The following is a 55,867-nucleotide window of genomic DNA, read 5'->3' as shown; positions in this document are numbered from 1 at the left end:
GGCCAGCCTTCCGATCGTTACGGGTTGCAGCACGGGAGAAGATGCGTGGTCCGCCATATCGTGATTTCCTGCAATTTGAGTGAAAGGTGCGAACTCCAAACGGGCGAGCATCCCCAATGGTCCCGCAACTGCGATCACCCGTGAAGAGGCGGCGAGGAGCTAAGTCACTTTCAGGGCGAGAATGTTTGGCTCTCGTGAAGCGGCAGGCCCCTACCCACGAGAGGTATTTGGCAGCCCAATTTTTCAGCGACCGCTTGCACGTCGGTTTGCGCCGGGACGATGAGCCAACTCTCAGGCTTCGCAGCGTCCATCACCACAACCGCGCCCTTTGGACAAAGCTTCAGGCATGCGGTTTCAAGGACAAGGAGGGCTGACTTTCGCCCTTTCCCGGCGCCAGCAAGTTTGCGCAGTTCCTTCGCCAGAGGCTTGCTGCCCTTCTTGCCGAAGCCGCCGCCCAGCTTTTTCGAGCATTTGCTGCAGACGAGGACAACCGAGCGGGTTTTCGCAGGAATGGGACGAAGCATCTGCTGATGTAAGTGCGAAAAGCTGAGGTGCAACATCACCTCTTTGCTCTCTGATAGAAAACCGACGGGGTGAAACGCAATAGCAGCCCAGGCCAATCTCTGGTGCGCAGTACCTCCTCAGCAAAGCTTACGACGAAACATGGGGTGATCTCTGGCGTTACCGAATGGCAACCCGAGGAGAGAACTATGGCGACAGATACGCACAAGCTGAAAGAGCATTTGTGGGAAAAGCTCGAGAACGGGCCCTTCACCATGGTCGGCCTTCGTGATGGCTCAAGCCATTCCGAGCCTTTGACAGCCCAATTGGACAAGGATCAGGTCGATACGCTCTGGTTCTTTATCGGCAAGGACAACCGCCTGGCCAAAGGCGGCGATGCTACGGTCAACTTCGTGGCCAAGGGGCAGGACTTTTTCGCCAGCCTGTCCGGCACCGCGACCGTCGATAACAATCCGGCCATGATCGACAAGCTTTGGTCGCGGCAGGTTGAGGCCTGGTTTCCAGGCGGCAAGGCCGATCCCAAACTAGCCCTGCTGCGCTTCGACATTTCGGACGCCGAACTTTGGGAGGCAGATGTTTCTCTCATCGGGCAGCTGAAAATGCTGTTTGGCGGCAAGATAAAGCCCGAGGAATCCGGCAGCCATGCGGTCGTACCGAATACGACCATTTAACGGTTGAGCAGGGAACGACAACGAGGGCGTTGTCGAAATCGCTTGCGCTCCTCATGTTGGAACGGCTGGCCCCTCACCTCGGGGCGCCGGTCGGTCCAGCATGAGAACGGCTTTTACCGCAGATCGGCGAGGCGCGCCTTGCAATTTTCGTGATCCCGGTCGACCGCTCGACTGGTCCTGGGTGATCTCTGGCGGCGCGGTGTCGGGAATATCGACATCGGGCGGCGGCGGCGCGACGCTGGGTAAATCCGTATCGGGCGCCTCAGTGGTCTCGGGGGCTACCGGCAACCCAAACACCCTATAGACGATTGGCGCCAGCAAACCGGCCATGCAGAGCATATGAAAGGGGCGTCAAAAACAATCCTCAATTCATCCGGGGCTCCAGGACTGGCCACCCCAGCAAAATCGGCGCGGCTTATTGTCGTTCATGGGCCTGCCCGACGCCCAAGGCATCCGTCCGGTGCTGTCTGCTGCTCACCCAAGGCGTACATCTCGCGCATATGCTTCGTGTCGAACAGAGGTGCTCCGTCATGGGCGGTCTTCTTCTCAATCGCACAGACGATCACCGTCCCCAATCCCTCCCGCGCAAAAGCCTTGAGGTCATACAAACTGGTACGATCGTTTTCGCCAAGTACGGTTGCAAGGGCTCGCCCCACGACATCGAAGGTTTTGGGCTTGACCAGTTCGAACTCGGGTTCGAGCCGTCCGTTATAAAACACATAAATCGTTGCATTCACGCGCGGGGACTGGGCGGCGGCGCTCAACATTGCGCGCGGGAGCACGAAAAAGCCGCTCACTGTGCCTCCATCGACATGCATTTCCGCAAAGCGATGACCATGCGCATCGGCATGGATGAGCACCGGGGGAAAAACACCGGGGATGCTGGCCGAGGCGAGCAACACTTGCCGGAACAGCGAAATCCGATCGGATGTATCACTGGCAGCAATCGCTCCCATATCCCAGATAACGCCGCGTTCGGCGTCCAGATTGGTGGTCATCACCAGCAACCTGCGGCCACGTCGATGCTGCGCTGCAATGCGGTCGAGCAAAGCCGGTGTGATGTGGCGTGCGATCAGCGCCTGCAACGGCCGGGTCGACATAAGGCTGGGGCCGCCAAACAGGCCGCTGAGGATACGTTGATGATAAATGTCCTTGCGGCTGACCCCGGTGTAGATTGCTTTGAGTTCGCCATCTTCCTGCTCACCCAGAAAGGCAAAGGGCGCAATCAGGCTGCCGGTCGATACGCCTGTAACGATGTCAAAGCTGGGCCGCCCGCCCTGCCTGCTCCAGGCGTTGAGAACCCCTGCAGAATAAGCCCCCTTGTCTGATCCCCCCGACAAAGCCAGTACCGTGCTGGGCAAAGGCATCGAGGCGGCCTGACGCTGTGCCAGCACCTTGGATCTCCATACACTATAGGCCTGATCGTCGCCCTTGGCCCAGAAGCGTACAGGGTCTCCGTCGATCACTTGGCCTTCAGCCAGGTCAGCGGGCGTATAGGGCACGCGCGGTGGCGCGATGGCACATCCGGCAAGCGCCAGAGCAGAAAGCAGCCCAAAGCTATGACGGATCATAAAATTCTCCGATCAGCGCCGCGCTGGCGGAGCCACTCAACAACAGTCGTAGCATCGTGGCTGTGATGATTGAATGCAAACGGCTTTTCCGCCCCCCTTTTCTTTTGACGCCGCGACAGGAAATACGCTCCGGATCCCTATCTTATGCCGTGATCAGATTTTCCATGATCTGCTTGCAAGAGAACGTACCTTACCCACGAACGGTGGCCCGTTTACCGATGGATGAAAGACAGTTGAGCTTGTTTGCTTGCCGTGAGTGGACTTTCCCGTCTCCACACCCACCGGTCACCTCCGCACTGACCAGCTGAGTGGCGTGCCCCAGCCCGCTCCCGCCCCGAATTTGCCCCGGACAAGGCGGCAGTCTGCGCTTTGCGATAAAGGGCCGTGGTGGCTGCATGCGCTGAAGAGCGGTCATTCAGATGCTCTAGCCGCGCTGTCAGAACCCGCCTTACGTTCATACAGCGCCTTCGTCAGAAACCGGACAATCCGGGCGTTGAAAGCCCGGTGAAATGCGGCTCGGTCAAAGCCGAACTTGCTGCTGCATATCTCGGGCAAAGCATCGCGCGATGTGCAGGGCATCAGAAAATCGAAATGCCCCGCCTTGCGGACGCCATGGAACTCGGGCGCCCTGGGCAAGGCGGCGCGCACGGCATCAGCATAATCAGGCGCGGGGAGGATCTCGTCCTCATCGGCCCGCCAAAGCTGGATAGGCATGCTGAGGCTAGCTAGCCCCGCGCGATCAAAGGCAAAGCCCAGCGCGGGCGCAGCCACCACCAGTGCCTTGATGCGCCGGTCACCCTGCCAGGACCAGGCTGGCCTTTCGGCATGCGGATGGCTGGCCAACAAGCGGCAGTCAAACCATGTCGGATGATCGGCGCAATGCCGTGCAATGGTCGAGAGATCAGGTCTGGCGCCCGCCGCCGCCATCACGGTAAAACCGCCAGCGGAAAAGCCGAAAGCGGCGATGTGCCCCGCATCCACCGCCTTGGCCCCTTTCCAGATGGTCAGCATCATGTCGATCAGCGCCGAGAGCGCGCGGGGCCTATCCTCGACCATGGCAACGCGGCTCTGATCGCGCCAGTTATCGCCCGGATGCGTAAGCGCAGCCACGATGAAACCGGCTTTGGCAAGCGCGATCGCCGTATCGGCATGGCCGGAATAGGCGCCACCCGTGCCATGGGAGATCACCACCAGAGCATGCTTCCCTTCAGGCAGGGCAGCGCTTGGGATGACCTGCTGCACATTGGGGCCAAGCGGCATGGTCACCACCTGCCCTTGCGCAGGAAACCAGATACCAACCTCGACGCCATTCGGGGTGGTCAGATGTTCAAAACCGGCTCCAGGCTGGATGGTGGGCGGCGGTGATGCGCCAGGCGCCGGAGGCGGCAGGCTGGCCACGACAACGGCTACAAGGACGAGAGTCAAACGCATAGGGGACAAGCTCCTGTTGATCTCCCATGCATTTTCGCACGCACGGCCCGCAGAACAGGGCCGTTTCGCGAATGGGCGAACGGGTTCGCGGGTGGGCGAATGGTCTTCGCAAGCGCATCCCATCGGCCTATAAGCGGAGCATGATCGCCCGCCTGTCTCCCCTGCCGCTAGCCTTGCTTGCAACCACGCTGCTGAGCGTCGTGCTGGCGGCGCTGGGGCCGTTCGGGACCTATCTCAACGGCGCGCTTCCTTCCCGCCTCCTCCATTGGCTGGCAACGGCCTGGCTGGGGTTGGCGTTGTATGCCGGCGTGCTGCTTGCTTCTCGATCGTGGCTGAAAGGGGCTTCCGGGTTTCGGTGGGGCATGATCGCTGCGGGCTCGCTGCTGGCCAGTGTTCCGGAGGCTTGGCTTTCGCGCAAGCTGGCCTTCGCGCTCTGGCCGATGCTGGGCAGCCATGCACCCTCGTTCTGGACATGGTATGGGCAGACCGCACTGATCGGCGGCGCATGGACCATAGGGCTTGCCCGGTTGCTCCTGCGCGATAGGATCGCTTCAGCCACGTCGGCTAATGTGTCATCTTTGACGCCGGTTGAGCCCATCTCGCCGTTTTCCGGTGAGGTTCTCGCGTTGCAGATGGAGGATCATTATATCCGCGTGCATCGCCGGGAAGGCTCGCAACTGGTGTTGATGCCGCTGAACCAGGGGATCGCGGCGCTTGGCAGAATCGATGGGCTGCGCACCCACAGATCATGGTGGGTTGCCCGGGCGGCAGTCGTGGAAGTGCAGGGTACACCGCGCGCGATGAAGCTGAAATTGCACAACGGGCTGGAAGCCCCTGTAGCGAGGTCTGCCGTCACGTCGCTCAGACAGGCCGGCTGGATACGCTAACAATAGCTGCCGCTCACCGCGCCAATGGCGTCCGTCGAAATTTGCCATAGGTTAAGGTGTTGGACGGGCATCGCGAATTGGCAAAAAGTGGGACTTTGCTGTCATTGAGGGCATTCTTGCTGAACGGCAGCATCCGCCTGAACCCGGTCGTTCCCGCGCCAACCTTGTAGGGATCAGCCAAGCCAGATTTGTCGTGGGGTCCGGAAGGGCAGCTTGAGATGCCTGGAAGGCGATAGCCGATATAAGTTCAGCGGCCGCGCGCACCGGCATGGATTGGCGCTGTGATGGGCTTTCCAATGGGCGGCGCGGCTTTAAAAGCCCAACATCGGCACGGTCTATTGGGGCACAGCCATATCAGACGGATGACAATCGAACTAATCTTGCGTTTGAGCGAGCATAAAGAGGGTATCCTCTGGAAAATTAAAGGCGGTTCAAATCGGGATTTGGACATTAAAATTTCCATTTTCGAAACCGACATTAGATTTATATTCATCTTAATGTTTGATTATATCCATAATGTTCAGCACTGCTTATTTTTCACCGTGTGAATGTCGGCATTGAAATGCATGCGGTATTTTACCTAAAAATATCTGCATGCTAAATTTCTAAATGAGCGCTAGGTGGCAAGGCGGTGTGATGTCGAAGGCATGCCTGTCGATATCAAGCTACCGAAGCGCATTTTTTAAATTGGGGGCACACAGGTAATGAAGAAATGTAACTCGCGCGATTCGCGCGCCGTGTGGCGTGCGTCTGTCGTGTTCGCGGCTGCATTTCTTACGGCATCGCCTGCCATCGCCCAGACGGCGCCTTCGGCAAGCCGCGTGGCACCTGAAAGTCTCGCCCCCCTTAAGCCCGACGAGACGGGCGCGATCGCCCTGCCCGAACGCGCGACGGCCGATGCCCCACCGGGCGCGGACAGGCTGAACGTAACCCTGCGACAGGTGCTTGTGGAAGGCGGTCGCCCGGAGTTTGCCGCCTTCACCCGGCAAGTGGCCGACGAACTGGCCGGGCATAGCGTTAAAGTCTCCGATATCTACGCCGCCGCCAGCCGGATCGAGGCGGCCTATGCCCGCGCCGGCTACGTCCTCACCCGAGTGACCTTGCCGCCGCAGCGCATTGTCGATGGCGGGGATGTGCGGTTCCTGATCGTCGACGGCTATATTGAGGATGTCGATCTCGGCAGCGTTCCGGCCCGCGTGCGCACGGCGGTCCGCAAACGGGTGGCCGGGCTGGTCGGAGCCAGAGGCCTGACTTTGGCGCAGATCGAGCGGCGCGTGCTGCTCGCGGGTGACGTGCCGGGGGTGCAACTGCGCACCACCCTGATCCGCGGCAGCGCGGTGGGCGCCACCCGCCTGATCCTTGAAGCCAAATACCGCCCGGTCTCGGCCTCGCTGAGCCTCGAAAACGATCTTGGCTATGCCTATGAAAATCAGGCGCTTTCCGTTCAGCTCGCGCTCAGCTCGGTGCTGGGTCTGGGCGAGCAGCTCTATGTTCAGGCCACGACCGGCCCGGATATCGGCACGCTGTTCCGGGGCGATCCCCGTCGCCGCGTGCTGGGCGCGGGCGCCATCTTCGCGCTGGGCGACAATGGGCTGACCTTCAACCCCGAATATACGGTGGTCGACACCAATCCGCGCGTGCCGCAGGGCGGCGTTCAGATCACCGGCCATTTCGAGCGCCTGTCCTTCCGGGCCGCCTATCCCCTGATCCGCACGCGCCGCGAAAGGCTTGGCCTGTCCGCCAGCTTCGATCTGCTCGCCGAAACCGAGGACGCCAAGGCTTTCGGCCTGACGCTCAACCATGACCGGCTGCGCATGGCCAACATCGGCCTGACCTGGTCGCGGTCGCTGGCGGCCAGCACAGTGATCGCCACAGACGCGCAATTCACACAAGGGATCGCCGGATTGGGAGCACGCAGCCTGAGCGATGTCGCCGCCACCAACATTCCCTTCACGCGCCAGGGCGCAAGACCCGATTTCAGCAAGCTGGGCGGTCACTGGCGCAGCGACACGCAATTGGGCGAAGGCTTCAGCCTGACCACCATCGCGCGCGGGCAGGCCTCCTTGTCCAGGGCCCTGCCCGCCCCGGCCCAGTTCTCGCTGGATGGCAACGATGCCCTCTCCAGCTTTTCGCAAGGCTCGATCAACGCCGACAGCGGCGTGACAGGCCGCGCCGAACTGTCGCGCGCCATTCCGGTGGGGCAACAGAACCGGGGCCTCCTCACCCCCTATGCCTTTGGCGCGGTGGGCTATGGCCATGTCAGCGACCCGACCGTTCTGGAAGCGGCAAACATCAACACATGGGCCTTTGGCGGCGGTCTGCGAGCACTGGTCGCGGCCTATGACACAGGCCTGACCGGCTTCACCATGGTCGAGGTCAGCCATGGTCACAGCACAACGCTGCCGCAGAACCCGACACGGGTCTCGTTCAGCTTCACGGTTCGGTATTGAGGGGGCGGCAGATGCAACATTTCAAACATTTCAATCTCGCCGCGGGCACCAGTGCCCTGGCCCTGCTGGCCGCGATGACGGGCAGCCCGGCATGGGCCGAGGGCCCCCTGCCGGTGGGCGGCACGGTCGCTTCGGGTCAGGCACAGATCGGCCTGCCCAATGGCGCAACCCTGACCATCAACCAGTCGAGCGCCAAGGCGATCATCAACTGGCAGAGTTTCGATGTGGCCGCCGGACATGGCGTGGTGTTCAACCAGCCTGACGCGGGCAGCGCCACGCTGAACCGCGTGACGGGCAGCACCGCCTCGACCATCGCGGGCCAGATCAGCGCCAATGGCAGCGTCTATCTGATCAACCCCAACGGCATCCAGATCACCAAATCGGGCGTGGTCAGTGTCGGGCGCGGCTTCGTCGCCTCCAGCCTCGGTATCGCGGACGCCGATTTTCTGGCCGGCAAGGGAGCCTTTGGCGGCACGGGCGGCACGATCAGCAATGCCGGAACGATCACCACAAAGACCGGCGGCTATGTCGGCCTGCTGGGCGGCAGCGTCAGCAACACCGGGCTGATCCTGGCGCCCGCCGGGCAGGTGGTGATCGGCGCGGGCACCATCGCGACGCTTGACCTGAATGGAGACAGTTTCCTGCAGGTGGCCCTGCCGACCGATGCCGCCCTGACCACCAATGGCGCCGCAGCCGCGCTGACGGGTGCCCAGGCGCGCGATGCGGTGCGCAACATCGTCAACCTGCCCGGCAGCATCAATGCCCGCAATGTCTCGGGCGAGAGCGGCAATGTGCTGCTGAGCGGCACGATCAATGTCGACAGCACCAGCGGCGATGCGGGCCACATCATGGTGCTGGGCAACTCGGTCACCGCCAATGGCACGCTGACCGCTCGCGCTCTGGGCACGGGCGGCAATGGCGGTTTTGTCGAAACCTCAGGCAACAGCGTCGATTTTACCGGTATTCATGTCGATACCAGCGCGGCTCGCGGCCAGACCGGAACATGGCTGGTCGACCCCACCGATCTCACTGTGGATGCGGCAGCTGCTAGCACGATTGCCGGCAATCTGGCCAACAGCAATGTGTCGCTGCAGACGACAAACTCGGGGGCCACCGGCCCCGGCAACACCTCCGCCGGGCTTGGCGATATCAACGTCAACACCGCGATCAGCTGGAGTTCTGCCAACACGCTGACACTCGATGCCTTCCACAGCGTGATCTTCAATGCGGCGGTCACGGCCAGCGGCAATGGCGGGTTGATCCTGAACACCAACAACAACGTAAACGGCTCCAGCAGTGGTGGAGCGTTGACCTTCAACAGCGCCGGCAATGTGCAGTTGCTTGGCAGCAGCGCGGCGCTGACGATCAATGGCACCAGTTACACGCTGATTCACACCGTGGCCGACCTGTTGAACATCAATAATGGCCTTTCCGGCAATTACGCGCTTGCCCAGACCATCGACATGGGCGGGACGACTTACACACAGAGTCCGATTGCGCCATATGTGGGGGCAAACGATTTTTTCACAGGAAAATTTAATGGTTTGAACAATGTCATCAAGAATCTGACGATTAATGTAACCAACCCGAACGAATATCTGACCGGCCTGTTCGGGCAAGTCGGCGACCAATCCGCTTTTAATTCAGTAGCTTCGATTGCCAACCTTGGCCTTGTTGGCGGGAGTATCGTTAACAATCTGGTCCAGAATTCGACTGTCGGTGGGCTAGCCGGTCAGAATCAGGGTCAACTCTCGAACGTTTGGTCCTCTGTCAATGTATCGAGCAATCAGACCAATGTGTTGATCGGTGGGCTGGCCGGATACAATTGGGGCACGATAACTGGAGCCCGATCTTCAGGTACCGTCACAAGCACTGCTTTGGGCAGTTATGCCGGTGGATTGGTCGGCTATAATGATGGTTATCCCGGACAATTAGGGGTCATCACAAATGCCTATGCAACCGGCTCCGTGCAGGGCGCTGCTGGACAAGGCGGCGCGAGCAACGGCCTGGGGAATGGCTCTGACACGGGCGGCCTGCTCGGCTATAACGGTGGCACTGTCAGCAATGTCTATGCCACTGGCAGGATCATTGGCGGCGCGGGTACCTATGTGGGCGGGCTGGTCGGTGAAAATGCTTCGCCAGGGACAGTCACCAATGGCTACTGGGATGTCACTTCATCGCAAATGTCCTCGTCGGGCCAAGGAAGTGCTGGTATCGGACTAACCACGGCCCAGCTCCAGAACGGAACGCTGCCAAGCGGCTTTTCCTCCACCGTCTGGACCGCAAGCAGCGGCAGCTATCCCCAGCTCTTCGTGACACCGGTCATGACCACCCCGCTGACCTACTCCACCAGCGCCGCCTTCAGCACCTTCGGCACACAAGCCACGCTGAGCGCTGCGACCCTGTCAGGCAATCCCGCCAATGTCAGCGGGACGGTCAGCCTTTACACCAGCTATGTGAACGGTGTTCTCTCGGGCCTGGTCACGCTGTCTCCCACACTGGCAGCAGGCGTCTACTATCAGGGCGTTTCGGCGCTGACCGGCTCGGCAGCCGCCAATTATTCGATTGCCAGTTCCGGCAACACCGTCGCTCCGCTGACCGTCGGCAAGCTGGCGCTGACTGGCAGTATCGCCACGGGCAGCTCAGCCTATGGCTCTGTTCTGACGCCCGGTTCTGTCAACTTTACCAATCTCGTGAGCGGTGCCGGCAATGTCACCCCGACGGTCACAGTGGCCATCAGCGGCAACACCAGTACCAGCGGCAATCTCAAGGTGGGCAGCTACACCGGCATCCAGAGCATTTCGGGCCTGACCGGTGCGGATGCCGGCAATTACACCTTCACCGGGATTACGGGGAATTATACCGTCACCGCGCGGGCCCTCACCGGTACATTGTCTGATGGATCATCCACCTATGGGTCGGTGCTGTCTCCCGGCTCGGTTACCTTCACCAATCTGGTGTCAGGCGATGCCGTCACCGCCGGAAGCGTGACCATCGCGACCAGTGGCAACACCAGCACCAGCGGCAACCTCAGGGCGGGCAGCTACACCGGCATCCAGAGCGTCTCCTCCATCAGCGGCGCGGATGCCGCCAACTACAGCTTTGCGGGATTGACCGGCAATTACACCGTCGGCCAGTTGGCGCTGACCGGAACGCTGGGCGCCGGGTCCTCCACCTATGGTTCCGCACTGGCGCCCGGAGCGGCCAGCTTCAGCAATGTGGTCGGGAGCGATGTGGTGAATGCCGGCGCGGTGACCATCGCCACCACCGGCCACACCAGCGGCAGCGGCAATCTCAAGGCAGGCAGCTACACCGGCATCCAGAGCATCTCCGCCATCAGCGGGGCGGATGCCGCCAATTACAGCTTTACCGGGCTGACAGGCAATTACACCGTCAACCAGCTGGCCCTGAGTGGCACGCTGGGCGCCGGGTCTTCCACCTATGGCACCGCGCTGGCGCCGGGCGCTGCCAGCTTCAGCAATGTGATCCTGGGCGATACCGTTTCCCCCGGCACGGTCACGGTTGCCACCACCGGCAATCTGAGCACCAGCGGCCATCTCAAGGCAGGCAGCTACACCGGGATCGAGAGCCTGTCCGCCATCAGTGGCGCAGATGCGGGCAACTACAGCTTCACCGGCATCACCGGCAACTATACCGTCAACCAACTCGCATTGAGCGGCACGCTGGCTGACGGCTCAACGGTCTATGGGGCCGCGCTGACGCCCGGCACGCCAAGCTTCAGCAATCTTGTCGCGGGCGATGTCGTGACGGCCGGCTCCGCCACGATCACCACCACCGGAAATACCAGCAGCAGCGGCCACCTCAAGGTGGGCAGCTATTCCGGGATCGTGAGCATTTCCTCGATCAGCGGCGCGGATGCCGCCAACTACAGCTTTACCGGGCTGACAGGAAATTACACCGTCACCCCGCTTGCATTGACCGGCACATTGTCCACCGGCGCTTCGACCTATGGGTCGGCGCTGATACCGGGGACGGTCAGCTTCAGCAATCTGGTCGCCGGTGACGCGGTGACCGGGGGGGCGGTCACCATCGCAACCGCCGGCAACCTGAGCAGCAGCGGCAACCTCAAGGCCGGCAGCTACACCGGTATCCAGAGCGTTTCCGCCATCAGCGGCGCGGACGCTGCCAATTACAGCTTTGCCGGTCTCACGGGCAATTACACGGTGAGCCAGCTGCCGCTCAGCGGCGCCATCGGCGCGGGCTCCAGCGTCTATGGCTCGGCCCTGACCCCGGGGGCGGCCAGTTTCGACAATGTGATCGCGGGCGATGCGGTGAATGCCGGAGCGGTCACCATCGCAACCGCCGGCAACCTGAGCAGCAGCGGCAACCTCAAGGCAGGCAGCTACACGGGCATCCAAAGTGTTTCCGGTATCAGCGGCACCGATGCCGCCAACTACAGCTTTGCCGGCCTGACGGGCAATTACACCGTCAGCCAGCTTGCGCTCTCCGGCACCATCGGCGCCGGTTCCTCCACCTATGGTTCGGCGCTGACACCGGGCGCGGCCAGCTTCGGCAATGTTGTCGCTGGCGATAACGTGACACCCGGCGCGGTGTCCATCGCGACAGGCGGGAACACCAGCAACAGCGGCCACCTCAAGGCGGGCACCTATGGCGGTATCGAGAGCGTCTCCACCATCGGTGGTGCAGATGCGGGCAATTACAGCTTTGCCGGGCTGACGGGCGACTATACCGTCAACCAGCTGGCGTTGAGCGGCACGCTGGGAGCCGGTTCCTCGACCTATGGCTCGGCGTTGACGCCGGGTGCGGTCAGCTTCGCCAATCTGGTGGCCGGTGATGCCGTCACCGCAGGCAGCGTATCCATCGCGACACATGGCAACACCAGCGGCAGCGGCAACCTCAAGGCGGGCAACTACACTGGCATCCAGAGCGTTTCGACGATCACTGGCGCCGATGCCGCCAATTACAGCTTTGCCGGGCTGACCGGCGACTACACCGTCAACCAGCTGGCGCTGAACGGATCGATCGCCTCGGCCTCATCGACCTATGGCTCCGCGCTCACTCCAGGTACGGTCAGCTTCGCCAATCTGGTGGCGGGTGACGCGGTCTCCGCAGGCGCGGTGACCATTGCCACCGCCGGCAGCACCAGTGGCAGCGGCAACCTCCAGGCGGGAAGCTACACTGGCATCCAGAGCGTCACCACCATCAGCGGTGCGGATGCCGCCAACTACAGCTTCGCGGGGCTCACCGGCAATTATACCGTGAGCCAGCTGGCCCTGAGCGGTATGATCGCGCCGGGCTCCTCGACCTATGGCTCTGCCCTGGCGCCTGGCGCGGCCAGCTTCAGCAATGTGGTCGCCGGGGATGTCGTGACACCCGGCACTGTGACACTGGCGACTTCAGGCAATCTGAGCAGCAGCGGCAATCTGAAGGCCGGCATCTACACCGGCATCCAGAGCGTTACCGCCATCAGCGGCGCCGATGCCGCCAATTACAGCTTTACCGGCCTGTCTGGCAATTACACTGTCAACCAGCTCGCCCTCACCGGCACGATCACGCCCGGCGCCTCGACCTATGGGGGAGCGCTGGCCCCCGGCGCGGCCAGCTTCAGCAATCTGGTGGCAGGGGATGCCGTCACGGCAGGTGCGGTGGCCATCGCCACCATCGGCAACACCAGCAGCAGCGGCCATCTCAATGCGGGCAGCTACAGCGGCATCCAGACCGTCTCGACTATCGGCGGGGCTGATGCGGCCAATTACAGCTTTGCCGGATTGACTGGCAATTACACCGTCAACCGTGCCGCAATGACCATCACGGCGGGCAGCGGGCAAACCGGTGTCTATGGCGCGGCGATGCCGGTGCTGCTTTACACCCAGAGCGGCCTGATCAGCGGCGACAGCATCTCCGGCACCCTGGCGACGAGCGCCATTCAGGGCTCCAATGTCGGAACCTACGCCATCAACCAGGGCAGCCTTTCGGCGGGCAGCAATTATACGGTCACCTATACGGGGACGAATTTCGTCGTAACGCCGGCGACGCTGACCTATGTCGCCGATCCGGTCAGCCGCCTTGCCAACACCGCCAATCCGGTCTTTTCCGGGAGCGTGACCGGCTTTCTGCTCAAGGACACGCTGGCCAGCGCCACGACCGGTACGCTGAGCTTTAGCAGCACTGCCACAGCGCAATCGGCGCCTGGGCTCTACGGGATTGTGGGAGGCGGCCTGAGCGCGGGCAATTATGTGTTCGTGCAGGCGCCCGCCAATGCCGTCGCGCTGACGGTCAATCCGGCCGCGAGCGATGCGGCATCGCGCACGATCAGCCAGAACACGGCCGCCAATAATGCCCAAAGTAACGTCAATGATGTGCGGACAGCGTCGTCAAGCAATGACGTCGATCCTGCCTGGATAATCGACCGAACTGCGCAATCCGATCCAACCGAGACCGCCACCCGGCAACAGGGGCTCTGTGTATCGTATGGGCCAGGTAAGCCGAAAGTCTGCTTGTCAAACTAGGCACGGTGACGGCGGCCCAACAGGCGGGATGGGCCGCCGCCCTTTCACTTCACGGGGGCCTTGTCAAAGGCGGTTACCAGGTGTGTCTTAACACCCTGATTTTTAGAGCCATCGCAGATTTTTTGAACAATAAGCCGCTTTTGACGCCCCGATCTTTGCGTTGGAAGGACGGCTCTGTCGGCTTGAGCATCGAACGGCGACTCTGTAAACGAGGCCCAACCAGTAACCCGGATGGCGGAGAACGGCAGGTTTCCACCATGAGCCGCCGTTCCCAGCTCCAAGTCGGAACGGCCTATACTGGTCGAGACCTGCCGTTTCAAGTCCCGTCCCGCCCGTCGCAGGGCGCTGACCAAGCCGCCATACAAGGACTCGGGCCTGCGCTTGGGAAGCGGGCGTTCGTTCAAACTTGCAAAGACTGCCTCATGCGCTGCTCGTAATGCTCAACGACAGGCAAAGCCCCATCCGGGCTAAACACGGACAGCAATCCCTGTGCCGATGCTTTTGCAGCTTCCTGTGCGCGCTCGGTCATCTTGCTCTCATAGGCAGCGACTGAGGGCCAACCCTGCTCCTCGACAATCGCATCGGCCAAATCGACAGCGTCGGCAAGCGCCAGATTCACCCCTTGCCCGGCAAAGGGCGACATGAGATGCGCCGCATCTCCCAGCAGCGTCAGCCCACGACGGCTCTGCCAGCAATGTCCGATGGGCAAGGCATAGAGCGGGCGGGCACCGATGATCTCGCCAGCTTCCACCACGTGCCTGAGCGCGGGCGCCCAATCGGAAAATACATCACACAAGGCTGCGCGCAGTGCATCCGTCGACATATGACGCCAAGCCTCCGCAATGTCTTCCGGTGCCCGGACACCGGCATAGCCGCGAATATGACCCTGCCCATTGCGCTGCGTGATCAAGGCACGGTTGCTCCCCACCGCAAACATCTTGCCGCTGCCGGTCAGCGCATCGATCGCCGGATGGCGCGATGTGTCAAAGCCCAGCTCGGCAAAGGCCACCCCTTCATAGGCAGGCCGCGCATCGCTAAGCAGGGACCGGACACGCGACCACGCGCCATCCGCTCCGACCACCAGATCGAACGTCTCGCGCCAGCCCTCGCCTTCGATCCCATAACCTGCGCCGTCGGGCTCGATCCCGGTTATGTGGCAATTCCAGCGGATGCTACCAGGCAAAAGCGCATCTATCAGGATTTTGCGCAAGGCCGTACGGTCGATCTCGGGCCGGTTATGCCCGCTGCCATCATGATCGAAGAGCAGATGCCCGTCAGCGTCATAGAGGCGGTCGCCCTGATCTTCCGGTCGCGCGGCTGCGGCGAATTCGCGCTCCAGCCCTGCGCGGCGGATCGCAAGCTGGCCGGTGTCATCATGCAGGTCCAGCGATCCGCCCTGCGGCCGCTCATCGGCATGGGCATCCCTTTCGAAGACGACCGGCCTGATGCCGCGCAGTTGCAGCATCCGGGCCAGCATCAATCCGCCCGGTCCGCCGCCGACGATTGCAATCCGATCCATTGTCACAGCCTCCGACTCGCCCTATACATAGGCTCCTATATAATTAAACATAGGAGCCTATGCAATGTCCGGTGACGATTGGGATCCGCTCGCCAATCCAGGCCATTACTTCAGTCGGATCTCGCGCACCCTTACCCGCGTTGGTGATGCGCGCCTGCGCGGTCTGGGCTTTGCGACGGCCCAGCTTCCCGTTCTCACAGCTCTAAAGGACGGCGCGCAGCTTTCGCAGACCGAACTGGCCCGGTGGGCCAAGGTCGAACAGCCGAGCATGGCTCAGCTCCTGACACGCATGGAGCGAGACGGCCTTGTCATGAGAACACCCGATCCCAGAGATCGACGCTCCTCCCTGATTTCCTTGACCGACAAGGCAAAGGAAAGGCTGCCTGCGGGCCGGGCTGTGCTTCAGCAGGGAAACACGGAGATGACCAAAGGCATGTCAACCGAAGACGTAACCATGCTGATATCGCTCTTGCAGCGTGTTCTGAGCAATGTCGAAGCGATGGAGGCATCGGCAGAGCCGGTTATCATCCTATAGCGGTGCTGCAAGTGGCGTCTTGGCCAAGGTCGTAACGGACAGGGGTCGACCGCTTCTGCTAACAAAGCCGACTTACAAGGGCTCTGTCGCGCCCGCCGAAAGCGCCCTTTCATTCATCAACGGCAAAAGTGTTGGGCCCTCCGCGAGACTCGATGCAGTTAATCAGCCGATGTCAGCAGGCCACCGAGCGGTGCCGGCGGGCATAGGCCATCGGCGGTGTGCCGACATGCCGCGCAAAGGCCACGCTGAAACTGCTGGCCGAACCATAGCCGACACGCTGCGCGACCTGCCCCAGAGCCACCTTTCCCTGCCGCAGCAGGTCGCGGGCGAGCGCCATCCGCCAACCAGCCAGATAATCCATCGGCGCCAAGCCCACCTCGCGGCGGAAACGATCGAAGAACGTCGAACGGGAAAGCGCCGTTTCTTTCGCGAGTTCGGCCACCGTCCACGCTCGCGCCGGATCGTCATGCATCTGCCGCAGGGCCTGCGCGATCCTTTCGTCGGCAAGGCCCCGCAAAAGACCGGGAGGCGCCGCTGGGCCGCTGGTGGAGCGCAGGGCCTCGATCATGAGCACTTCGAGCAGATGGCGCAGGACGACATCGCGCCCAGGCCGCCGCGCATGGGTTTCCTCGTTGAGCAGCTCGACCAGCCGCGTCAGTCGGCCATTGCCCCGGATGTGCACCAGGCCCGGCAGGAGCGAGACCAGCAGCGCCGCATCGTCCGAGCCGAAGCTGCTGTGCCCGACCAGCATCCGAACGTTGGGCTCCGCCTCGCGCGGACCCAGCCAGAAGGCGCCCGGCCCGACCTCGGCGTGCAGCAGCGGCGCGCCGGGCGCGGGCGGCTCCAAACTGGAGGTGGCGAAATCGCAGGCTGCCGGGACCAGAATGAAATCCCCCTGTTCGAGCAGAGTGGGCGGCCCGGCGCCGAGTGTAAGATGGCATGAACCCTCAAGGATAGCAGCGTAGAAGGGCCGCGCCTCCTCAGACCGACGCACCCGCCACGCGCCAGCACCGGTCACCAGCTTGGAAAAGCCGGCATCGGGCGCGAGCAGGCTGACGACATGGGCCAAGGGATCGGTCATTCGGACTTTCGCTGAAGAATGGCAGATTTTGAGCCATAGAACGTCCGGCATGCGTCGCCTATTTGAAGAAAGCCCCCCAAACAGGAGCTATTCTCATGAACACCGCTCTCATCACCGGCTGCTCGTCCGGCTTTGGTCTCGCCACCGCGCAACTGTTCCTCGAACGCGGCTGGCAAGTCGTCGCCACGATGCGCCAGCCCGACGCCACCCTGCTGCCCGCCTCGGGCCGACTGACGATCCTGCCGCTCGATGTGACCGACGCCGATAGCATTGCCGCCGCGTTCGCTGCGACTGGCCCCATCGACGTGCTGGTCAATAATGCGGGTGTAGGCCTGCTCAACGCGGTGGAAGGCGTGACGATGGAGATGGCTCGCGACGTCTTCGAGACCAACACGCTGGGCACCATCGCCATGACCAAAGCCGTGCTGCCCCAAATGCGCGAGCGCGGCGCGGGGGTGATCGTCAACGTCACCTCGACCGTGACGATCGTGTCGCTGCCGCTGCTCTCGGTCTACACGGCCAGCAAGGCCGCAGTGAACGCCTTTACCGAATCGGTGGCGCTGGAGTTGAAGCCGTTTGGCATCCGCGCACAACTGGTTCTGCCGGGCCGCGCACCTGACACCGCCTTTGGCACCAATGCCCGCACACGCATGGGCATGGAGTTTCCGCCGGCCTATGCCGATCACGCCGTGAGTGTCTTCGCAAACTGGCAGGAATCGACCGAACCGGTGACACAGGCCCTGGATGTGGCCGAGGCCGTATGACGCGCCGCCACCGATCCAACCTGCCCGATGCGCCTTCCCGCAGGGGCGGATGCTGTGCTCTGGGCTCAGAGAGCCTGATTCTTCCGGCGCGAATTGCCAGATCAGCGGCAATTCGCGCTAACAGAGCCAACGTTTAGGCGTTCATGTACGCTTGTCAGAAGCAGTCGTTTATTCATGCGCCAAGGCGCTCAAAAAAACCGGAGCACTCTGCCCAATTTCATGGAATCAGTCGATCGGTTCGCAACTGCGCGAACAAATCGAAAAACGCCTCATCCGTCGCTTGATAGGCAGTGAAGCCAAGCTTGCGGCTCTTGCCCATGTCGGTGACGACCTCGATCGGGCGGCCCAGATCAGCATCAGTGTGCCATGGGCTGGCCAACCGCGACAGGTCCCCCTCGACCAGCCCTTCGCGCGCGGCAATGGCCCGCCACACAGGAACATCCTGTGCCATCTGCACCTCCAGCGGGCTCACCGTGCCGTCGAAGGGCGCTGGCGTCAGACCAAACCAGTCGGCGATCCGCCCCCACATCCAACTCCAGCGAAAGACATCGCCATTGACGACATTAAAGGCCTGATCGCGCGCGGCAGCCGTCTGCGTCGCCCATAGCAAGTGCCGAGCCAGCAGGCGGGCATCGGTCATGTCGGTCAGCCCATGCCACTGCGCCGCCGAACCGGGAAAGCGGAACGGCCGCCCTGTTTCCCGGCACAAAGTGGCATAGGTGGCGAGCGTGGTGCCCATATTCATGGCATTGCCCACCGCCTTGCCGATGACAGTGTGCGGACGGTGCACGCTCCAACCGAAACCGTCGCGGGCGGCTGCGGCAAAGACCTCATCCTCCTGCGCATAATAGAAATTGTCGACCTCAAGCCGCCCCTGCTCCTCGCGGAACGGCGTTTGCGGCAGCACACCTTTGCCATAGGCTTCGAAAGGCCCGAGATAGTGCTTGAGACCCGTCACCAATGCGACATGGCGTACATTTCCCGCAGGGCGCAGGGCATCCAGCAGATTGCGCACCATCGCAGCGTTGACGCGGATGTTTTCCGCCTCGTTCGCTTGGCGCGACCAAGTGGCGATGAAGACGGCATCAGGCTTGCACCCGGCCAGCGCCGCGGCCAGACCGGCAAAGTCCTGCAGATCCGCCGCAATGGGGGTGACGCCCCCCTGCGCGGCAGGATTGCGCGCCAGACCCAGCACCGACCATCCTTGTTCGACCAGCAGATGTGCGGTCGCGCCGCCCACGATACCGCTTGTTCCGACCACCAGTGCTGTCTTGCCCATCACCGTCTCCCTAGGAATTCATAGACTACCTAGGCGTGGCGATCGTGCAGCGCTAGAAGGCACCAAACAGGGACATAGACACCCCAGGGTGCCCACCCACCATGAAGGCAGCATCGTGAAACCAGGCACACCAGAGGAAGAATGGCGCGAAGATTGCGCCCCACGCCGCACGCTGGATCTGTTCGGCACCAAATGGCTGAGCATGATCCTTCACACGCTGCACGTGCGCCATGGCGGCCGGGCACGAACCGGTGTGCTGCTGCGATCCCTGCCTGACATTTCGAAGAAGATGCTGACCCAGACGCTGCGCGACATGGAAGAGCGGGAACTGGTGATCCGTCATGTCCATGGCACCATCCCGCCCGCCGTAGAGTATGAGCTGACTCCGCTCGGCCTGCGCTTCATTGAGCCCATTGAACTGCTCTATGACTGGGCACGGCGCAATGCCGACGCACTCGATGCCTTGCCACGCGGCGCAAGGTCGCGCTGGTAGCGACAAGACAGGGTGGTGAAGATGGCGGGACTCGCCAACATTCCGGACGTTCCGGGCCTTTGGCTGGGGTATCTAAAGCGGTCGCTGGTTCATCATCTTTTGTAAGGCGCAGGAAGGACGGTTCCTGCGTACAGGCAGCAATCAAATGTTGGCGATGACGCGAAAGCCCGATGGGATAAAAGGGGGGCCACCACCAAGCCCATCATTAGGGTATGATAGGCGCTTGAGAGGGCCAGCTACGCGACGGCTACCGAGATCGGATACTTCCAGATCGGCTTCGGACAAACTCTTTGGGGTGGTAGCGTTACGTGAACAGCGAGATCGAATTGCCGAAATTGTGAAGCACGACCGGCAGAAGCACGCTTCCGGTGCGCAAACGAAGCCAGACGGCAATGAAGGCGGGGAATGCCGTCATAGTCATCGTCAGCGGGTCGAATGAAAACGCTTCTCCCGAATAGCCGAAGGCATGGGCAAGCCCGAAAAGGGCGCATGAGAGGACCGTGCCCCACCCCCAATCGACGCCCAGGAATCGCCACCTGGCAAGGAACGCCTGGTCGAGAGCAAAGAGCAGAATACCACGATAAAACGACTCCTCTTCCAGACCGGGCATGGTCAATTGAAAAGCGATGGTCTCGCGATCGGCAGGACCGGCGGGGAAAAGATACGCCAGCACTGCGAAGAAGAGGCAGTAAAGCAGCGCCAACGGCAGGCAGCTTACCAGACTGCTGCGGGCTTGGTGTAATGTCAGTCCGGATCGATACCAGCCGAAAGCGGGGAGCCCGGCGATCGCCATCGTCACGGCCAGCGCCATCACCTTGCCTTGCCAGTTCCACGCCAGCGTCGGCAGCATACGTGGCACGAGTCCATAGACCCGCGTCAGCATGGCATCGTTGAGCACCACCAGAGTTGCGGCCACAATCAACCATCCCGGAACGAAACGATCACGTTGCCAAAACCCTATGATGCTGCCCACGACGAGCAGCAGAGCCACAACGCCCAGAATTCCTATGAACCCGTTCATGCTTTCTCCACGCGTCGGGGGCGACTCTTAACTGTAATTCTTGATCTCAGGCCAAAGTACGCCCAGCGGAGTGCGCAGCCCCCGGCACCATGCAATCACCTTGCCGTTCTCCGACGCCATTGCGTAGGGTGACCAGGTCTGACCCAGTACCTGCGTATCCCGGCAATAGGGCCGCAACCTCTCCACATGGTTTTGCACGACCAGCAGATCAACCGGATTTTGCCCGCGCAAACCCCACAGGAAATACTGGTTATGGCCGCTCAGCACGGGCGGCAGGCCAAGTGGCCCCGCATAGAGATCCAGGGAGGCTGCCTCGCCGTAATTATCGACCTTAACCCCGGTGCGGCGGCGCTGGCTCTCGGGTATGCGCTGCCATGCGGCCATCACTTGCCCGGAGAAATTATGCCAGCCAAGTTGATCGGCGAACAACTGGGGCAAGACGGTCCCGCGAAAGCTGCGCTCTTGCTGCTGGGGCGCGATACCCAGCCGCGTGATATAGGCGACCAGCAGGGGCGGCGGCAGCACCGGTAGGGCAAGGGGCGACATTGCCAGCGAAACGGCGATCGCCGCGCCTGCCCCGATCTTTGCCATCATTCGCGGACGCCGCGCTGCGGCCCATTCCCCGATGGTGACGGCACCGAGCACGAAGAGGGTCGGATAGCAGGCCGCGAGATAATAATCCTTGCCGTGCCCCAGACGGGTCAAAACCAACACCGCTATGCAGGCGATCGGCAGAAAGCGCAGATCCCTCAGTTTCTCGACAAGGAACGGCCCGATCAGACCCGCAAACCAGATGGGCGCTAAAACAGGGTTCATCACGTGGATCTGATTGAGCAGGAAAGAACCGAGCGGCGTGTCGACGTTCTTGTCCCTTGCGGCCGCCATCAGTTCGAGGAACGGCAACCCATGCATCCATTGCCAAAGGAAGGACGGGAGGGCAATCAACGCCGCCAACCCCAACCCCAGCCACAGGGCGGGGCGCAGTAAAACCCGCCGTTGCTGCATCGCCAGCAGGCCAATGGCCAGCCCCGCCGCCCAGAACGGGACGGCATATTTGATCTCCAGATCGACGCCCGCAACCAGCCCGGCCACGATCAGGAACCGGTCCTCGCCACGCCTTATAGCCCGCACGAGGCAATAGGCGATCATGGTCCAGGCTAGCGGATCGAAGGAGGTGGTGCTCAGCACCGCACCCAGACCGAGTAGCATCGGGGCAATGCAAACCGCAATGACGGCAAGGACAATGGCCAAGCGGCTTGCATCGAGCATTCGCGAGAAACGCGCTGCCAGAACGACCATCGCGCCAGCCGACATGGCGACCGGGAGGCGAACGCCAAAGGCCCCCAGCCCGAGCTTGTAGAAGCTGGCGGCGAGCAGCGGCACCAGTGGCGGCTGATCGGCATAGCCGAAGGCCGGATGCTGACCGCACACGATGAAATAGAGTTCGTCACGGAAAAGATCATAGCGCGAGCCCATTGCCGCATGCAGCAGCATGACGACAATCGCGGTGGCGAAGAGCGCACGGTCCGTAACTCCGCATTGTGAGCCTGAAGTTTGATCCATCCCAGCTATCTCTCAGGCTCCATGAAAACAGATCACGCCCCGACAACAGAGGCCGTCGGCTTTCTAATGGGCTTACCGCTGTATTGCATGCATAATACACACTGTCTCCCCGTATACAATGTCCGTTTTCAAACCTTTTTTCGACTGCGCTGAACCATCTCGCCTCTCACCTCGCGGATGGAATATGTGCGAACCCGCTGGCAAAGCGGTCCTTCACCGCCAAAATCGTAACCATCCGAAGCAGCCCTCCGTTCACCCGCCGCGCTGGTGCCCGCCATGCTTGCGCACCATGCGATAGAGCCAGCGTTCGAGCCCTCCGGTGAGGGAAAAATAGGCCCGATCGATGGTGAGAACGAGGGCGCGATCCAGCACACCGGCATAGAACCAGTCGGGCAGAATGAGCTCGATGCCGTGCACCCGCCCGTCGCTCCCGCTTGTCTCGCGCCATTCGTTGATCCAGGAAAAGCGGTGCCGCCGTCGCCCCTCGGGAAGGCGGATCGAGGTCGCCACGCTGGTCGATTGAAGGCGATCAAGCGCTGATTTGAGGCGGTCGTAATGCGCCTTGCCTTTGCCTCGACCGATGAACGTCAGGATTTCGTGGGGGGTCGTGGCCATCAACCGCGAGGGCTTGCGCCCGGCATCGAGTGCCTCGACGATCTGGCTGGCAGCCCAGATGAGGACATCGGCGTCCCAGATCGTGGCCATGCCGTGCTCCGGCACAGCCTCGACCGAGATCCAGACATGGCCCATGCGGAAGTCGATCGGAGCGACGCGGCGGGATTTGGCGAGACTGAAGAAGGGCCAGGACATGAGGTCCTGCGCATCGCGCGGCGCCCATGGTCCTGGCATGGAGGTGAAGAGATCGAGTTGACGACGCTCGTTGGCCTGAGGCCCTCGCATGGCGTTCGACACCATCGTCTCAACGCCGGCTGGTCTTGCCGTCGCGCGGCTCACCGCGCCCGGGCCGTGCCGGCTGGGTCGTTCCGGTTCCCGGGTCCGAGGTCGAGCGGCGGCTGCCCTGGGCCGCCCAGGCTTCCAGTTCCTCGATCGCATAGACGACGCGCCCGCCCAGCCTCCGAAAGACGGGACCCGTCCCGTAGCAGCGATGCTTCTCCAGCGTACGCGGCGAGAGGCCCAGATGCGTCGCAGCCTCGGGGGTGCGCAGGAAGCGGGGCGTGAGCACGGGCGCGAAATGCTGCATAAGTGTTCTCCTTGGGGACCGCGCTGAGCGCAGGGCAGCGCGGATTGGCTGGGAGAAGACTGGCGCAGCACAGGGTCGTGGCAGGAGGGGCTATTTCGCGCGCTCTGCTTTTGTCCCCCCACCGGTGGGCGCAGCGCCTCGATCGTCACCGTCACCGGCTCCCAGCCAGAAGAGATCGCGGTAACCGCCATCGCGAAGGGCGATAGCCTCATCGACAAGCCGCCGGGTCCGGCGTCGCTCATTGCTCGATTTCCAGGCGCTGCCGCGCGGCAGGGACAGGCGTGGATAGACCAGCATGCTCGCGATCCGATGCATGGTGATCGCCTCTCCGTCCGCCGCCAGGGCATCAAGGATGCCGAGCAGCATGGTGAGACGACGGCGCTGGAAGGCAGTTGCGGTCAGCGTGGCGCAGCCGCGCGGGCTGGCCCGTCCAGCAAGCCTGGAGTCGAGGCGGAGCGAAGCGCGGTGCCGGAGTGACGAAGCCCGGTCGCGGGGAACGATGAAGGCCTGCTCGCGGTCGGGGTCGGCGGTTCTCAGCCAGATATGATGCGGCCCATCGCGATCGCCCAGCACGCAATGGAGGCCGTCACCCGTCGATTGGAGTGCCCGGATCTGGGGCCATTCCGCGAGGCCGGGCCACCCATCGAGCGCGGGCACCTCGCCGCTTTCGAGGATCACGACGGCAGGATTGAGGGCGGGCAGCCAGAGGGCCGGTGCGCAGAGGGCGGGCACCTCCGGCTCACAGGGAAAAGCACAGGCCCCAGGGTCGGGCCATCTCCTCAAAGCTCGGGTCGGGGTGGAAGGCTGGCGCATGCCCGCCGCGCTGGAGGCGCTGCCACTCACGCCGGTAGGTCGGGCTGCGACGCAGAAATTCCTGCGCGAAGCCGGCAAGATCGTCAGGCTGCGGCACGGGGCCATCATCATTGGGCACAGGCGACGGCCAGGCGCCGCCCGGTTGTGGCGTGCCTGGCATCGCCGTTCCTTCCGACAGGTATCCGGTGCCATAATGGGATCGCAAGGTCGGGGCGACGCACGCTTCCCGGCCCCCCCATCCCCCCTTTCTGGGATGGGGAAAACACTGACCCACGCGGGAAAAGGGGGCTCAGGGCTGAGCCCCGAGCCCGCGCAGTCCTTGCTGAAGGGCATCGATCGCCACGCGCAGTTCACTGGTGATCACCATGCGTTTGCGCGGGTCACTGCAGTTGGACAGCTTGGCACGCAGTTCCTCAATATGCTGTTTGATGCTCATGATTGCCTCCTCTTCGTCGCAGGACGAAGCTGGCACCCGGCGCGCGCGTGCCGGGTCAGGGACCGCGCAGTGGCCGCGCCAGCGGCAATGGGGGCAACGATTTTCCGGGGGCGCAGCAGCGTGCGGGCCCCGAGAACTGGCCTCTCACCCACCCCCGGAAAATGGTGGGGCCTCGTCGTTAGGTCAGATCTCAACTGTTCTGTCAGTGGCCAGCGCAATCCTGCAAAGGAGAGCACTCCCAGCCCAGATCGGCGATGCTTTTGACCCAAAGCCTTCAGACTTTGGTCAGCCACGTCGATGCACACTGGCTTGTGACCCGGACACAATATCATGTAATTGAGGTGGGGTTCGTTCAGAAAGGCGAGAGTTTGGCAATGCTGTGCGCGGCGATTCCTTACCGGGAAAGCGAGGCTGGGGGTATTCAGGTTCTGCTGGTCACCTCGCGGGGCAAAGGCAACTGGATTGTCCCCAAGGGCAAGGTAAATCCGGGCACGACCGCCGCTGCGTCCGCCGCGCAAGAGGCATATGAGGAAGCTGGCGTTACCGGCAAGGTCGATCAGGCGGCCATCATGCGAGTTGACCTTCCTTCAACACACTCTCGGTCCGCGCTGGAAAGAAAGCAAATGCAAATATTCTCGTTGGAGGTTGAAGGTCTGGCTCTGACCTGGCCGGAGATGTTTCAGCGCCAGCGACGCTGGTTTAGCCTTCAAGAAGCGGTTGAGATCGTCAAAGGCAGTCATTTGCGAAAGGCGCTCAGGGCGTTTGCAGCAGAAAGGGTTCCGGTCATGTGAGAGTTTGACCGATGCATGGCCCATCATCCCGGCACGAGATTTTGGATGCCCTGTGCATCAAGTTCGCTATCGATTTTCGCCTGCGCTGCGGCAAGTTTCGCTAGCGTCTTGAGGGCATCTCTGCGCTCTGATCGCGTCAGAATGTGGCAGCCAAGCTCGGCACGAAGTTCCTGGATTTGTTCGTAGATCGCCAGCATCGGTCACTCCTCTTTTTATAGATAGAGGCCGGGATCAGCGCCAGGGCAGCCGGGTCGAGAACCGCCGAAGGCGGCCCGTGGCGAGCGGAGGAACCGATTTGCGAAGCAAATTGGAGGGGCCGCTCGTTCTCGACGCGGTTGTTCTGGTGCTGTAAAATCGGAAGGCTTGAGAGAGAGTTTTATTCTTCTCTGGCCATCGCCACGGGCATGCGCAGGGCGGCGATCTCAGCCACCAGTGAGGCGTTACGGGCAAGTTGGTCCGCTCGATGCTCCGTATCAGGGACACGTTTCAGGAGGACGGCATGCTGGGAGACAAGATCGCGGACATTGCGACGCAACTCGGCAATCTGCCGCCGGTCTTCGCGAGCTTCCCGTCTTCGTGATGCTCATGCCGTTTCATCGGGGTGCCCGGCCCGCCGGGGCGATATCCTCCACAAAGGACCGATGGCTGGCATAACTGGTGTTGCGGCTGATATTGGCCTCGCGGTCGAGACAGAGATTCGATTGCCGTTCTGACGCAGCGTCTCGCAGCTCGACGTGCGACCATAGAGTGTCGCAATCGCGTGGAGATACTCGAGCACCGGTCCGATGATTTCCATGCGGTCAGCGACCAAAATCGGGAAGCCTGCCGGGAAACCGGCATGCCCCTCGGTTGCGCGAAAGATTAGGACCATGCGTTCCCTCCCGCGACCGGGCGCGTCCTGCGGGCGCAGCTGCCTATAGCACGAGCCCGGTGCCGAGGGGACAGACAGGACACTATTCGAGGATGTAACCTAATCATCGTCCTTGACGCGGTGCGCACGGCGCCGGATCATGGCACGACCGTGGACAGAAAATCCTTCGTCCCTGTCGACAGCGGGTGACCTCTTCGCGTCTCGCCTTCACCCACCTGGTGGGTTGAGCGCTGCGATTGCAGCGTGAGCGTGGCGCTCAAGCCGAAGCAGCTGTCATGGACGGGAAACCTTTAGGCGGCTAGAAGCGCCACCTTTCATCACGAATGGAGACTGATCCGATGAACAACAGCGACCTGGCCGAGAGCCTGTCTGGCGCGCATGGCCTGACCAAGGCCGACGCACGCAAGATCGTCGATGCCGTCTTTGCCGCGATCACCGACGCTGCCGCACAGGGCGAGGAAATCGCCCTGAACGGCTTCGGCAAATTCAAGGTCAAGGAAAGCGCCGCGCGCGAGGGCCGCAACCCGGCCACGGGCGAAGCGATGCAGATCGCGGCCTCGAAGAAGCTGGCCTTCACGCCTGCCAAGGCGGTGAAGGACAAGCTCAACGGCTGAACGCAGCGAAAGCCGGCGGCCCGGGTCGGGTCGTCGCCTTTCGCCGTGGCCGATGCTCCCCCGCGAGGCTCGCGGGGGAGCGGCCCGCCCCTCAGTCCCCGGGGTTCCAGAGGAGGGCGTAGCTGTCCTCGTCATCCTGACCGGCAGCCCGGCCCAGATTGGCGTAGAGGGTACGCGCTCCGAATTCGGGGGCGGACATGGCGAGGCGGACATATTCCCGGCCCGAGACCTCGCCGGTGCGGATCCAGCCACCGCCCAACTCGACACTGCCAGCCAGAACCCGATAGTCGGGCTGCTCTCCGGTCTTCCCGCGATTGGGGATGATGGTGATATCGGCGCTGACCGAGAGGGTGCGGATCTGGCCCTTGAAGCTGCCATCCTTCAAGCGCTGCACATAACCGATTGCGGGCATTGTTCATCTCCTTCTTATCGCCTTTCGGAAACCGCTTCCGGGCGATGGGCGTGCCAAGGGGGCAGCCGCAACTGGCCCGTGAACCGTCAGGCCGCAACGCCAGTGGAGGACCAGAGCCGCGCGCTGATTTGTCCCGCGAGGAGGCTGTGGGCTTGTCCCGCAGACGGGGAAATCAGTGGGCGGCGATGGTTTCGCGGGATCGTGGCTGCCCCAGGCCATCGCCCGCTCGGCAGGCGGTTCCGGGGCAAGATGGATGAACCATCCCTGCTCGCGGCGCGGCGCCTGAGATTGGCATCAGGGCCTGGGCAACGACCTTTCTGCAACGAGAACAAAACACATTCCAACGTTGAAGTCGACGAGCGCCTGACGCCCCGGTCTCGCCGGTCATGAGCCGGCCGGTACCGCTGAACCGGACCACTGCGCTGCGTCCGGGCGCGGGAAAGCACACCTCGCAGCTCCCCAACCGACGATCGGCGCGCACCTTTCCCGAGCCTGAGGGATGCTCAAGGCACAGAGGGCTCGCCACCTCCATGCCCCGTCGGGCCGGGCAGGCCGGTGCCCGACTGTCGATGCGGCAGGGATGTCCCGGCAAATGCCCTGGCCCTCAACCGGGCAGCGCCGGCCCGCGTAATTCGCCGCACATGGCATCAAACAGGTCGAAAAACTGCCGTTCGAGCCCCGCCTCGCTCCCCGAGAAGGCGGCCGTCACATGGTGCAGACCAAGATTGGTTGCGATCATGCGGGCGCAGGTCAGAAAGGATGGATCGTGGCGGCGTGCGGCAGCCAGATCACCGGTCGCGCGGATGCTGCGCGAGACGAGCCAGAGGATTTCAATGAGCCTGTCCCGGGGCGCCGACGCGCCCTCACCGAGCGTCAGCCGCCGTTGGCGGGCAAGCTGACCAGCCTGCTCCAGCCATCGCTCATTGGACGAACAGTCTATGGGTCGGCGCGAACGGTTCCACCTTTTGTCCAGCGCGTCTCCGGCCGACGAGGCCGAAGCGACGGACGGTTCGATGAAAGGCTAAGATCAGACGACACGCAACACCTCGATCTCGCTGCCGCCGATAATACCGGCCCGCTTGCGGGCGCCGGCCCGGAACGGCAAAAGCCGGCCTCCCCCTTCTCGCTGCGTAAAGAGCGAGCTGCACAAGGCGGTGGCGCCTCTGGTCTGGTGGAATCGCGCTGGCATGACTGGCTTATGCAAGCCGGGGCCGTCCACGCCAAGCAGCCGGACCACGGTTCTTCACAGTCCACAGGACATGTCGCCCGCCCTCCCCCTGGGAAAGGGGGAGGGAGGACGGGCGCCGCCGTCCTGGTCTTATCCCTGAGGCCTTGTCTCTGAGGCCTGGTCTTTGGGCTCTCGCCCCTGAAACCCTTGGTCCTGAAATCAGCCTTCAGATGCCGCCGTTTCAGGAACCACCGCGGCCAGCTCCTTCGCAGCGGCTTTCGCGCTCCCGGCCTTGGCGAGAGGCGCGCCCTTCGCGACCGCCTTTTTCGGCGAGGCTGCACGTCTCGTCTTCACCAGGGCTTCCGCAGGCTGCTTCCTTGCAGTCTGGCCATCGGCAGGTGGGGTGGCTTTAGCAACCGGCTCGGCAACCGGCTTCGTCGCAACCGCCTTGCGCACGGCCTGCTTGGGGTTAGCGGATGCGGCGGCTTCTTCCTTGACCGGCGCGATCACGACAGCGGGTGCCTCGCCCGATGCGACCGGCACAGCCGACTTCGCTTTGGACGGGCCGCGCGGGGACGTCGCCGTCGCTCTACCCTTGCCCGGCGCCTTCTTGGCCGCCGCACCCTGCTTTTTCACCTCGCTTGCGCCATGGCTCCGCTGCGGCGCAGCCGCCTTGGGGCCAGCGTCCTTGAGGCCCGTCTCCTCGGGGGCGGTTTCCTTGCGGCCTCGACGGATCCTGGACGCGATGTCCCGGCGCAGTGTCGCGAATTCCGCCGCCACCATGGGGTAGTCGGATTTCAGGCCATAGCGTGCGCGATACTCATCCGGTGTCAGCCCATGGGCCGAGAGATGGCGCTTGAGCGTGCGGTATTTCTTCCCGTCGATCAGGCTGACGAGATAACCGGGCTTCACCGAGGAGCGGATGGGCGCCGCCGGTTCATAGCTCGATGCCTCGAGTTCCACAGGAGCTTGCGTGGTCAGCTCGGCGATTGCCGTATGCACCGATTTGAGGAAGGCTGGGACATCCTGACCGCCAGCGTGGACATTGGTATTTTGCAGCCAGGCGATGGTGATCTCGCCGGCAAGAGCAATGAATTCAGCAACGCTGTCGATATTGTTCTCGGCCATGATTGTCCTCATGCAGATGAGGGAGGCAAGGACTAGAGCCGATAGTGTTCTGCGTCAAATCTGGCGGCTTTCAGTCAAGAAGAGGCGCCGCACGATCCTTTATGGGAACGGGCGGCGCCCGATTTCAGAGCATGGATCAACAGTTCTCATCTGCGGCGCGACCTCGTTCGATCCTCACATACCCGCGCAGGGTCGCTCGAGGCAGGGAAAGAGGCCGGGCCGCGCGGGACCGAAGGGAGCGCGCGGCCCGGCCCATCATCTGGAAGAGTCAGCCCGCCCGGTGAACGGCGGGATGGCACCGTCAGGCACCATCCCGCCACGCATCAGGCGGCCTGCGGGACGCCACCATCCTCGGCGCTGCCACCCTCGCCGCCATCATCGTCACTGGTGCCGTCGCCGGGCTCCCCGGCGTCTTCATCGTGATCGGGCTCCATCGCGGATTCAAAGGCGCTGACGTGCAGGGCCATCCTATCCACCGTGCCAACGCCGCCGCGCGTGGTATAGGCGCTCGGCGGGAAGGCCATCCAGCCGGGCACCCAGCCATCGCGCTTCTCGCGGCCATCCGCGCCCTCGAGATGATCGCGGATGATGGTTTTGAGCACCTTGGCCTTTTCGCCCGCATTGGCATGGGCGACGGTGGCACCGGCCACCTCGCCCACCATGCAGGCGAGGACCTCGCGATCGCGCATCAACTCGAAGAAGGCATCATCGGCCTGCCAGTAAGTCGCCATATCGAGGCCGATATGCAGGCCCACCGTCTCGATGATGGTGCTGCCCGAGGCCAGCGTCTCGTCCATCACCACGGCGACGATCGACAGCAACGCTTCATCGTCCATCGCCATCAGGCGCAGAAAGATCACCGGCAAGGCGCTTCCCATACCATTGCCCGCGCCGGTCACGGTCGGCTCATCGGGATCGAGGGACAGCAGCGCCAGAACCTTGCGCCGCGCGGCATCGAAGGTGGCCTCGCCCCGGCTGTTCTCGATGCTCTCGGCGATGGCATCGTTGCGGGTCGTCTGCTTTTCGATGTTGACGGTCCAGAGCGAGGAACCGGCGATGACGTGGGCGACCATGAGGCGCAGAGCGAGCCCGCCATGATCGATCAGCGCGGCGCGCAAGGCGGCATGGCGATGCAGATCGATATAGCATTGCATCGGTCCGGTGATTTCGGCCCTCTGGACCTTCGGCGTTGCGCTCACCGTCTCGCCGCGCTCGATGCGCTGCGCCTCCTTGCGGGTGACATAGCCCTCATGGAAGTTCACCTCGCCATTGCCGCGCACCTCGATATAGACGCGCCCGCCCTTGCGCTTGGGGGCTTTGGCATGCTCCCAATGGTTGAAATGATCGGCGGGCGGAACGATCACCACATCGCTCCAGCCCTCCTCGAGATAGGCGGCACGGCGCATCTCGATGGCGGCATTCTGCCCGGCCCAGAAGGCCTCGGCATCGGCAAAATAGCTGTCCTCCCCGAACAGGTCGGAGACAATGCCTTTCATGTCGCCGGTGTCGAACAGGGCATGGGCGACAGGGATCGACTGGCCGCCAAACAGCCATTGTTTGAGCTGGTAGCCGGTCGGGCAATAATGGTCGGGGTCATCGAAGAGAGCCAGCCACGCCTTTTGCTGGTTCTTGCTCGCCATGGTGAGATGGCGCACCGTGGTGGCGTCCACCTCCTTGCGCCGGTAGGCCTCGCGGATGCGGGGCAGCAGATTGCCCAGCGCCAGAATGCGCCGCACGGCGAGTTCGGGCAGGCCGAAGGTGGTGGAAAGATCATCCACCCCGCGCCCCTCGCGCACCAGCCGGGTGAAGCACTCCCAGCGGGTCACCTCATCGGGGTCAAGCCGCGCGCTGTTCTCGATCAGCGAGGCCTCGATGGCATCGGCATTATCCCCGCTTTCGAGAATGGCGCAGGGCATGGGATCAACCTCCTGCCCCGCCGCGCGGCGTTCGTCAGCGAGGAGGCTGGCGGCATGAAAGCGCCGCGCGCCTGCGACGATCTCGAAGGTTTCGGGGCTCCCGTTCTGGCGCACCAGCACCGGAACGATGACACCATGGCGGCGCATGGTGGGCAGAATGTCGGTCACATCAGGCGCCTTTTTGGAAAAGCGCATATTGGCGTTGCTGACAGAGAGCTTGCCAAGATCGATAAAGTCGAGTTTCATGGTCCTTGCCTTTCACGAGGTGCCGGTCCGTCAGACCCTTCCAAAGATTGACGGACCGGCTTTTGATGGGCGGGAGACGCCCGCCCGGCGTCTGGCCGCGCCTGCTTCCAATCAGGCCACGGCAAGGGGGACATGCTGCCGGTGCAGCGACATTCAGATCAGCGACGTCCAGATCAGCGACATTCAGATCATGGATTGATCAGCAGCAGAGCCATTGCAGCCTGACTGATGGAGCCCAGATCGAGGGCGGTCTGCGCCCAGACCGACATCGGATGCCGTGTGAAGAAATGCAGATCGCGCTCGATCCGCAGGTTGAAGGGCAGACGTACCGCCGCAATCTCCGACAGGCTGAACGAACCCAATTCGGGGCACCCAAAGCCCAGATCGGCCATCCCGAACAAAGTATCGCCATCCTCGTCCAGCTCGGTCGCCAGCCATGTCGCGCTGCCGCAGGGGTTGAAGAGTTTGAGCAACGGGCTGGGATCAGGATCGGGCTGGCCATCGCGCTGCGCGGCAATATGGCGGGCATGGTTGACCAGCAGCGCAACGCGGATGTTTTCAGGAAGGAGGATCATGCCGCCGCCCTCCCCTCGCCGGTGGTCGTCTCGCCATCGCGCGCCGCCCTGAATTCCGCATGGCGCGACAGCAGCCAATCGGCGGCCTTGCTGGCCTGACTGGCGGCGCGGAAGATCGCCCGATTGTCCTCGCGCAGCACCTCGAGCCATGAGCCGAGGTAATCGGCATGGCGGACAGTGGGCTCGATGCCGAGCGCGGCGCAAAGGAAGGCAGCGCCCATTTCCGCGACGAGTTCCTCGCGGGCATAGTCCTTGGAACCGAAAGGATTCAGGATTTTACGATCCAGCCGCGAAGGGTGGCCACTGCCGTGGGTCAATTCGTGAAGCGCCGTTCGGTAGTAATTCACCTGCTCGAAAAAGGCCGGTTGGGGCGGCACCTGCACATAATCCTGCGAGGGGACGTAATAAGCCTTGGCCCCACCGATGCGGAAGGGGATGCCCGATGCGGCGATGACCTCTTCGGCGACCGGAACGATCTCCCGCTCGGGCAAAGGCTCGGGATCGCCGAACAGCCCTTCACGCAGACCCTCGCATTGCGCGACATTGAAAACCGTGAACCGTTTCAGGAAAGCAATGCTGCGCGCGTCCTCTCCGCTTTGCTGCGCCCGCTGTTGATTGCCACTGAGATGTGACCCGGGGTTTCCATTGAGAATTGACCCGGGTGGGTGTGGGTTATGTGCTGCCTCTGGCGGGCAGGTTCAAGATGCCGGCTTCTCCTTTTTGGCTTTGGGCGCAGCGGTGCTGGCGCGGAAGCGGAAGCTGTCGTTTCCAGTTTCCAGGATGTGGCAGTGATGAGTGAGCCGGTCGAGCAGCGCGGTGGTCATCTTGGCGTCGCCGAACACGCCGGACCATTCGCTGAAGCTCAGGTTGGTGGTGATCACGACACTGGTGCGCTCGTATAACTTGCTCAGCAGATGGAAGAGCATGGCCCCTCCTGATGGGCTGAAGGGCAGATAGCCCAACTCGTCGAGGATAAGCAGATCGAGGCGCAGCAGGCGTTCCGCCAGTTGGCCGGTCCGGTTGGCTGTCTTCTCCTGCTCCAGCGCGTTGACCAGATCGACCGTGGAGTAGAAGCGCACCTTCTTGCGGTGATGCTCGACAGCCTGAACGCCCAGCGCCGTGGCGATATGGCTTTTACCCGTGCCCGGGCCGCCGATCAGCACGACATTGTCGGCGTTTTCCATGAAGTCGCCCTGGTGAAGCTGGCGCACGAGTGCCTCGTTGATCTCGCTGGCAGCAAAGTCGTAGCCGGCCAGATCCTTGTAAGCCGGGAAGCGGGCGGCCTTGATCTGATAGGAGATGGACCTGACCTCCCGCTCAGCCATCTCTGCCTTGAGCAATTGGGCCAGCATCGGCACGGCAGTATCGAAGGCAGGCGCGCCCTGCTCGATCAGTTCGCCTGCGGCCTGAGCCATGCCGAACATCTTGAGGCCGCGCAGCATGACGACGACTGCGGCGCTGGCGGGGTCATGACGCATGGCGGATCTCCCTGAGCATATCATAGCGATCGACATTGGCCTTGGGCTCCTGCGTCAGGCGCAAGGCCTGAGGCGCATCAATGGGCGATGCCGGAGGTGCCTTGCCGTCAATCAGTCGGTGCAACACGTTGAGAATGTGGGTCTTGGTGGCGACACCAGCTTCCAAGGCCAGCTCGACCGCACTCAGGACCGCCTGCTCGTCGTGGTGCAGCACCAGGGACAGGATCTCCACCATTTCCCTGTCTCCGCCGGAGCGCTTGAGGAGGTGGCTCTGCAAGTGCCGGAAGGCTTCAGGCATGTCCAGGAAGGGCGCACCATTGCGCAGGGCACCGGGTTTGCGCTGGACCACCGCCAGATAATGCCGCCAGTCATAGATCGTGCGACCGGGTTTGTGGTGGGAACGGTCGATGAGCCGGACGTGCTCGCACACGATCTGGCCCTCGGCGGCGATGACCAGGCGATCGGGATAGACCCGCAGGCTGACTGGCCGGTTCGCAAAGGAAGCGGGCACGCTGTAACGGTTGCGCTCGAAGGCGATCAGGCAAGTGGGCGACACGCGCTTGGTCTGTTCGACAAAGCCATCGAAGGGCCTGCCCAGCGGCATCAGACAGGAGGCTTCCTCAGCATGCACATCAGCCACGGTGCCGGGCATAAGGCCGTGCTGGATCTCGCCCCATTGCGCGATACATCGTTCTTCCAGCCAGGCGTTCAGCGCCGCCAAATCCCCAAAGCTGGGCATCGGCTGCCACAACCGCCGCCGGGCATCCTGCACGTTCTTCTCGACCTGCCCCTTCTCCCAGCCTGACGCTGGATTGCAGAAATCAGTCTCGAACAGGTAATGGCTGGCCATGGCGGCGAACCTGGCGTTGACCTGTCGCGCCTTGCCCGTCCCGATCTTGTCGACGGCGGTCCTCATATTGTCGAAGATCCCGCGCTGGGGCACGCCGCCCAGCACCCGAAAGGCCTGCGTCAGCGCGTCAAACAGCATCTCATGGGTTTGGAGCAAGTAGGCCCGCACGATAAAGGCGCGGCTGTGGGCCAGCTTGGTATGGGCAACCTGCAGCTTGGTCACCTTGCCGTCCAGCACGGCATAATCCTCGCTCCAGTCGAACTGGAAGGCCTCGCCGGGTTGGAAAACCAACGGCACGAATGTCCCGCGCCCGCTGGTTTGCTGTTCATACTGAAGATCGCTCCGCCATCGCCGGGCAAAGGCAGCCACCCGGTTATACGAGCCTTCGTACCCCAGCTTCACAAGGTCGACATACAACTGCTTGGCGGTCCGCTTCTGCTTGCGGGATTTCTTGGATTCCACCCGCAGCCACGCCGTCAGCTTCTCGGCGAAGGGATCGAGCTTGCTGGGGCGCACCGGCACCTTGAAACTGGGCTCCACCGTATCGGAACGCAGATATTTGCGGATGGTGTTGCGCGACAGGCCGGTCCGTCGCTTGATCTCCCGAATGGGGATATCCTGCCGAAAATGCCATCGGCGGATCACACTGAGTAAGTCCATGTCGATCACTCCGAGACCCTCCGACTGACAGCCGGAGGGGAGGGAAACATGGGTCAATTCTCAGTGGAAACTTATCAGCTCCCCGGGTCACATCTCAGTGGCAATCAACACATACTGGTCTTTATTGCCCGGAAGGCTCTGAGGGCGCTCCTGTCGGCATACAGTCTCAACACGCCAGCATCAGGGGCGGCGCCAATTCATTAACGATAACACATCGCAACATCGACGTGTCTCTTGGCTTCAGCTTCGGGGCCTTGGTTGCCTGCGTCCTCGTCGCCAGGAAATGATGACAATGACCGAGAATGACATTCCCCTTCCCTTTTCCGAGCGGATCCAGGACTTGCTGTTCGATCCCGCGCGGCGCTGGCGGAAGGATGTCATCCCCGCGCTAATGAAGGCCAGCGCCGAAATCGGTGCCACCGATGCCAAAAGCCAAGGGCGTTGATCATGGCTACCTTTCAGGACCATGGCAGGACAGCGGCGCTGCTGATGGATCCTGCCACTGCAATCGATCAGGGCGAAACGGGAAGTTGCAAGACGGCGCTGATGGGTGTGACGTTGAAGGGACACGCCAGTGTCACGCGGCGTTTGCTGGCCGCCGGCGCCAATCCCCATGCGTAGAACGAGGCCGGGCAGACCGCTCTGATGATGGCGGCCTTGCTCAGCCATGGCGAGATCGTGGGTAAATTTTTTCGGCTTGCGGCGCGGATCCCCACCAACAGGACGCAGCCGGAAACAGCGCGCTGTCGGTCGCCACCGCCCAAGGCAATGAAACGCTGCGGACGAAGCTTGAGGCCGGCGATTCGGCCTGGCATGGCCACGCCGGGGCGAAACGTGTCCTGCGGCGGCGTCATCAAGGATCGCTCACAACTCGGGTCCGCGGATCAAAGGGACGGCATTAGGCCCCGACGCACTCCGGCAACCGCCGTGACAAAAAGCTAGATCTGGCAAAATGCAAACCACCAGACTCAGTAACGCCCGATGGCCGATATCTGGTGATACGCGGCAAGCTGTGGCGCCGGGCAATACGCGGATACGAAGCGACTGAGACAAGCCACACGCAATCGAAGCTCGGCTTGCAGCAGTGCCTTATACTTGGTCGAAGGATTTCATGTATACGGGCAAGCGCGTAAGGCGGATCTTCAGGTTCCTATTTTCTGGGCCAATTGCCGGCCAGAGAGCCAAGCATCTTCAACCGTGGGGCCCAAGAGCCAGTCGCCACAAGCTCCCAGGCGCAGACCCGCGTTCCACAGGGCCCCCAATCGGGAATGCTGCGGCAAGGCATAGCGCCAGCGGTGCGCTGTGAGGTGAATGCAATCGGGCAGAGCCGCATCGCCCGCCTGCTGGCCCAGCCATTCGCGCAGCGCATTGGCCACCGGCTCGGGCTCCGACTCGAGATGGGTCATCGACCATTCGGGATTGGCGTGGACCACCCATGCCTCTCTATCTGAACGCCCGGGCTTAGCGCTGTTGCGCGCGGCAAAAGCCACCGGCTCACAGTCGCAGATCACATCCTGAGAGATGGGCATTTTGTCTGCATAGGCAATCATCGCCGTCCAGCGAGGCTTTGACCTTGCAGCAACAGTGTGTGAAGCCATGACAAGGTCATGCATTCCCAGAAAGGCGGCGGCCTGCTCGGCCGGGACTGCAATGATCGCGGCGTCATACGGCCCATGCAGGCTGCCGTCATTCAACAGCACCAACCACCGGGTACCGTCGCGCAAAAGCCCCATCACGTGGCTGGAAAGGCGTATGTCGTGATCTTTCGCCAAATGCGTAATAGGGGCATTCATGGTTGGTGTGCCGACCCAGGCTTTGCCATACTCCATAGGCCAGGGTGCAACGAGCCCCTCCTCGCGCCAGCGCTCAAGCTCGGCGTTAAAGCCAGCGTCTTGAGCTGCTATGAAGGGGGCGCCATGGTCAAATGTCACGGTGCCAGACGACAACTGGGCGCGCCGCGTGGACATTCGGCCGCCAAGCCCCCGGCCCTTGTCGAACAAAGTGGGCGTGTGCCCATTTTGCTTGAGCGCTTGCGCACAGGCCAGCCCCGCCAAGCCGGCGCCGATGATGACGATTTTCACCGCGGCCCCCCTCAATAACCCATGAGCGCCAGGACTTCCTTGCGCGCGCGCGGATCCTCCAGGAAGGTCCCCATCATCCGGCTGGTCACCATGCCAACGCCGGGTGTGCGCACGCCGCGCCCGGTCATGCAGCCATGCTGGGCCTCGATTACCACCGCCACGCCAAGCGGTTGAAGCTCGTCCCAGATGCATTGAGCCACTTGCGCGGTGAGGCGTTCCTGGATCTGAAGGCGGCGGGCAAAGCCATGCAGCACACGTGCCAGCTTGGAAATGCCTACCACCTTATTACGCGGCAGATAGGCGATGCTGGCGGTGCCGTTGATCGGGGCCATGTGGTGCTCGCAGTGAGACTGAAAGGGAATGCCTTTGAGCAGGACGATTTCATTGTACCCGCCCACCTCCTCGAATTGACGCGCCAGATGGACCGCCGGATCTTCACCGTAACCCTGGCAATATTCGCGCCATGCCCGCGCCACACGCGAAGGCGTATCGACCAAACCCTCACGCGTCGGGTCATCACCCGCCCACCGGATCAAGGTCGCAATCGCGTCCTGCACGTTTTGGGGAACATCCGGGCGTGCGTTGGCAGGCTCGGCCATGTCATGGTCGTCCTGCTCCAGTGTGTCGCAACAATCGACAGCGGTCATATAATTCATCAGATGGCTCCCGACAGCGCGTGAAACGCGGCATGGCATGATGTGACTGCTGCCTGTCTAGACAGGGGGCCATTGCTCACAACATGACTAAAGGGGTATAGGTAACGAGGGTGAAGCTGATCGTAGCCTTGCCGGAAGGAATCTACAGGGGCCTATGGCTGTTTCCGATATGATCAAAGGAAGTCTGGTGGCAGCAGTCATCAGCGATCCACGTTTGCCCGACAATCCGATTATCGCATGCAACAGCGCTTTCGAGACCCTGACTGGCTACACCCATGACGAGGTCATTGGTCGCAACTGCCGCTTCCTGACCGGGCCGGATTCCGAGCCGGAGTTGATCGAAGCGTTGCGCGAAGGCATCCGTGAACACCGCCCGGTGATGGTCGAGATCCTGAACTACAAGAAAAACGGAGCTCCCTTTCGCAATGCAGTGATGGTGGCCCCCTTGTTCGATGGCGAAGGAAAGCTCGAATATTTCCTCGGCTCCCAGATGGAGATCAATGAGGATGCCGGCGGCACGCAGGCCAGCGTTGCGCGCGAAAAGGTCGAACGCCTGACGCCACGTCAGCGTGCCGTACTTCTGGCTATGGCGCGCGGACGCCTGAACAAGCAGATCGCCTACGAACTGGGCCTGTCGGAGCGCACGATCAAAATGCACCGCGCCGCCATGTTCCAGGCCCTGGGCGTTCGCACCGCTGCCGATGCGGTACGGCTGGCGATCGAGGCAGGATTTTAAGGCCATCCTGCCCCAAAAGTCAGGCTTGCAGCCGCGTCGCGTGCGGATAGCAGCTTGTCATGAAACGTCTCATCCTCATCCTGGGCGACCAGTTGTCGCCTTCCATCTCTTCGTTGCGTGCGGCCGATCCTGCCCGCGATGTCGTCCTGATGGCCGAGGTTACCGCCGAAACAACCTATGTCCGCCATCACAAAAAGAAGATCGTCTTGGTTCTGGCGGCCATGCGCCATTTTGCCGAGGAATTGAGCAATCTTGGCTGGATGGTCGATTATGTCAGGCTCGATGATCCGGACAATACCGGCAGCCTGTATGGCGAGGCGCACAGAGCCTTGGCTCGACATGGGGCCACCAACATCCTGGCCACCGAGCCGGGCGAATGGCGGTTGATGGAGGACATGAGCGCCTGGGCCGAGTTGTTGCCCGATACGCGCTATCTTGCCGATCGCCAGGGCTTTGTCCGCTGGGCCGAGGCCCGCAAGACCTTGCGCATGGAGCATTTCTATCGGCTGATGCGGCGCAAGACCGGCCTCTTGATGGACGGCGACCGACCTGCCGAGGGCAAATGGAATTTCGATGCTGACAACCGTTCGCCGCCACCGGGGCCTTTGGGACTGCCCGAGCCTTTGCGGACCGCCCCCGATACCGCCACCCGCGAGGTGCTCAATCTGGTGAAACGGCGCTTTCCCGATCATTTCGGCGGTATCGAGCCGTTCTGGTTTGCCACCACCCGATCCGGCGCCCAGGCCGCCTTCACCCATTTCTTGCGCCATGGCCTGCGCGATTTTGGCCGCTATCAGGACGCCATGCTCGGCGGGCACGGTTTCCTGTGTCATGCGGTGGTCTCGGTCTATCTCAATCTGGGCCTGCTCGACCCGCTGGACATGTGCCACGCCGTCGAGGCGGAATGGCGCTCTGGCCGCGTGCCGATCAACAGCGCGGAAGGCTTCATCCGGCAGGTGATCGGCTGGCGCGAATTTGTGCGCTGCATCTATTGGTGGCAGGGGCCAGAGTATGCGCGCAGGAACGCATTGGCGGCCGAGCGCCCCCTGCCCTGGTTCTACTGGACCGGCGAGACATCCATGGCCTGTCTGCGGGCCTGCATCACCCAGACCCACAAGGAAGCCTATGCCCACCACATCCAGCGGCTGATGGTGACGGGCAATTTCGCCCTGCTGGCCGGTGTCAATCCCCATGCGCTGCATGAATGGTATCTGGCGGTTTATGCCGATGCCTACGAATGGGTTGAGTTGCCCAACACGATCGGGATGAGCCAGTTTGCCGACGGCGGACTGCTGGCCAGCAAACCCTATGCCGCAAGCGGCGCCTACATCAACCGGATGAGCGATTATTGCGGGGCCTGTGCCTACAACGTCAAGGCGCGGGTTGGGCCGGGGGCCTGCCCGTTCAATGTCCTGTATTGGCGTTTTGTTGCCACCCATGCGCCAAGGCTGCGCGGTAATCCCCGCATGGCGCATATGGTGCGCGTATGGGAAACATTTCCACCTGATCATCAGCAGGATGTGCTGGCGCAGGCCGATGCTTTTCTGGCCGGGCTCTAGATCATCCCTGTCCCCAAGATCATCTTTGCCCCCCGCCAAGAATGGCGCAGATGCGCCATTAGGCTATGGCGAAGAGGAATAAGTGATGCATATTTTGGTCATGGGCGCCTCTCGCGGGATCGGCATGGCAACGGCAAAAGCGGCACTGGACCGAGGCCACAAAGTGCGCGCTTTCTCGCGGAGCACCAGCACAATTGACCATCCCATGTTCTCAGGCATGACAGGCAATGCTCTCTCACCCGCCGATGTCGAAAGGGCGCTCGAGGGTATCGACGCCGTTGTGCAGGCGCTGGGTGTGGGGCTGGGCGATTTGTTCAGGCCCGTCACCCTGTTTTCCCAAGCCAGCGCCATTCTTATCGATGCCATGCAAAGGCTTGGCCCTCAACGTCTTTCCGCCGTGACGGGCTTTGGGGCCGGCGACAGCCAGGCCGCTATCTCCCCTTTGCAACGTTTGCCGTTTCGATTGCTGTTTGGCCGGGCCTATGATGACAAGAGCCTTCAGGAGCGCCTGATCTGTGACAGCGATCTGGCGTGGACGCTGTGGCGGCCCGGAGTACTCACCCATTGGGATATCAGTGGGCGGGCAAAGGTGCTGGTCCGCCCAGAAACATGGCGCAACGGCATCGTGGCCCGCGCCGACGTGGCCGAGAGCATCGTCAGCGATCTGGAGAGCGGACAATTCATTCACCAAAAGCCTGTCATCGTCCGCTTCTAGGTCCAATGGCCCCGGCGTCGCCATGAGTCTTGAATTAAGTTCACCATGGAAGGCGCGTTCCGTCCCATGCAAAGAAGCCGCCACTGTCATCAGGCACCAGCCGGTCGATAACGTCGAGCAGATGCGTGGCAGCGGTGTCCGGCGAAAACAACTTCCACGGCTTCACGCCTGCATGAAACGGTTCGGACAGGCCGCTTTCCACTGTGCCCGGATGGAGCGCGACAACCACCGCCAAGGGATGGGTTCGCCGCATTTCGATGGCAAAATTGACGATCAGCATGTTCAGCGCGGCTTTGCTGGCGCGATAGCCATGCCAACCCCCCAGCCGGTTGTCTCCGATCGAGCCGACACGGGCCGATAGAACCGCGAAGACTGCCGGCCTGTCTCTTGGAAATTTGCGCAACATATGTTTGGCGATCAGCGCCGGACCGATCGTGTTCACCGAAAAGAGCCGCGCCATGGCTTCAGGCTGAATGGCTCGCAAGGTCTTTTCCGGTGTGATCGAGCGAGATTTGTCATGCAGCATGCCACTGGCTACCAGCACCAGGGCGGGTGGAGTTTCGATATCCGAGGCCGCTTTGAAGATACTATCTTCATCGGTCAAGTCATACACGAAAGGGATCTGGTGGGGGCCAGGAGGCAGAGGGCGGCGCGCGCCCACATAAACCGGCGTATAGCGCCCCGAAGCTGCCAAATGGTCCGCCAAGGCACCGCCGACACCACCACCGGCGCCAAAGACCACCGCGGCGCTCAACGCACAATGCCTTGCAAGGCGGGCCGTATCAGCAAAAAGCCTCGATAAACCCGTTCCAGGACCCAAAGGATCGCGCGACGGCGAGCCAGTTCGCCGACCCAGCGCAATCGGGGTATGGCACGCCACATGGCAGCAAAGGCTGCTGCTCCGTCGAGCATAATGCCGTTTTCGCGTGCGTGGAGACGTTCCAGCATCACTCCCCGATCTAGCGGACAGGCTTGCATCGGATCGGCCAGATCGACAAAAGCGATGCGCTGGTCGCTGTCCCAACGTTGCATCAGCGCTATCTCGCGCAGGCACAAGGGACAAGCACCGTCATACCAAACACAAAGGCCAGATATGGCCTTGGTGTCGACGGCCTGAGCGTCTTGATCCAATACGCTGGCTTTTATCACAAATCAGCGCCCAGTCTGTCTGCGACGGTGAAGATGTCCTTGTCGCCGCGCCCCGACACGTTGACCAGGATCATCTGATCCTTGCCGAACTGCCTGGCTATCTTGGGCAGCGCCGCCAGCGCATGCGCGCTTTCCAGAGCGGGGATAATGCCTTCGAGGCGACAGCAATCCTGAAACGCCTGCAAAGCCTCGTCATCGTTGATCGGCAGATATTTCACCCGCCCGATTTCATGCAGCCACGAATGCTCAGGGCCAATGCCGGGATAATCGAGGCCAGCGCTGATTGAATGGGCCTCGGTGATCTGGCCGTCCTCGTCCTGCAGCAGATAGGTCTTGTTGCCATGCAGAATGCCCGGCACGCCGCCCGTCAGGCTGGCGGCATGTTGGGCGGTGTCCACGCCGTGACCGCCCGCCTCAACGCCGATCATCTGCACGCCGGCATCATCGAGGAAGGGGTGAAAAAGGCCGATGGCATTGCTGCCCCCGCCCACCGCCGCGATCAGCAGATCGGGCAGACGCCCGGTGCGGGCCAGCATCTGCGCACGCGCTTCCTTGCCGATCACGCTTTGAAAATCGCGGACCAGTTCGGGATAGGGATGCGGGCCCGCCGCCGTGCCGATGATGTAGAACGTGTCATGCACATTGGCGACCCAATGGCGCAGCGCTTCGTTCATGGCGTCTTTCAGCGTGGCCGCGCCGCTGGTCACCGGCACCACTTCCGCGCCCAACAGCTTCATGCGGAAGACGTTGGGCTGTTGGCGCGCCACGTCGGTTGCCCCCATGAAGATGGTGCAGGGCAGACCAAAACGCGCGCAGACCGTGGCCGTTGCCACGCCATGCTGGCCCGCGCCCGTTTCCGCGATGATGTGCGTCTTGCCCATGCGGATGGCCAGCAGGATCTGGCCTATGCAATTGTTGATCTTGTGGGCGCCGGTGTGGTTCAACTCCTCGCGCTTGAACCAGATCTGCGCGCCGCCAAGTTCCTCTGTCAGCCGCGGCGCGAAATAGAGCGGGCTGGGCCGGCCGACATAATGTTCAAGCAGATCGTCCAATTCCGCCTTGAAGGCAGGGTCGACCTTGGCGCGCTTGTACTCGGCCTCGAGGTCGAGAATCAACGGCATCAGCGTTTCGGCGACATAGCGCCCGCCAAACTTGCCGAAATGGCCGCGTTCGTCGGGTTGCGTGCGGAAGGAATTTGCTTTCAAGGCAAGGTTCATATCAACGGTTCCCGTCACGATCGATCACATCGCTCGCCTGATTAACTTCCGTTTGGGCCGTCTTTTGGTCATCAGGCCGCTTCGATCAGCCTCATAGACACAAAAACGCAGCAAATAGGCAACATGCCCAACAGGGCAACTCGTTCTGGCTCATTGCGCCACCGCGCTGCCCGGGCTTCCATAGCGAATAATCTTTGGATCGAGGCGCATGACAGTATCCACAGGCACCACAAGCCGATACCGGCAGAGGCGCCCGACTGGCTGTAGATCATGGTGTTCATGCCGATCAGCCCTCCGCTCAAAAGAGCAGCGGGCCGCCCGAATTACTCGGATTGATGGCCGCGTCGGTCTGGATCAGATGCTCGATCCCTGTACCACCGTTCCCATCTGGCAATGTGCGGTCCAACGCGGACACGATGCCGGTGATCAAAGTCCAGTCGAGCCCGAAGGGATTTCTGGTTGCAAAGACTTTTTGCCCGAACTTCAGATCGGCGCTGGTGACCACGGGGATCGGATTGGGCGCCTGAAATCCAACGCCGATCTTGAAGACGGCAATGTCATGCTCCGGGCTGACTTCCACCAGCGAGGCACGAAACTTGCTCCCATCGGCCGGGCAAATGGTCGCATCCAAGGCGCCCTGGATCACATAAAAATTTGTCACGACATGCCCGGAGTTATCCCAGATGAAGCCCGAGCCCGGTCCGCGCGAAACCGACATAATGTTGCGCGACCAGACATCCTCGACCAACTGGGACGTTGAAATGGAGACCACCGAGCCGCGCGACGCTTCGAAAAGGGCAATTGTGGCCTTCTCATCGCCAACGCCCTGAAGGCGGCCAATGACGACCAGCAGTCTGGCATTGACATCGTGCGACGCGCACTACGGGCTCCCGCTCGGCAGATTGCCGAGAATGCGGGGGAGGATGGTGCTTATATCGTTGGCAAACTGCTGGAGAGCGAAGATTACAACCGGGGCTTCAATGCCGTGACCGGCACCTATGAAGACCTGGCGAAATCAGGCGCCATCGACCCTGCCAAGGTTGTGCGCACCGCATTGCAGGATGCCGCTTCGATCGCAAGCTTGCCGATCACCTCCGAAGCCTTGGTGGTCGAACTTCCCAAGCACGAAAAGCACGTGTCGTCGCCGTCGATCAAATTCTGAGCGGACCGGGATAGGACAGTTGTGAATTCTGCCCTATCCCGGCTGCCTTCACGAGGTTCACCGTCTCGCCAAAATGGTGCGGCAGGTGAAGCGGGATGTGCAGGCCGGTCAATCCACACTCACCCATTCCCACCGTCATTGAATGGATGCTGATCCCTAACCCCATCACACCGCAATAAAGCCAAGCCGCTGCCGCCGCGTCTCCACAGCGCATCTCAAAAGAGGATGAGCCATAGTCATTGCCAAGCACCAGTCGCGCAGCATCGCTCGTTGGGTGGCAGGAGGCAGGATAAGATACAGAGCCGGGCAGCGCGCCAGATCGTGACCCGTTTCTTTTGCTCCCCGTCTCAGGCAGCACTAAAGTTCAGAATGCCGGCAAGGTAGATCCAGTTCAGAAATCCTGCCAAGACCTGCGCATTGGCACGGGACGAAGCAGAAGCATCCGCTGGGGCATGTCAACCCGATCCTTGAGGCGCGTTTACAAGGCAACCAACTCGCGTTCTGGCGCATTATGCTTTGGCAAGCGCAAAGGACTGGAATGAACGACACGCGATATCGCAAGGTTCCCGGCTCACGCCTGTCACGCCTCGCCGGCTTTGGTCAATTGGCGGGCGAGGTGGCAGGGGGCATGTTGGCCGAGGGGGCACGCAGGCTCGCGCGCGGCGAGCGCCCGCACCTCTCGGACCTGCTCCTGACACCTGCTAATGCCGTGAGGCTAACCGACCAGCTTTCGCGCCTGCGAGGTGCCGCGATGAAGCTCGGCCAGATGATCTCGCTCGACGCCGGGGACATGATGCCCTCTGAACTCGGCCCCATCCTCGCGCGTCTGCGCGAAGGAGCGCACAGGATGCCGCCTGACCAGTTGAACCGTGTACTGACCGAGCAATGGGGAATCGACTGGCGCGCGCGTTTTGCCCGGTTTGACAGCACGGCCATTGCTGCCGCATCCATCGGCCAAGTGCATCGCGCGGTGCTGCCCGACGGGCGGGTGGTGGCGGTCAAGGTCCAGTACCCCGGAGTTGTGCAAAGCATCGACGCCGATGTTGATAGTGTGGCCACGCTCCTGCGCATGAGCGGCCTTTTGCCCGACACGCTCGACGTGGGGCCCTTGCTGGCCGAAACCAAAAAGCAATTGCGCGAGGAGGCGGACTATTGGCGCGAAGCCGAGCAGATGCGCCGCTATGGAGAGATGCTGGCCGGAGATGATGATTTTATCGTCCCACGCGCCGTACCGGACCTGTCGGGTGAGCGGGTGCTGGTCATGGACTATCTGGAGGGGGCGCCGATCGACTCTCTGTCCACCGCCCCGCAAGCGACTCGCGACAAGGCGATGCAAGCGCTAATGGGACTGGTGCTGCGTGAGATTTTCAGCTTCGGCTTCATGCAAACCGACCCCAATTTCGCCAATTACCGCTGGCAAGCCAACACGGATCGGATCGTCTTGCTCGATTTCGGGGCGGCGCGCGCCGTGCCCGAAGCCACGCGTCAGGCTTATCGCGGGCTGGTGCATGCCGGTCTGGCCGGAGACCGCGCGGCCCTGAAAACGCGGCTGATCGAGGTCGGCTTTGTCTCGCCGGCAGCGCTCGCCCGTCACGGGCTCGCGCTGGATGCAATGATCGAGACCGTCATGAACCATTTGGGACGGCCCGGCCTGATCGATTTCGCGGACCGTGGCTTTGTCGAAACGCTGCGCGAGCAGGCACGCCACATGGTCGTCGATCGCGGTGCATGGCATGTGCCGCCTGCCGATACGCTGTTCGTCCAACGCAAGATCAGCGGCACGGCACTGCTGGCGGTGCGGATGCGGGCCCAGATGCCCTTGCGCGCGATGGTTGAGGAGGCAGTGACCAATGCCTAGGATGGTGCGCAAAGGTGACCTGCCCACCAAGCTCTGTGCTGCCTGCAACCGTCCTTTTGCATGGCGAAAGAAATGGGCGCGTGATTGGGACCAGGTGCGCTATTGTTCCGATCGCTGTCGCAGAACGGGTGCAACGCCGAAGCAAGAAGAATGACCAGTATCAAACCTGGCCCGGCACGAGCCTGGCTAAGACCCGACCGCCGGTGGCGGATCAGATTTCCGGGTGAGGATTTCTTGTTCCAGCGCCCTTTCAAGATCGGTGGTCGCATAGGGTTTGATCACTGTGGGAACCCCTGCGAAGTTTTCGGGATGAAGCGCATCCCCGTAGCCGGTAGCGAAAATGAAGGGCAGGCCCAGCCGCTGGAGAAGGTCCGCGACGGGATAGCTCGTACGACCATGCACATTCACATCGAGGATTGCTGCGTCGAAAGATTCTGCGGCGATGAGATCGAGCGCTTCCTCGACGCGCTCGGCGTAAATCGAAGTCCCGCCCGCCTCGGCGATAATATCCTCAAGATCAAGCCCCAAGATCGGCTCGTCCTCCAGGATAAGCAGACGTAGGCCAGCGATGCTCAAGCGATGTCTCCTGCCAACACCGTGACGAAATGGCAGCAAAGACCGGACTTGCGGAACTGAATATCCACGCTGGATCGATAGTCAGAGGCAAACCCGCGTTTGATCAACCGCGTGCCAAAGCCATGTCGGACAGGTTCCTCAACCTCCGGCCCACCGCTCTCGGCCCACTCGAATGCAAGAAGCTGCACTCCCTCATCAGCTCGAACGCTCCAGCGGACATCCACCCGTCCATCGATACGCGACAAGGCACCGTATTTGACCGCATTGGTGCTCAATTCATGAATGACCATCGCGATCGAGGTCGCAAGTTGGGCCGCGATGCGCACCTTCGGTCCGGCAATTCCAATCCTATCCGGATTTGCCCCGGCAACGCCGCCAATGCCAGCGCGGACCATCTCGGCAAGATTGGCTGCCTCCCAATTGCCCTTTGTCAACAAATTGTGCGCGGCCGACAAGGCTGAAAGCCGCGCAAAAAACGCAACCAGCCCCTCCTCTGGCACAGTCCCCCTGCGAAATGACTGTGAAGCCAGGCCCTGCACGATCGCAAGTGTGTTCTTGACCCGATGATTGAGCTCATTGATCAGCAACTGTTGGTGTGCCTCAGCCTCAATCTGGTCGGTAACATCGTGGCCTTGAACAAATATGCCGGAGATCTCGCCCGCTTTGCTGACAATGGGCTGATAAATGAAATCGAGATAACGCACTTCCTCACGGTCTGGACCGTTGCGCAGGACAACCTTGTCGCGCCGGGCTATATGTGCTTGGCCGGTGCTCATTACGCGGTCGAGCAGCGCGGTGAAACCTTGCTCGACCACCTCCGGCAGCGCCTCGGCAACACTTTGGCCGACAAGATGTCTTTGCCCGACAAGATCGCGATAGGCGCGGTTGGCCATGCGGAACATATGGCGCGGGCCATCGAGCACGGCGACAAAACCCGGCGCCTCTTCAAGCAGGGCTTTGAGTTGCTTGCTCTCCTCAGCAAGATCCCGGTTTCGGGCCTCGACCGCGCTGGCCCTCTCGATCACGCCCATTTCGTCGCGCATCAGACGCAATGACTGGATCTCGGTCACATCGACAGTGTGCTGTAAAATGAAATCGACCTGGCCTTGGGCATCGAGGATAGGGGTATGGGTCGCGCTCCAATAGCGGGCGTCCATCGTGCCATCGGCGTTGCTGATGTCATAGCGTATCAAGGCAATTTCATCACTCCGTCGGCTATCAATAACTCGAGCAAAGGACTCGCTCAGCAAACGGTAACTTTCCGTGGAGGGATCGCTGGGGAAAGCTGTGAAGATGTGTTGTCCGAGAATATCCTCGCGCCGGCGCATCGTCGCACGCAAATAAGCTTCGTTCATCCAGGCAATGCGCAAGGAACTGTCAAGCACGATATAGGGGTTGGGCGCGAGCGCTAAAAGCATCTCAAAATCAATACTCACTGATTGAATTTCGCGCATTTTTCTCGCCCGATCGATGCCATCACGTCCCGTTGCCAATCTCGAGCCGAAACCCTTTCAGACTGTTATAATCTCGCACCTCGATTTTTGATCCGGCTCCCTGACTTCCCTTTGGAGCACATCGTGCTGAACGACAACATAATCCTGTTCGCGCAGAACAAAAGGGGAGGTGGGTCTGACCTTTGCCCTTCGGGCGGGGCAAGTCCTCCAATTTGGCAACGCCCCTGCTATTGCCGCGTAGTTCTAACCAGCGACCAGTCATAGCCAAGCGCCTTGACTCGCGCCTGCAGCGCGGCCATCAAATCTGCCCCAGGGTGCTTTTCGCGGGTCAATACCCAAAGATAGCGACCGGAAGGCTCACCCACAATGGACCACTCATAATGATCTCCATGGTCAAGGACCCAGTAATTGCCATAAAACGGCCCAAAGAAAGAGACCTTGAGCTTGGCACTGCTCTCCCCATCGACCACTTTTGCCTTGCCTGTGGACTGCTTCCAGTTACCGGCACCTCCTGCCGTCTTCCCACGGTTCACAACCTTAACTGTACCATCCGGATTCAGGGAATAACGGGCTGTAACTTCCTCCATATCCTTCTCAAAGGAAGCCTCATAGCGGAACTGCTCGTACCACAACCCCATATACCTTGGGACATCGACGGACTTTGCCGGCTGTGGCACCGCCCGATTCCCTACAGGCCCTGGCTTCGGAATGGCCGCACATCCCCCCAGAAACACAGAGGAAGCCAAAACTCCGAAAATCAGATGCTTCTTACGCATGAGCCCTCCTGGCGAAAGCATGTCTATGATGCGCCGCACTCTAAGGCGCTACCTGCTTGTCGTAGCCAGTGACCTTATGGGCAAAAGTGACCATGTCCTCAAGAACGGAAGCATGTCCACGCAGCGGTATGGCGATAGCTGTTACTAGGCCGATATGGCCGACGTGAGCGTAACTCTTGCGCTCGACCACCACGCCTTGTCTGCCCAGGGCGCGGGCCAGAGCATCACTGTTGCGGGGCTCAACCAGCCTGTCCTTGTCCGCTGTCGCCAGAAAGGCCGGTGGCGCATCGCGCCGCGCATAATGCACCGGCTGGGTCGAGACGGGATCGGTCACACCCGCAAAGGTCGGCTCCACGATCGGCCCGCTGAAGGGCAGGAAATCATAAGGGCCCGCCAGTCCGATCAAGCCTTTGATGGCACCGCGATCCGCCCCCAGCCAGCGCGGATCGAGCGCCAGCATCGCGGCATTGTAGGCGCCTGCCGAATGGCCGGCCAAAACGATCCTGTCAGGATCGCCGCCCCATTGAGCGCCGTGCTGGCGCACCCAATGCACGGCGGCGGCGTTGTCCTGCAGAAATGCGGGATAGCGCACGGCAGGAACCAGTCGGTAATCGGGAATCGCCACAACAAACCCGCAGGAAGCAAGCGCCCTTCCCACGAAACTGTAGCCATTTCTGGTGCCTGAATTCCACGATCCACCGTAGAAAAAGATGATGATCGGCAAAGCCAGCCTTCGCTGCCCCTGCGGCGCGTAGACGTCCAGTTTTTGCCGTTTGTCAGATCCGAAAGACTCATCATGAACCAGACGAACCACGCCGCCATCCTTAGGCATGATGGTGTTGAACAAACGCAAGGGAGAGCATGCCGCCAAGGCCGTGATCGCCACCATCGCTGCGAAATGCCGCGCTGCGCTGAACCTATCTGATGGCATTGAGCTTCCTGACGATCATCCATGTCCTCACGTTCACTTGCCAAGTACCATAGCTGAGCTAACTTGCCTGAAAAGGTATATACGCCCCGAAGCCAATGATGGATGCAAGGACCCGATGAATTCTGATGTTGATCATGCCAGCGCCGGCTCCCCCCTCGCGCAGATGCTTGCGAAGGTTGCGACCGGCGACCGCAGCGCTTTCGAGGAAATTTATCGCCGCACCAGCGTGAAGCTATTTGGCGTGTGCCTGCGTATCTTGCCTGTCAGGCAGGAAGCGGAGGAAGCCTTGCAGGAAGCCTATCTCTCGGTGTGGCAGCGGGCCGGGTCATTCGACGCCGCACGCGGCAGCGCGATGACATGGCTCATCACCCTCACGCGCAACCGCGCGATCGACCGCCTGCGCGCCAAGGGCAAGATCACCACCGCGCCGGTTGAACTGGCCGATGAGGTGCCCGACCCCGAGCCCGACGCCGCCAGCCTGATCGAGGCCAGCCAGGACGAACGCCGCCTCGCCCATTGCCTGGGCACGCTGGACGGCGGTGATGCCGGCCTCATCCGCCGCGCCTTTTTCGAGGGGCTGACCTATGCCGATCTGGCCGCCAGAGCCAGCGCCCCGCTCGGCACGGTCAAGAGCCGCATTCGCCGGGCCCTGCTCAAGCTGCGTGAGTGCCTGTCATGAGCGCCGCCATGCTGCCCGAGGATGACGAACTGCTGGCCGCCGAACTGGCTTTCGGTCTGATCGATGGCGCGGACAAGCATGCCGCCGAGGCGCGCCTGACCACCGACGCCGGTTTCGCGCAGGCCCATGCCCGCTGGCAGGATTATGCGGCGGCGATGTTCCACGATGCCGGTGAGGCCCCGCGCCCCTCGGTGTGGAGCGCCATCGAGGTACGGCTGCCCGTCAATGATGCCGGACACGCGATGGTGACGCGCGCCACCCTGCGCTGGTGGCAGGGCGGCGCGGCGGTGGCCTGCGCGGCGGCGCTGGTGCTGGGTGTGGTGGCTATGCAGAAGCCGACGGAAGTTATCGTGCGTGTCCCCGTGGCGCAGGCTCCCATCGCGCCGATGGTCGCGGTGCTGACCGGCAAGCAGGGGTTGGTGACCGTCAGCTTCGATCCGGCCAGCGGGCGGATGACCTCGGCCGCCAGCGGTCTGGCACTGGGCGCGCATGTGCCCGAACTCTGGGTGATCCCGGCGGATGGCAAGCCACGCTCGATGGGCGTGATGAACGCCGCCGCGCCGGGCTGGGGCAAGGTGCCCGCAACGGCCATTCCGGCGCTGTCGGCGGGGGTGACTCTGGCCGTCTCGGTCGAGCCGGTCGGCGGCTCGCCCACCGGCCTGCCCACCGGGCCGGTGATCCTGACCGGCAAGATGGCGACGACCAGCTAGGGCGTTGTCAAGCCTGCCGCTCATAACGGATCGGTGCGCCGCCCTTCACGAAGGAAAGGCCCGCCCATCCGGCATGATCGTCATAGAACATGTCGAGCTGCACATCACCCGTCAGCGCATAATGGCGCGCACGCAGGCTGGCGCCATCGGCGGCGGGAATGGTTTCGATGCCCTGCGCCGCCACATGGGGCCGCATGATCCGCCCGTCCTGCGTGTTGATCCAGGGGCCGTCCAACTCGTGCCGGTTCCAGTGGGTGGCGGGCAGCGCATCGGTGGGCGCGGCATAGCGCGGCGCCTTGGTGCCCTGCACCATCAGCACGCCGCCCTCGCGCCGCGCCGTAACCTTGTAGGGCGTGCCATTGTCGCTGGTCTCGGCGTCGAGCGCGATCACCTGCTGCCCCTGCCAGCGTTCTGTCGCCTGATGGCGGTAGTGATAAAGCGTGATCCCGGCGATCTTGTAGACCAGATCCACCGCCACATGGACGGTGAGGCTGTCCCCGCCCGGCTCGAAGGTCAGGACATGGGTGCCCAGTTTCGAGCCCTTGCGCAGAATGTCGAAGCCCAGCCTTCTGGAGGGCGGAATGGGCAAGGCGGCGCTAAGGGCGCCCGGCAGCGCGGCCAGCGCCACCGCGCCGATCATGGCGGAACGCCGATCCATCATGCTCTTTCCTCCAGCACATAGAGCCCGACATCAATGGTGCCGCTGCGGAAACCGGCCTCGCAATAGGCCAGATAATAGTCCCAGAGGCGCTGGAAGTCGGGCTGGAAGCCCAGCGCCAGAATGCACGGCCAGGCGGCATGAAAGCGTGCCCGCCACAGCGCCAGCGTATCGGCGTAACCGGTGCCGAAGGTTTCGCGCTGCGTGATGGCCAGCCCGGCGCGTTGGGCATGCGCCTCCAGCAGCGAGGGCGTGGGCAGCATGCCGCCGGGGAAGATATAGCGCTGGATAAAATCCGGGTTTCGCTTGTAGGCGGCAAAGCGGTCCTCGCGGATGGTGATCGCCTGCAGCACGATCCGTCCGCCCGGGCGCAGGCTGGCGCGCAACGTCGCGAAATAGACCGGCCAATAGGCCTCGCCCACGGCTTCCAGCATCTCGATGGAGACGATCCGGTCGAAACGCTCGTCGATGGAACGATAGTCCTGCAGGCGCAGATCGACCTTGTCCCCCAGGCCACCGGTCCTCACCTGCGCGCAAGCATGATCCAGCTGTTCGCGTGACAGGGTGAGGCCGGTGACCCTGCGGCAGGCCGGCGCGAGATGCCGCGCAAGTGCCCCCCAGCCGCAACCGATTTCCAGCACATCCTCATCCCCCGACAGCGCGAGCAAGGCGGCAATCCGCTCCAGCTTGGCCTGCTGGGCACCCTCAAGGCTGGTGCCGCGCGGGATGGCGATAGCCGAGGAATAGGTCATGCTCTCATCGAGCCACAGGCGGTAGAAATCATTGCCCAGATCGTAATGGAAGGCGATGTTGCGCCGGCTGCCCCGCGCCGAATTGCGATGCAGCAGATGGCTCAGCCTGCGCCACATCCGCACCGGCCAGAAGCCCTCCAGCGTGCTGTCGAGCCGGGCGACATTCTGCGCGGCCAGCGCGATCAGTTGCGGCAGATCCGGGCTGGTCCAGTCGCCCGCGATATAGCCCTCGGCAAAGCCGACATCGCCGCGCGTCAGCAGGCGGCGGAAGGCCATGCCATTGCGCATCTCGATCACCCCATGCGGCCCGGGCAGATCGCCCGCATGGTCGATTCTGGCGCCCGAGGGCAGGATGATCGTCAGCCGCCCGCATTGCAGATGCCGCAAGGCGCGGCGGATCAGCCAGGGCGTGGTCTGTTGCGGCTGCGGCGGCGGAGGGACCAGTCCGGCCTGTGCCTGCTCGTTCAGATACATGCGCCCTCGCCTGTCTGGGGTGGAATGGAGATGGAACGGTCGGGCGGCGCCGGGCAGGTGTGGACCGGCACGCCCTTCGCCCAAAGCCGCGCGGCCTCCCACAGAATGCCGCCCACCACTTTCACCGTCAGCAACGGATGGGTGGCAAAGACCCGCAACAGCGCGGCATCGGTCAGGCGGCGGCGCCGTGCCTCATGACTGGCAACCAGCACCGGCCCCAGCCCGTCCGAAACGGTGATCGCGATGGAAAGCTGCTCGGCCGGCGGCGCCACGCTGAAGGTGTAGCGCATATCCATCGGCATAAAGGGCGAGACATGGAAGGCCTTGGCGCAGCTCTGGCGGATCGGGCCATCCGCCATATGCTCGACCGACAGCAGATAGCTGTGGCGCTGGCCGAAGGTGTTGTTCACCTCGTAAAGGATGGCGCGCAGCGCTCCATCGCGTCCGTGGCAGAAAAAGACGCTGAGCGGATTAAAGGCAAAGCCCAGAATGCGCGGCATGGTCAGCAGGCGGATCGGCCCGCCATCGGGCATGATATGCGCCGCCCAGAGATGGCGCTCGACCTGAGCGCGCAGGGGCGTGGCGCTGCCGTCGCCGTAATCGCGGTCGTGGAAGGAAAACAGATTGAAGCGTCCGCGCGAAAAGACCCGCGAGCCTGCCGCCAGCGCATCCACACCGTCGAGGTCGAGCAGCAGCGAGAAAATGCCATAGCGCAGCCGGTGGCGATGCGGCCGCATCCGCTGATGCGTTACATGGCCGACATAGAGGGCGCTCGCCTCGCTCATGCCGTCTGCCTTTGCGGCAGGGCGATGCGGGCGGATTCGTCTTTTACCAGCCAGGGGCGCCGCACTCCGCCCAGTTCCTCGGCCACGGCAAGGCCAGCCTGCAAGCCATCCTCATGGAAACCCGCGCCGAAATAGGCACCGGCGAACCAGGTGTTGCGCTCGCCCTGCAAGGACCACAGATCTTTTTGTGCCCGCCCGGCGGCGGCGTTGAAGATGGGGTGGTGATAGATCTCGCGCCGATGCACCAGCGCCGGATCTGGCTCGACCAGCGGATTGAGCGTGACGAACAGCGGCCTGTCCTCGGGCAAGCCCTGCAGCCGGTTCATCCAATAGGTGACCGACAGATCGGGATCGCCCGCCCCGCCCCGCGAGGCATAGTTCCAGCTTGACCAGACGCGCGGCCGTTTGGGCATGACACGCGGGTCGGTATGCAGCACCGCTTCGTTGCGGCGATAGCCGAAGGCACCCAGCATGTGGCGTTCGGGCCCATCGGCATCGGCCAGCAGGGCCAGCGCCTGATCGGCATGGGTGGCGATCACCACATGATCGAAACGCTGCTCGCCGCCATCGAGGTGGAGGTGCACACCGTCCTCTCCGCGCCGGATCTGCCGCACGGGTTGGCCCGTGACGATGCGGTCGGCAAAGGATGCGGTCAGGCGCTGCACATAGGTGCGGCTGCCGCCTGTCACGGTGCGCCATTGCGGGCGGCGCCCCAGCTTGAGCAGGCCATGGTTCTCGCAAAAGCGGATAAAGGCGGCGGCGGGGTAATATGGAATATCGCGCACCGGGGTCGACCAGATCGCGGCGGCCATGGGGTAGAGGTGATCCTGCCGGAACGCCTCGCCGCAGCCCAAACGGTCGAGATAGCTGCCCAGCGGCATATCATCCAGCATCGGCAGATCGCGCGGGGCGCGACGATAGAACCGCTCCAGATCGCGCAGCATCGACCAGAAGCGCGGCGAGACGAGGTTGCCCTTCTGCGCAAACAGCCCGCCCAGATCGGTGCCAGCATATTCCAGCCGTCCATCGTCGAGCGAGACGGCAAAGCTCATTTCGGCGGGCTGGGTCGGCACTTCCAGATGGGCGAAAAGCGCGGTGAGGTTGGGATATGTCTCCTCATTGTAGACGATAAAGCCGGTATCGACCGGTGTGTCGCCCACCATCACCGTATGGCTGTGGCCGCCGATACGTCCATCACCCTCGAACAGGGTCACGCGGTGGCGCTGCGCCAGCAGCCAGGCCGCCGACAGGCCGGAAATGCCGCTGCCGACAATGGCGATATCGAGGGTTCTCTCCTGCCGCATCGGCCTTGCTGCCTCCTGCCATGCAGGCGCCGGGCACCTGCGATGGAAGCAGCTACGGGGGCAAATCTGTTTTGGATGCGTGATGGCTGTAAAAACTTTCCGCCGATGCATCCGAGGCCGCCGGAGCCGCGTATCTGCCACCATGGCGATGATCCTCCCCTGCGCGCTGAGCCTTGCTGCCCTCTGTGCCATCATGGC

The 55,867-nt window shown here is 62.3% G+C and carries 54 protein-coding genes and 4 pseudogenes (2 of these 58 only partly in view); 20 read left to right on the top strand and 38 right to left on the bottom strand.

All coding sequences use genetic code 11. From position 1 onward, the window contains the following. A protein-coding gene (locus ABDW49_RS11330) for an alkene reductase (RefSeq protein WP_343611976.1) crosses the window boundary here: on the bottom strand, positions 1–111 show its 5' portion. It extends 1,056 nt beyond the left edge of the window; only the first 111 of its 1,167 coding nucleotides appear in the window; the start codon lies at positions 109–111; its stop codon lies beyond the left edge, outside the window. Between the two features lie 59 nt (positions 112–170). Next, a complete protein-coding gene (locus ABDW49_RS11325) occupies positions 171–560 on the bottom strand; it encodes a (2Fe-2S) ferredoxin domain-containing protein (RefSeq protein ID WP_343611975.1) in 390 nt (129 codons plus the stop codon). Positions 561–710: 150 nt separating this feature from the next. Between ABDW49_RS11325 and ABDW49_RS11320 the strand changes: the two genes are divergently transcribed. Further along, entirely contained in the window at positions 711–1,193 is a 483-nt protein-coding gene (locus ABDW49_RS11320; RefSeq protein ID WP_343611974.1) for a pyridoxamine 5'-phosphate oxidase family protein, read from the top strand. Between the two features lie 425 nt (positions 1,194–1,618). On the opposite strand, the gene ABDW49_RS11315 is transcribed toward ABDW49_RS11320, so the two are convergent. Both ABDW49_RS11315 and ABDW49_RS11310 read right to left on the bottom strand, forming a co-directional pair. Then, complete coding sequence (locus ABDW49_RS11315) at positions 1,619–2,764, bottom strand: patatin-like phospholipase family protein (RefSeq protein ID WP_343611973.1); 1,146 nt, start codon at positions 2,762–2,764, stop codon at positions 1,619–1,621. Between the two features lie 411 nt (positions 2,765–3,175). Continuing rightward, positions 3,176–4,195, bottom strand: coding sequence for a dienelactone hydrolase (locus ABDW49_RS11310; protein ID WP_343611972.1), 1,020 nt, complete (start codon positions 4,193–4,195; stop codon positions 3,176–3,178). Positions 4,196–4,335: 140 nt separating this feature from the next. Here ABDW49_RS11310 and ABDW49_RS11305 point away from each other — a divergent pair, with 140 nt between their 5' ends. The 4 genes from ABDW49_RS11305 (at position 4,336) to ABDW49_RS11290 (ending at position 14,023) form a co-directional block, all read left to right on the top strand. Continuing rightward, entirely contained in the window at positions 4,336–5,082 is a 747-nt protein-coding gene (locus ABDW49_RS11305; protein ID WP_343611971.1) for a LytTR family DNA-binding domain-containing protein, read from the top strand. A gap of 281 nt (positions 5,083–5,363) precedes the next feature. Beyond that, a complete protein-coding gene (locus ABDW49_RS11300) occupies positions 5,364–5,630 on the top strand; it encodes a hypothetical protein (protein ID WP_343611970.1) in 267 nt (88 codons plus the stop codon). A 207-nt stretch (positions 5,631–5,837) separates the two neighbouring features. After that, the gene (locus ABDW49_RS11295; protein ID WP_343611969.1) at positions 5,838–7,532 is read left to right on the top strand and encodes a ShlB/FhaC/HecB family hemolysin secretion/activation protein; all 1,695 of its coding nucleotides are present in this window, start codon (positions 5,838–5,840) and stop codon (positions 7,530–7,532) included. Between the two features lie 11 nt (positions 7,533–7,543). Beyond that, positions 7,544–14,023: an MBG domain-containing protein gene (locus ABDW49_RS11290; protein ID WP_343611968.1), complete on the top strand. Its 6,480-nt coding sequence runs from the start codon at positions 7,544–7,546 to the stop codon at positions 14,021–14,023. Positions 14,024–14,423: 400 nt separating this feature from the next. On the opposite strand, the gene ABDW49_RS11285 is transcribed toward ABDW49_RS11290, so the two are convergent. Beyond that, on the bottom strand, positions 14,424–15,542 hold the full coding sequence (locus ABDW49_RS11285) for an NAD(P)/FAD-dependent oxidoreductase (RefSeq protein WP_343611967.1): 1,119 nt from the start codon (positions 15,540–15,542) through the stop codon (positions 14,424–14,426). A 64-nt stretch (positions 15,543–15,606) separates the two neighbouring features. Here ABDW49_RS11285 and ABDW49_RS11280 point away from each other — a divergent pair, with 64 nt between their 5' ends. Continuing rightward, positions 15,607–16,077 carry a MarR family transcriptional regulator gene (locus ABDW49_RS11280; protein WP_343611966.1) on the top strand — a complete coding sequence of 157 codons (471 nt, stop codon included), beginning with the start codon at positions 15,607–15,609 and terminating at the stop codon, positions 16,075–16,077. Positions 16,078–16,249: 172 nt separating this feature from the next. Here the strand turns inward: ABDW49_RS11280 and ABDW49_RS11275 are convergent, their stop codons facing one another. Further along, positions 16,250–17,158 carry an AraC family transcriptional regulator gene (locus tag ABDW49_RS11275; protein WP_343611965.1) on the bottom strand — a complete coding sequence of 303 codons (909 nt, stop codon included), beginning with the start codon at positions 17,156–17,158 and terminating at the stop codon, positions 16,250–16,252. A 95-nt stretch (positions 17,159–17,253) separates the two neighbouring features. On the opposite strand from ABDW49_RS11275, the gene ABDW49_RS11270 reads away from it, so the two are divergent. Continuing rightward, complete coding sequence (locus ABDW49_RS11270; protein WP_343611964.1) at positions 17,254–17,922, top strand: SDR family oxidoreductase; 669 nt, start codon at positions 17,254–17,256, stop codon at positions 17,920–17,922. Between the two features lie 217 nt (positions 17,923–18,139). On the opposite strand, the gene ABDW49_RS11265 is transcribed toward ABDW49_RS11270, so the two are convergent. Next, positions 18,140–19,201 carry an SDR family oxidoreductase gene (locus ABDW49_RS11265; protein WP_343611963.1) on the bottom strand — a complete coding sequence of 354 codons (1,062 nt, stop codon included), beginning with the start codon at positions 19,199–19,201 and terminating at the stop codon, positions 18,140–18,142. 115 nt (positions 19,202–19,316) lie between these two features. Here ABDW49_RS11265 and ABDW49_RS11260 point away from each other — a divergent pair, with 115 nt between their 5' ends. Further along, complete coding sequence (locus ABDW49_RS11260; protein WP_343611962.1) at positions 19,317–19,694, top strand: helix-turn-helix domain-containing protein; 378 nt, start codon at positions 19,317–19,319, stop codon at positions 19,692–19,694. 304 nt (positions 19,695–19,998) lie between these two features. Here ABDW49_RS11260 and ABDW49_RS11255 read toward each other — a convergent pair whose 3' ends face one another. From ABDW49_RS11255 to ABDW49_RS11225, 7 genes and pseudogenes are all read right to left on the bottom strand, one after another. After that, on the bottom strand, positions 19,999–20,715 hold the full coding sequence (locus ABDW49_RS11255) for a CPBP family intramembrane glutamic endopeptidase (protein ID WP_343611961.1): 717 nt from the start codon (positions 20,713–20,715) through the stop codon (positions 19,999–20,001). Positions 20,716–20,742: 27 nt separating this feature from the next. Continuing rightward, the gene (locus tag ABDW49_RS11250; protein WP_343611960.1) at positions 20,743–22,278 is read right to left on the bottom strand and encodes a glycosyltransferase family 39 protein; all 1,536 of its coding nucleotides are present in this window, start codon (positions 22,276–22,278) and stop codon (positions 20,743–20,745) included. A gap of 255 nt (positions 22,279–22,533) precedes the next feature. Continuing rightward, positions 22,534–23,193: pseudogene (locus ABDW49_RS11245) on the bottom strand (replication initiator protein A); the annotation flags it as partial. Between the two features lie 4 nt (positions 23,194–23,197). After that, positions 23,198–23,479: a helix-turn-helix domain-containing protein gene (locus tag ABDW49_RS11240; protein ID WP_343611959.1), complete on the bottom strand. Its 282-nt coding sequence runs from the start codon at positions 23,477–23,479 to the stop codon at positions 23,198–23,200. 90 nt (positions 23,480–23,569) lie between these two features. After that, entirely contained in the window at positions 23,570–24,211 is a 642-nt protein-coding gene (locus tag ABDW49_RS11235) for a DUF2285 domain-containing protein (RefSeq protein WP_343611958.1), read from the bottom strand. Between the two features lie 7 nt (positions 24,212–24,218). Further along, positions 24,219–24,452, bottom strand: coding sequence for a DUF6499 domain-containing protein (locus tag ABDW49_RS11230; protein ID WP_343611957.1), 234 nt, complete (start codon positions 24,450–24,452; stop codon positions 24,219–24,221). Between the two features lie 129 nt (positions 24,453–24,581). Then, complete coding sequence (locus ABDW49_RS11225; RefSeq protein WP_343611956.1) at positions 24,582–24,728, bottom strand: hypothetical protein; 147 nt, start codon at positions 24,726–24,728, stop codon at positions 24,582–24,584. A 254-nt stretch (positions 24,729–24,982) separates the two neighbouring features. Between ABDW49_RS11225 and ABDW49_RS11220 the strand changes: the two genes are divergently transcribed. Then, a complete protein-coding gene (locus ABDW49_RS11220) occupies positions 24,983–25,519 on the top strand; it encodes an NUDIX domain-containing protein (RefSeq protein ID WP_343611955.1) in 537 nt (178 codons plus the stop codon). Positions 25,520–25,542: 23 nt separating this feature from the next. Here ABDW49_RS11220 and ABDW49_RS11215 read toward each other — a convergent pair whose 3' ends face one another. Beyond that, positions 25,543–25,716, bottom strand: coding sequence for a hypothetical protein (locus tag ABDW49_RS11215; RefSeq protein ID WP_343611954.1), 174 nt, complete (start codon positions 25,714–25,716; stop codon positions 25,543–25,545). A 1,012-nt stretch (positions 25,717–26,728) separates the two neighbouring features. On the opposite strand from ABDW49_RS11215, the gene ABDW49_RS11210 reads away from it, so the two are divergent. After that, positions 26,729–27,004, top strand: a complete 276-nt coding sequence (locus ABDW49_RS11210; protein WP_343611953.1) for an HU family DNA-binding protein — start codon at positions 26,729–26,731, stop codon at positions 27,002–27,004. Between the two features lie 91 nt (positions 27,005–27,095). Here the strand turns inward: ABDW49_RS11210 and ABDW49_RS11205 are convergent, their stop codons facing one another. From ABDW49_RS11205 to istA, 8 genes and pseudogenes are all read right to left on the bottom strand, one after another. Further along, positions 27,096–27,416: a DUF736 family protein gene (locus tag ABDW49_RS11205; protein ID WP_343611952.1), complete on the bottom strand. Its 321-nt coding sequence runs from the start codon at positions 27,414–27,416 to the stop codon at positions 27,096–27,098. Positions 27,417–28,020: 604 nt separating this feature from the next. Beyond that, entirely contained in the window at positions 28,021–28,155 is a 135-nt protein-coding gene (locus ABDW49_RS11200; protein WP_343611951.1) for a hypothetical protein, read from the bottom strand. A gap of 648 nt (positions 28,156–28,803) precedes the next feature. Then, complete coding sequence (locus tag ABDW49_RS11195) at positions 28,804–29,712, bottom strand: MucR family transcriptional regulator (RefSeq protein ID WP_343611950.1); 909 nt, start codon at positions 29,710–29,712, stop codon at positions 28,804–28,806. Between the two features lie 323 nt (positions 29,713–30,035). Further along, a complete protein-coding gene (locus ABDW49_RS11190) occupies positions 30,036–31,874 on the bottom strand; it encodes a ParB N-terminal domain-containing protein (RefSeq protein ID WP_343611949.1) in 1,839 nt (612 codons plus the stop codon). A 188-nt stretch (positions 31,875–32,062) separates the two neighbouring features. Then, positions 32,063–32,449, bottom strand: a complete 387-nt coding sequence (locus tag ABDW49_RS11185; RefSeq protein ID WP_343611948.1) for a DUF2958 domain-containing protein — start codon at positions 32,447–32,449, stop codon at positions 32,063–32,065. Then, a pseudogene (locus ABDW49_RS11180) lies at positions 32,446–33,063 on the bottom strand (zincin-like metallopeptidase domain-containing protein); the annotation flags it as partial. The pseudogene ABDW49_RS11180 and the gene ABDW49_RS11185, both read right to left, overlap by 4 nt. An 84-nt stretch (positions 33,064–33,147) precedes the next feature. Next, positions 33,148–33,927 (bottom strand): IS21-like element helper ATPase IstB, encoded by a 780-nt coding sequence (istB, locus tag ABDW49_RS11175; RefSeq protein WP_343608772.1) that lies wholly within the window; start codon positions 33,925–33,927, stop codon positions 33,148–33,150. Continuing rightward, on the bottom strand, positions 33,917–35,437 hold the full coding sequence (gene istA, locus ABDW49_RS11170; protein ID WP_343608774.1) for an IS21 family transposase: 1,521 nt from the start codon (positions 35,435–35,437) through the stop codon (positions 33,917–33,919). The genes istB and istA overlap by 11 nt, the downstream gene beginning before the upstream one ends. A 292-nt stretch (positions 35,438–35,729) precedes the next feature. Here istA and ABDW49_RS11165 point away from each other — a divergent pair, with 292 nt between their 5' ends. Beyond that, the gene (locus ABDW49_RS11165; protein WP_343611947.1) at positions 35,730–35,882 is read left to right on the top strand and encodes a hypothetical protein; all 153 of its coding nucleotides are present in this window, start codon (positions 35,730–35,732) and stop codon (positions 35,880–35,882) included. Between the two features lie 67 nt (positions 35,883–35,949). Here ABDW49_RS11165 and ABDW49_RS11160 read toward each other — a convergent pair whose 3' ends face one another. The 3 genes from ABDW49_RS11160 to folE all read right to left on the bottom strand — a co-directional run bounded on the left by ABDW49_RS11160 (position 35,950) and on the right by folE (position 38,117). Next, complete coding sequence (locus tag ABDW49_RS11160) at positions 35,950–36,291, bottom strand: hypothetical protein (RefSeq protein WP_343611946.1); 342 nt, start codon at positions 36,289–36,291, stop codon at positions 35,950–35,952. Between the two features lie 288 nt (positions 36,292–36,579). Further along, the gene (locus tag ABDW49_RS11155; protein WP_343611945.1) at positions 36,580–37,518 is read right to left on the bottom strand and encodes an FAD-dependent oxidoreductase; all 939 of its coding nucleotides are present in this window, start codon (positions 37,516–37,518) and stop codon (positions 36,580–36,582) included. 11 nt (positions 37,519–37,529) lie between these two features. After that, entirely contained in the window at positions 37,530–38,117 is a 588-nt protein-coding gene (gene folE, locus ABDW49_RS11150) for a GTP cyclohydrolase I FolE (protein WP_343614247.1), read from the bottom strand. A 211-nt stretch (positions 38,118–38,328) separates the two neighbouring features. On the opposite strand from folE, the gene ABDW49_RS11145 reads away from it, so the two are divergent. The 3 genes from ABDW49_RS11145 to ABDW49_RS11135 all read left to right on the top strand — a co-directional run bounded on the left by ABDW49_RS11145 (position 38,329) and on the right by ABDW49_RS11135 (position 41,184). After that, positions 38,329–38,910 carry a PAS domain-containing protein gene (locus tag ABDW49_RS11145; protein ID WP_343611944.1) on the top strand — a complete coding sequence of 194 codons (582 nt, stop codon included), beginning with the start codon at positions 38,329–38,331 and terminating at the stop codon, positions 38,908–38,910. A 59-nt stretch (positions 38,911–38,969) separates the two neighbouring features. After that, entirely contained in the window at positions 38,970–40,469 is a 1,500-nt protein-coding gene (locus ABDW49_RS11140; protein WP_343611942.1) for a cryptochrome/photolyase family protein, read from the top strand. 85 nt (positions 40,470–40,554) lie between these two features. Next, positions 40,555–41,184: an NAD(P)-binding oxidoreductase gene (locus ABDW49_RS11135; RefSeq protein ID WP_343611939.1), complete on the top strand. Its 630-nt coding sequence runs from the start codon at positions 40,555–40,557 to the stop codon at positions 41,182–41,184. A gap of 40 nt (positions 41,185–41,224) precedes the next feature. On the opposite strand, the gene ABDW49_RS11130 is transcribed toward ABDW49_RS11135, so the two are convergent. From ABDW49_RS11130 to ABDW49_RS11115, 4 genes and pseudogenes are all read right to left on the bottom strand, one after another. Then, positions 41,225–41,938 carry an SDR family NAD(P)-dependent oxidoreductase gene (locus ABDW49_RS11130; RefSeq protein WP_343611938.1) on the bottom strand — a complete coding sequence of 238 codons (714 nt, stop codon included), beginning with the start codon at positions 41,936–41,938 and terminating at the stop codon, positions 41,225–41,227. After that, positions 41,935–42,333 carry a DUF393 domain-containing protein gene (locus ABDW49_RS11125; RefSeq protein WP_343611937.1) on the bottom strand — a complete coding sequence of 133 codons (399 nt, stop codon included), beginning with the start codon at positions 42,331–42,333 and terminating at the stop codon, positions 41,935–41,937. Before ABDW49_RS11125 ends, ABDW49_RS11130 begins: the two co-directional genes overlap by 4 nt. Further along, positions 42,330–43,550, bottom strand: coding sequence for a tryptophan synthase subunit beta (gene trpB, locus ABDW49_RS11120; RefSeq protein ID WP_343611936.1), 1,221 nt, complete (start codon positions 43,548–43,550; stop codon positions 42,330–42,332). The genes ABDW49_RS11125 and trpB overlap by 4 nt, the downstream gene beginning before the upstream one ends. Before the next feature lie 177 nt (positions 43,551–43,727). Continuing rightward, positions 43,728–44,367, bottom strand: a pseudogene (locus ABDW49_RS11115) (trypsin-like peptidase domain-containing protein); the annotation flags it as partial. A gap of 3 nt (positions 44,368–44,370) precedes the next feature. On the opposite strand from ABDW49_RS11115, the pseudogene ABDW49_RS11110 reads away from it, so the two are divergent. From ABDW49_RS11110 to ABDW49_RS11100, 3 genes and pseudogenes are all read left to right on the top strand, one after another. Continuing rightward, positions 44,371–44,712: pseudogene (locus tag ABDW49_RS11110) on the top strand (TCP-1/cpn60 chaperonin family protein); the annotation flags it as partial. A 538-nt stretch (positions 44,713–45,250) separates the two neighbouring features. After that, positions 45,251–46,570, top strand: coding sequence for an AarF/ABC1/UbiB kinase family protein (locus ABDW49_RS11105; RefSeq protein ID WP_343611934.1), 1,320 nt, complete (start codon positions 45,251–45,253; stop codon positions 46,568–46,570). Next, complete coding sequence (locus ABDW49_RS11100) at positions 46,563–46,724, top strand: DUF2256 domain-containing protein (protein WP_343611931.1); 162 nt, start codon at positions 46,563–46,565, stop codon at positions 46,722–46,724. Before ABDW49_RS11105 ends, ABDW49_RS11100 begins: the two co-directional genes overlap by 8 nt. A 32-nt stretch (positions 46,725–46,756) precedes the next feature. Here the strand turns inward: ABDW49_RS11100 and ABDW49_RS11095 are convergent, their stop codons facing one another. The 4 genes from ABDW49_RS11095 to ABDW49_RS11080 form a co-directional block, all read right to left on the bottom strand. Then, a complete protein-coding gene (locus tag ABDW49_RS11095) occupies positions 46,757–47,146 on the bottom strand; it encodes a response regulator (RefSeq protein ID WP_343611929.1) in 390 nt (129 codons plus the stop codon). Further along, on the bottom strand, positions 47,143–48,600 hold the full coding sequence (locus ABDW49_RS11090) for an HWE histidine kinase domain-containing protein (protein WP_343611928.1): 1,458 nt from the start codon (positions 48,598–48,600) through the stop codon (positions 47,143–47,145). The genes ABDW49_RS11095 and ABDW49_RS11090 overlap by 4 nt, the downstream gene beginning before the upstream one ends. 227 nt (positions 48,601–48,827) lie before the next feature. Continuing rightward, positions 48,828–49,376: a lipocalin family protein gene (locus tag ABDW49_RS11085; protein WP_343611926.1), complete on the bottom strand. Its 549-nt coding sequence runs from the start codon at positions 49,374–49,376 to the stop codon at positions 48,828–48,830. Between the two features lie 40 nt (positions 49,377–49,416). After that, a complete protein-coding gene (locus tag ABDW49_RS11080; RefSeq protein WP_343611925.1) occupies positions 49,417–50,190 on the bottom strand; it encodes an alpha/beta hydrolase in 774 nt (257 codons plus the stop codon). 232 nt (positions 50,191–50,422) lie between these two features. Here ABDW49_RS11080 and ABDW49_RS11075 point away from each other — a divergent pair, with 232 nt between their 5' ends. Next, positions 50,423–50,986 (top strand): sigma-70 family RNA polymerase sigma factor, encoded by a 564-nt coding sequence (locus ABDW49_RS11075; RefSeq protein ID WP_343611924.1) that lies wholly within the window; start codon positions 50,423–50,425, stop codon positions 50,984–50,986. Next, positions 50,983–51,696 (top strand): anti-sigma factor, encoded by a 714-nt coding sequence (locus tag ABDW49_RS11070; RefSeq protein ID WP_343611922.1) that lies wholly within the window; start codon positions 50,983–50,985, stop codon positions 51,694–51,696. The genes ABDW49_RS11075 and ABDW49_RS11070 overlap by 4 nt, the downstream gene beginning before the upstream one ends. 7 nt (positions 51,697–51,703) lie before the next feature. Here the strand turns inward: ABDW49_RS11070 and ABDW49_RS11065 are convergent, their stop codons facing one another. From ABDW49_RS11065 to ABDW49_RS11050, 4 genes are read right to left on the bottom strand one after another with little or no spacing between them, the layout of a single operon-like run. Continuing rightward, positions 51,704–52,357: a DUF6134 family protein gene (locus ABDW49_RS11065; RefSeq protein WP_343611921.1), complete on the bottom strand. Its 654-nt coding sequence runs from the start codon at positions 52,355–52,357 to the stop codon at positions 51,704–51,706. Beyond that, positions 52,354–53,580, bottom strand: a complete 1,227-nt coding sequence (locus tag ABDW49_RS11060) for a cyclopropane-fatty-acyl-phospholipid synthase family protein (protein WP_343611920.1) — start codon at positions 53,578–53,580, stop codon at positions 52,354–52,356. Before ABDW49_RS11060 ends, ABDW49_RS11065 begins: the two co-directional genes overlap by 4 nt. After that, positions 53,571–54,365, bottom strand: coding sequence for a DUF1365 domain-containing protein (locus tag ABDW49_RS11055; RefSeq protein ID WP_343611919.1), 795 nt, complete (start codon positions 54,363–54,365; stop codon positions 53,571–53,573). The genes ABDW49_RS11060 and ABDW49_RS11055 overlap by 10 nt, the downstream gene beginning before the upstream one ends. Further along, positions 54,362–55,669, bottom strand: coding sequence for an NAD(P)/FAD-dependent oxidoreductase (locus tag ABDW49_RS11050; RefSeq protein ID WP_343611918.1), 1,308 nt, complete (start codon positions 55,667–55,669; stop codon positions 54,362–54,364). Before ABDW49_RS11050 ends, ABDW49_RS11055 begins: the two co-directional genes overlap by 4 nt. Before the next feature lie 142 nt (positions 55,670–55,811). Between ABDW49_RS11050 and ABDW49_RS11045 the strand changes: the two genes are divergently transcribed. Continuing rightward, positions 55,812–55,867, top strand: partial view of a DUF1295 domain-containing protein gene (locus ABDW49_RS11045; protein ID WP_343611916.1) — the start only. The gene runs 760 nt beyond the window's last position; 56 of the gene's 816 nt are visible here — the first part of the coding sequence; it begins with the start codon at positions 55,812–55,814; its stop codon lies beyond the right edge, outside the window.

It is taken from the genome of Novosphingobium sp. (genome assembly GCF_039595395.1).
Taxonomy (GTDB): Bacteria; Pseudomonadota; Alphaproteobacteria; order Sphingomonadales; family Sphingomonadaceae; genus Novosphingobium.
The sequence above is the reverse complement of the archived record's forward strand: the minus strand, read 5'-3'. Positions and strand labels throughout refer to the sequence as shown.

Coding starts and splice junctions, on each gene's coding strand:
- ABDW49_RS11285 (WP_343611967.1), bottom strand. CDS start 15,542: ATGGATCGGATTGCAATCGTCGGCGGCGGACCGGGCGGATTGATGCTG.
- ABDW49_RS11255 (WP_343611961.1), bottom strand. CDS start 20,715: ATGAACGGGTTCATAGGAATTCTGGGCGTTGTGGCTCTGCTGCTCGTC.
- ABDW49_RS11200 (WP_343611951.1), bottom strand. CDS start 28,155: ATGATCGCAACCAATCTTGGTCTGCACCATGTGACGGCCGCCTTCTCG.
- ABDW49_RS11250 (WP_343611960.1), bottom strand. CDS start 22,278: ATGGATCAAACTTCAGGCTCACAATGCGGAGTTACGGACCGTGCGCTC.
- folE (WP_343614247.1), bottom strand. CDS start 38,117: ATGGCCGAGCCTGCCAACGCACGCCCGGATGTTCCCCAAAACGTGCAG.
- ABDW49_RS11090 (WP_343611928.1), bottom strand. CDS start 48,600: ATGCGCGAAATTCAATCAGTGAGTATTGATTTTGAGATGCTTTTAGCG.
- ABDW49_RS11275 (WP_343611965.1), bottom strand. CDS start 17,158: ATGACCGATCCCTTGGCCCATGTCGTCAGCCTGCTCGCGCCCGATGCC.
- ABDW49_RS11145 (WP_343611944.1), top strand. CDS start 38,329: ATGGCTGTTTCCGATATGATCAAAGGAAGTCTGGTGGCAGCAGTCATC.
- ABDW49_RS11140 (WP_343611942.1), top strand. CDS start 38,970: ATGAAACGTCTCATCCTCATCCTGGGCGACCAGTTGTCGCCTTCCATC.
- ABDW49_RS11210 (WP_343611953.1), top strand. CDS start 26,729: ATGAACAACAGCGACCTGGCCGAGAGCCTGTCTGGCGCGCATGGCCTG.
- ABDW49_RS11325 (WP_343611975.1), bottom strand. CDS start 560: ATGTTGCACCTCAGCTTTTCGCACTTACATCAGCAGATGCTTCGTCCC.
- ABDW49_RS11290 (WP_343611968.1), top strand. CDS start 7,544: ATGCAACATTTCAAACATTTCAATCTCGCCGCGGGCACCAGTGCCCTG.
- ABDW49_RS11220 (WP_343611955.1), top strand. CDS start 24,983: ATGCTTTTGACCCAAAGCCTTCAGACTTTGGTCAGCCACGTCGATGCA.
- ABDW49_RS11070 (WP_343611922.1), top strand. CDS start 50,983: ATGAGCGCCGCCATGCTGCCCGAGGATGACGAACTGCTGGCCGCCGAA.
- ABDW49_RS11105 (WP_343611934.1), top strand. CDS start 45,251: ATGAACGACACGCGATATCGCAAGGTTCCCGGCTCACGCCTGTCACGC.
- ABDW49_RS11315 (WP_343611973.1), bottom strand. CDS start 2,764: ATGATCCGTCATAGCTTTGGGCTGCTTTCTGCTCTGGCGCTTGCCGGA.
- istA (WP_343608774.1), bottom strand. CDS start 35,437: ATGGACTTACTCAGTGTGATCCGCCGATGGCATTTTCGGCAGGATATC.
- ABDW49_RS11305 (WP_343611971.1), top strand. CDS start 4,336: ATGATCGCCCGCCTGTCTCCCCTGCCGCTAGCCTTGCTTGCAACCACG.
- ABDW49_RS11215 (WP_343611954.1), bottom strand. CDS start 25,716: ATGCTGGCGATCTACGAACAAATCCAGGAACTTCGTGCCGAGCTTGGC.
- ABDW49_RS11280 (WP_343611966.1), top strand. CDS start 15,607: ATGTCCGGTGACGATTGGGATCCGCTCGCCAATCCAGGCCATTACTTC.
- ABDW49_RS11190 (WP_343611949.1), bottom strand. CDS start 31,874: ATGAAACTCGACTTTATCGATCTTGGCAAGCTCTCTGTCAGCAACGCC.
- ABDW49_RS11270 (WP_343611964.1), top strand. CDS start 17,254: ATGAACACCGCTCTCATCACCGGCTGCTCGTCCGGCTTTGGTCTCGCC.
- ABDW49_RS11310 (WP_343611972.1), bottom strand. CDS start 4,195: ATGCGTTTGACTCTCGTCCTTGTAGCCGTTGTCGTGGCCAGCCTGCCG.
- ABDW49_RS11135 (WP_343611939.1), top strand. CDS start 40,555: ATGCATATTTTGGTCATGGGCGCCTCTCGCGGGATCGGCATGGCAACG.
- ABDW49_RS11065 (WP_343611921.1), bottom strand. CDS start 52,357: ATGATGGATCGGCGTTCCGCCATGATCGGCGCGGTGGCGCTGGCCGCG.
- ABDW49_RS11205 (WP_343611952.1), bottom strand. CDS start 27,416: ATGCCCGCAATCGGTTATGTGCAGCGCTTGAAGGATGGCAGCTTCAAG.
- ABDW49_RS11320 (WP_343611974.1), top strand. CDS start 711: ATGGCGACAGATACGCACAAGCTGAAAGAGCATTTGTGGGAAAAGCTC.
- ABDW49_RS11085 (WP_343611926.1), bottom strand. CDS start 49,376: ATGCGTAAGAAGCATCTGATTTTCGGAGTTTTGGCTTCCTCTGTGTTT.
- ABDW49_RS11225 (WP_343611956.1), bottom strand. CDS start 24,728: ATGAGCATCAAACAGCATATTGAGGAACTGCGTGCCAAGCTGTCCAAC.
- ABDW49_RS11165 (WP_343611947.1), top strand. CDS start 35,730: ATGACCGAGAATGACATTCCCCTTCCCTTTTCCGAGCGGATCCAGGAC.
- ABDW49_RS11160 (WP_343611946.1), bottom strand. CDS start 36,291: ATGACGCCGCCGCAGGACACGTTTCGCCCCGGCGTGGCCATGCCAGGC.
- ABDW49_RS11055 (WP_343611919.1), bottom strand. CDS start 54,365: ATGAGCGAGGCGAGCGCCCTCTATGTCGGCCATGTAACGCATCAGCGG.
- ABDW49_RS11100 (WP_343611931.1), top strand. CDS start 46,563: ATGCCTAGGATGGTGCGCAAAGGTGACCTGCCCACCAAGCTCTGTGCT.
- istB (WP_343608772.1), bottom strand. CDS start 33,927: ATGCGTCATGACCCCGCCAGCGCCGCAGTCGTCGTCATGCTGCGCGGC.
- trpB (WP_343611936.1), bottom strand. CDS start 43,550: ATGAACCTTGCCTTGAAAGCAAATTCCTTCCGCACGCAACCCGACGAA.
- ABDW49_RS11265 (WP_343611963.1), bottom strand. CDS start 19,201: ATGGGCAAGACAGCACTGGTGGTCGGAACAAGCGGTATCGTGGGCGGC.
- ABDW49_RS11230 (WP_343611957.1), bottom strand. CDS start 24,452: ATGCCAGGCACGCCACAACCGGGCGGCGCCTGGCCGTCGCCTGTGCCC.
- ABDW49_RS11185 (WP_343611948.1), bottom strand. CDS start 32,449: ATGATCCTCCTTCCTGAAAACATCCGCGTTGCGCTGCTGGTCAACCAT.
- ABDW49_RS11240 (WP_343611959.1), bottom strand. CDS start 23,479: ATGCAGCATTTCGCGCCCGTGCTCACGCCCCGCTTCCTGCGCACCCCC.
- ABDW49_RS11075 (WP_343611924.1), top strand. CDS start 50,423: ATGAATTCTGATGTTGATCATGCCAGCGCCGGCTCCCCCCTCGCGCAG.
- ABDW49_RS11195 (WP_343611950.1), bottom strand. CDS start 29,712: ATGGCCGAGAACAATATCGACAGCGTTGCTGAATTCATTGCTCTTGCC.
- ABDW49_RS11060 (WP_343611920.1), bottom strand. CDS start 53,580: ATGTATCTGAACGAGCAGGCACAGGCCGGACTGGTCCCTCCGCCGCCG.
- ABDW49_RS11050 (WP_343611918.1), bottom strand. CDS start 55,669: ATGCGGCAGGAGAGAACCCTCGATATCGCCATTGTCGGCAGCGGCATT.